The sequence below is a fragment of the Alkalihalobacillus deserti genome (genome assembly GCF_020734105.1).
Classification (GTDB): Bacteria; Bacillota; Bacilli; order Bacillales; family Bacillaceae_D; genus Halalkalibacter; species Halalkalibacter deserti.
The window spans coordinates 173,015-230,685 of the sequence record NZ_JAJAFR010000005.1 but is presented as its reverse complement, the minus strand read 5'-3'; the positions used below and the strand labels follow the sequence as shown (position 1 = coordinate 230,685).

The 57,671-nt window shown below is 38.6% G+C and carries 60 protein-coding genes, 6 pseudogenes and 2 riboswitches (2 of these 68 running past the window's edge); of the genes and pseudogenes, 13 read left to right on the top strand and 53 right to left on the bottom strand.

The features are described from left to right. Together LDX58_RS12070 and LDX58_RS12065 are read left to right on the top strand one after the other, a co-directional pair. On the top strand, positions 1–799 hold the 3' portion of the coding sequence (locus tag LDX58_RS12070) for an ABC transporter ATP-binding protein (protein WP_227937081.1). 101 nt of this gene lie to the left of the window's left edge; only the last 799 of its 900 coding nucleotides appear in the window; its start codon lies beyond the left edge, outside the window; it ends in the stop codon at positions 797–799. Beyond that, the gene (locus LDX58_RS12065) at positions 774–2,771 is read left to right on the top strand and encodes a DUF6449 domain-containing protein (protein WP_227937080.1); all 1,998 of its coding nucleotides are present in this window, start codon (positions 774–776) and stop codon (positions 2,769–2,771) included. Before LDX58_RS12070 ends, LDX58_RS12065 begins: the two co-directional genes overlap by 26 nt. Before the next feature lie 243 nt (positions 2,772–3,014). Here LDX58_RS12065 and LDX58_RS12060 read toward each other — a convergent pair whose 3' ends face one another. From LDX58_RS12060 to LDX58_RS12030, 8 genes and pseudogenes are all read right to left on the bottom strand, one after another. After that, positions 3,015–3,410, bottom strand: a complete 396-nt coding sequence (locus LDX58_RS12060; protein ID WP_227937079.1) for a DUF3895 domain-containing protein — start codon at positions 3,408–3,410, stop codon at positions 3,015–3,017. Between the two features lie 179 nt (positions 3,411–3,589). Then, positions 3,590–4,300 (bottom strand): hypothetical protein, encoded by a 711-nt coding sequence (locus LDX58_RS12055; RefSeq protein ID WP_227937078.1) that lies wholly within the window; start codon positions 4,298–4,300, stop codon positions 3,590–3,592. 131 nt (positions 4,301–4,431) lie between these two features. Continuing rightward, positions 4,432–4,515, bottom strand: a riboswitch (cyclic di-GMP riboswitch). A gap of 8 nt (positions 4,516–4,523) precedes the next feature. Then, positions 4,524–5,246: a flagellar motor protein MotB gene (gene motB / locus LDX58_RS12050; RefSeq protein WP_227937077.1), complete on the bottom strand. Its 723-nt coding sequence runs from the start codon at positions 5,244–5,246 to the stop codon at positions 4,524–4,526. Continuing rightward, positions 5,239–6,039: a flagellar motor stator protein MotA gene (gene motA, locus LDX58_RS12045; protein ID WP_227937076.1), complete on the bottom strand. Its 801-nt coding sequence runs from the start codon at positions 6,037–6,039 to the stop codon at positions 5,239–5,241. The genes motB and motA overlap by 8 nt, the downstream gene beginning before the upstream one ends. A gap of 90 nt (positions 6,040–6,129) precedes the next feature. Then, positions 6,130–6,996, bottom strand: coding sequence for a sensor domain-containing diguanylate cyclase (locus tag LDX58_RS26440; RefSeq protein ID WP_227937204.1), 867 nt, complete (start codon positions 6,994–6,996; stop codon positions 6,130–6,132). A gap of 74 nt (positions 6,997–7,070) precedes the next feature. After that, positions 7,071–7,337 (bottom strand): annotated as a pseudogene (locus tag LDX58_RS25955) (hypothetical protein); the annotation flags it as partial. A gap of 89 nt (positions 7,338–7,426) precedes the next feature. Further along, a pseudogene (locus tag LDX58_RS26705) lies at positions 7,427–7,561 on the bottom strand (PAS domain-containing protein); the annotation flags it as partial. Between the two features lie 210 nt (positions 7,562–7,771). Then, a riboswitch (cyclic di-GMP riboswitch) is annotated at positions 7,772–7,866 on the bottom strand. 522 nt (positions 7,867–8,388) lie between these two features. Beyond that, positions 8,389–8,871 carry a DUF2798 domain-containing protein gene (locus tag LDX58_RS12030; protein WP_227937075.1) on the bottom strand — a complete coding sequence of 161 codons (483 nt, stop codon included), beginning with the start codon at positions 8,869–8,871 and terminating at the stop codon, positions 8,389–8,391. Positions 8,872–9,135: 264 nt separating this feature from the next. Here LDX58_RS12030 and LDX58_RS26700 point away from each other — a divergent pair. The 4 genes and pseudogenes from LDX58_RS26700 to LDX58_RS25945 form a co-directional block, all read left to right on the top strand. Next, a pseudogene (locus LDX58_RS26700) lies at positions 9,136–9,264 on the top strand (aldo/keto reductase); the annotation flags it as partial. Positions 9,265–9,511: 247 nt separating this feature from the next. Further along, a complete protein-coding gene (locus LDX58_RS12025; protein ID WP_227937074.1) occupies positions 9,512–11,014 on the top strand; it encodes a malate:quinone oxidoreductase in 1,503 nt (500 codons plus the stop codon). A gap of 192 nt (positions 11,015–11,206) precedes the next feature. Then, a complete protein-coding gene (locus tag LDX58_RS25950) occupies positions 11,207–11,599 on the top strand; it encodes an aldo/keto reductase (protein WP_308017512.1) in 393 nt (130 codons plus the stop codon). A 26-nt stretch (positions 11,600–11,625) separates the two neighbouring features. After that, positions 11,626–11,823, top strand: a complete 198-nt coding sequence (locus tag LDX58_RS25945) for a hypothetical protein (protein WP_308017506.1) — start codon at positions 11,626–11,628, stop codon at positions 11,821–11,823. A gap of 185 nt (positions 11,824–12,008) precedes the next feature. Here LDX58_RS25945 and LDX58_RS26275 read toward each other — a convergent pair whose 3' ends face one another. From LDX58_RS26275 to LDX58_RS12010, 3 genes are all read right to left on the bottom strand, one after another. Then, positions 12,009–12,563, bottom strand: coding sequence for a CBO0543 family protein (locus tag LDX58_RS26275; RefSeq protein ID WP_289623494.1), 555 nt, complete (start codon positions 12,561–12,563; stop codon positions 12,009–12,011). Between the two features lie 180 nt (positions 12,564–12,743). Next, positions 12,744–13,178, bottom strand: a complete 435-nt coding sequence (locus tag LDX58_RS12015; protein ID WP_227937073.1) for a VOC family protein — start codon at positions 13,176–13,178, stop codon at positions 12,744–12,746. Positions 13,179–13,383: 205 nt separating this feature from the next. After that, the gene (locus tag LDX58_RS12010; RefSeq protein WP_227937072.1) at positions 13,384–13,776 is read right to left on the bottom strand and encodes a hypothetical protein; all 393 of its coding nucleotides are present in this window, start codon (positions 13,774–13,776) and stop codon (positions 13,384–13,386) included. Positions 13,777–13,927: 151 nt separating this feature from the next. Between LDX58_RS12010 and LDX58_RS12005 the strand changes: the two are divergent. Next, positions 13,928–14,194, top strand: a pseudogene (locus LDX58_RS12005) (GlcG/HbpS family heme-binding protein); the annotation flags it as partial. 85 nt (positions 14,195–14,279) lie between these two features. Here LDX58_RS12005 and LDX58_RS12000 read toward each other — a convergent pair. Next, positions 14,280–14,690, bottom strand: coding sequence for a hypothetical protein (locus LDX58_RS12000; protein WP_372459169.1), 411 nt, complete (start codon positions 14,688–14,690; stop codon positions 14,280–14,282). Positions 14,691–15,078: 388 nt separating this feature from the next. Beyond that, positions 15,079–15,528, bottom strand: a complete 450-nt coding sequence (gene lrpB, locus LDX58_RS11995) for a transcriptional regulator LrpB (protein ID WP_227937070.1) — start codon at positions 15,526–15,528, stop codon at positions 15,079–15,081. Between the two features lie 114 nt (positions 15,529–15,642). Here lrpB and LDX58_RS11990 point away from each other — a divergent pair, with 114 nt between their 5' ends. Together LDX58_RS11990 and LDX58_RS11985 are read left to right on the top strand one after the other, a co-directional pair. After that, a complete protein-coding gene (locus LDX58_RS11990; RefSeq protein WP_227937069.1) occupies positions 15,643–16,185 on the top strand; it encodes a cysteine hydrolase family protein in 543 nt (180 codons plus the stop codon). Between the two features lie 937 nt (positions 16,186–17,122). Continuing rightward, a complete protein-coding gene (locus LDX58_RS11985) occupies positions 17,123–17,293 on the top strand; it encodes a hypothetical protein (protein ID WP_227937068.1) in 171 nt (56 codons plus the stop codon). A gap of 452 nt (positions 17,294–17,745) precedes the next feature. Here the strand turns inward: LDX58_RS11985 and LDX58_RS11980 are convergent, their stop codons facing one another. Next, positions 17,746–19,839, bottom strand: a complete 2,094-nt coding sequence (locus tag LDX58_RS11980) for a transglycosylase domain-containing protein (protein WP_227937067.1) — start codon at positions 19,837–19,839, stop codon at positions 17,746–17,748. A 465-nt stretch (positions 19,840–20,304) separates the two neighbouring features. Between LDX58_RS11980 and LDX58_RS25940 the strand changes: the two genes are divergently transcribed. Then, a complete protein-coding gene (locus tag LDX58_RS25940) occupies positions 20,305–20,427 on the top strand; it encodes a hypothetical protein (RefSeq protein ID WP_265416676.1) in 123 nt (40 codons plus the stop codon). A 473-nt stretch (positions 20,428–20,900) separates the two neighbouring features. On the opposite strand, the gene LDX58_RS25935 is transcribed toward LDX58_RS25940, so the two are convergent. Further along, on the bottom strand, positions 20,901–21,026 hold the full coding sequence (locus LDX58_RS25935; protein WP_265416651.1) for a hypothetical protein: 126 nt from the start codon (positions 21,024–21,026) through the stop codon (positions 20,901–20,903). Positions 21,027–21,337: 311 nt separating this feature from the next. On the opposite strand from LDX58_RS25935, the gene LDX58_RS11975 reads away from it, so the two are divergent. After that, positions 21,338–21,523: a hypothetical protein gene (locus tag LDX58_RS11975; RefSeq protein ID WP_227937066.1), complete on the top strand. Its 186-nt coding sequence runs from the start codon at positions 21,338–21,340 to the stop codon at positions 21,521–21,523. Between the two features lie 547 nt (positions 21,524–22,070). On the opposite strand, the gene LDX58_RS11970 is transcribed toward LDX58_RS11975, so the two are convergent. Further along, positions 22,071–22,379, bottom strand: a complete 309-nt coding sequence (locus LDX58_RS11970) for an isoprenoid biosynthesis enzyme family protein (RefSeq protein WP_308017511.1) — start codon at positions 22,377–22,379, stop codon at positions 22,071–22,073. 466 nt (positions 22,380–22,845) lie between these two features. Between LDX58_RS11970 and LDX58_RS11965 the strand changes: the two genes are divergently transcribed. Together LDX58_RS11965 and LDX58_RS11960 are read left to right on the top strand one after the other, a co-directional pair. Then, on the top strand, positions 22,846–23,850 hold the full coding sequence (locus tag LDX58_RS11965) for a DUF3231 family protein (protein WP_227937065.1): 1,005 nt from the start codon (positions 22,846–22,848) through the stop codon (positions 23,848–23,850). Between the two features lie 255 nt (positions 23,851–24,105). Further along, on the top strand, positions 24,106–26,100 hold the full coding sequence (locus LDX58_RS11960; protein WP_227937064.1) for a LysM peptidoglycan-binding domain-containing protein: 1,995 nt from the start codon (positions 24,106–24,108) through the stop codon (positions 26,098–26,100). A gap of 334 nt (positions 26,101–26,434) precedes the next feature. Here LDX58_RS11960 and LDX58_RS11955 read toward each other — a convergent pair whose 3' ends face one another. From LDX58_RS11955 to LDX58_RS11780, 37 genes and pseudogenes are all read right to left on the bottom strand, one after another. Further along, complete coding sequence (locus tag LDX58_RS11955) at positions 26,435–26,746, bottom strand: hypothetical protein (protein ID WP_227937063.1); 312 nt, start codon at positions 26,744–26,746, stop codon at positions 26,435–26,437. A gap of 399 nt (positions 26,747–27,145) precedes the next feature. Further along, the gene (gene fabZ / locus LDX58_RS11950; RefSeq protein WP_227937062.1) at positions 27,146–27,568 is read right to left on the bottom strand and encodes a 3-hydroxyacyl-ACP dehydratase FabZ; all 423 of its coding nucleotides are present in this window, start codon (positions 27,566–27,568) and stop codon (positions 27,146–27,148) included. 103 nt (positions 27,569–27,671) lie between these two features. After that, positions 27,672–28,352 (bottom strand): DNA-directed RNA polymerase subunit beta, encoded by a 681-nt coding sequence (locus LDX58_RS11945; RefSeq protein WP_227937061.1) that lies wholly within the window; start codon positions 28,350–28,352, stop codon positions 27,672–27,674. Positions 28,353–28,617: 265 nt separating this feature from the next. Continuing rightward, positions 28,618–29,457: a flagellar hook-basal body protein gene (locus tag LDX58_RS11940; RefSeq protein WP_227937060.1), complete on the bottom strand. Its 840-nt coding sequence runs from the start codon at positions 29,455–29,457 to the stop codon at positions 28,618–28,620. A gap of 284 nt (positions 29,458–29,741) precedes the next feature. Further along, on the bottom strand, positions 29,742–30,563 hold the full coding sequence (locus LDX58_RS11935; protein ID WP_227937059.1) for a flagellar hook-basal body protein: 822 nt from the start codon (positions 30,561–30,563) through the stop codon (positions 29,742–29,744). A 416-nt stretch (positions 30,564–30,979) separates the two neighbouring features. After that, a complete protein-coding gene (locus tag LDX58_RS11930) occupies positions 30,980–31,984 on the bottom strand; it encodes a rod shape-determining protein (RefSeq protein WP_227937058.1) in 1,005 nt (334 codons plus the stop codon). A gap of 129 nt (positions 31,985–32,113) precedes the next feature. Beyond that, complete coding sequence (spoIIID, locus tag LDX58_RS11925; protein WP_227937057.1) at positions 32,114–32,398, bottom strand: sporulation transcriptional regulator SpoIIID; 285 nt, start codon at positions 32,396–32,398, stop codon at positions 32,114–32,116. A 530-nt stretch (positions 32,399–32,928) separates the two neighbouring features. Next, positions 32,929–33,165, bottom strand: coding sequence for a DUF294 nucleotidyltransferase-like domain-containing protein (locus LDX58_RS11920; RefSeq protein WP_227937056.1), 237 nt, complete (start codon positions 33,163–33,165; stop codon positions 32,929–32,931). Between the two features lie 106 nt (positions 33,166–33,271). Then, positions 33,272–33,409 (bottom strand): hypothetical protein, encoded by a 138-nt coding sequence (locus LDX58_RS11915; RefSeq protein ID WP_227937055.1) that lies wholly within the window; start codon positions 33,407–33,409, stop codon positions 33,272–33,274. A gap of 25 nt (positions 33,410–33,434) precedes the next feature. Next, positions 33,435–33,602: a CBS domain-containing protein gene (locus tag LDX58_RS11910; RefSeq protein ID WP_227937054.1), complete on the bottom strand. Its 168-nt coding sequence runs from the start codon at positions 33,600–33,602 to the stop codon at positions 33,435–33,437. 42 nt (positions 33,603–33,644) lie between these two features. Further along, positions 33,645–33,863, bottom strand: coding sequence for a hypothetical protein (locus tag LDX58_RS11905; RefSeq protein ID WP_227937053.1), 219 nt, complete (start codon positions 33,861–33,863; stop codon positions 33,645–33,647). 256 nt (positions 33,864–34,119) lie between these two features. Next, a pseudogene (locus LDX58_RS11900) lies at positions 34,120–35,242 on the bottom strand (VC_2705 family sodium/solute symporter); the annotation flags it as partial. Next, on the bottom strand, positions 35,233–35,367 hold the full coding sequence (locus LDX58_RS26695) for a hypothetical protein (RefSeq protein ID WP_372459180.1): 135 nt from the start codon (positions 35,365–35,367) through the stop codon (positions 35,233–35,235). The gene LDX58_RS26695 and the pseudogene LDX58_RS11900, both read right to left, overlap by 10 nt. Positions 35,368–35,396: 29 nt before the next feature. After that, positions 35,397–35,567, bottom strand: a pseudogene (locus tag LDX58_RS11895) (sodium/substrate symporter small subunit); the annotation flags it as partial. A 542-nt stretch (positions 35,568–36,109) separates the two neighbouring features. Continuing rightward, positions 36,110–37,042, bottom strand: coding sequence for a stage II sporulation protein SpoIIQ (gene spoIIQ / locus LDX58_RS11890; protein WP_227937052.1), 933 nt, complete (start codon positions 37,040–37,042; stop codon positions 36,110–36,112). Positions 37,043–37,500: 458 nt separating this feature from the next. Then, positions 37,501–38,526 (bottom strand): stage II sporulation protein D, encoded by a 1,026-nt coding sequence (gene spoIID / locus LDX58_RS11885; RefSeq protein ID WP_227937051.1) that lies wholly within the window; start codon positions 38,524–38,526, stop codon positions 37,501–37,503. Positions 38,527–38,903: 377 nt separating this feature from the next. Beyond that, on the bottom strand, positions 38,904–40,229 hold the full coding sequence (gene murA, locus LDX58_RS11880; RefSeq protein ID WP_227937050.1) for a UDP-N-acetylglucosamine 1-carboxyvinyltransferase: 1,326 nt from the start codon (positions 40,227–40,229) through the stop codon (positions 38,904–38,906). 42 nt (positions 40,230–40,271) lie between these two features. Then, positions 40,272–41,030 carry a YwmB family TATA-box binding protein gene (locus tag LDX58_RS11875; protein ID WP_227937049.1) on the bottom strand — a complete coding sequence of 253 codons (759 nt, stop codon included), beginning with the start codon at positions 41,028–41,030 and terminating at the stop codon, positions 40,272–40,274. A gap of 93 nt (positions 41,031–41,123) precedes the next feature. After that, entirely contained in the window at positions 41,124–41,360 is a 237-nt protein-coding gene (locus LDX58_RS11870) for a DUF1146 family protein (protein ID WP_227937048.1), read from the bottom strand. 245 nt (positions 41,361–41,605) lie between these two features. Beyond that, the gene (locus tag LDX58_RS11865; RefSeq protein WP_227937047.1) at positions 41,606–42,007 is read right to left on the bottom strand and encodes a F0F1 ATP synthase subunit epsilon; all 402 of its coding nucleotides are present in this window, start codon (positions 42,005–42,007) and stop codon (positions 41,606–41,608) included. Positions 42,008–42,185: 178 nt separating this feature from the next. Further along, positions 42,186–43,598, bottom strand: coding sequence for a F0F1 ATP synthase subunit beta (gene atpD / locus LDX58_RS11860; protein WP_227937046.1), 1,413 nt, complete (start codon positions 43,596–43,598; stop codon positions 42,186–42,188). Positions 43,599–43,740: 142 nt separating this feature from the next. Next, the gene (gene atpG / locus LDX58_RS11855) at positions 43,741–44,598 is read right to left on the bottom strand and encodes an ATP synthase F1 subunit gamma (protein ID WP_227937045.1); all 858 of its coding nucleotides are present in this window, start codon (positions 44,596–44,598) and stop codon (positions 43,741–43,743) included. A 116-nt stretch (positions 44,599–44,714) separates the two neighbouring features. Next, entirely contained in the window at positions 44,715–46,223 is a 1,509-nt protein-coding gene (atpA, locus tag LDX58_RS11850) for a F0F1 ATP synthase subunit alpha (RefSeq protein WP_227937044.1), read from the bottom strand. A 21-nt stretch (positions 46,224–46,244) separates the two neighbouring features. After that, on the bottom strand, positions 46,245–46,793 hold the full coding sequence (locus tag LDX58_RS11845; RefSeq protein WP_227937043.1) for a F0F1 ATP synthase subunit delta: 549 nt from the start codon (positions 46,791–46,793) through the stop codon (positions 46,245–46,247). Then, the gene (atpF, locus tag LDX58_RS11840) at positions 46,790–47,284 is read right to left on the bottom strand and encodes a F0F1 ATP synthase subunit B (RefSeq protein ID WP_227937042.1); all 495 of its coding nucleotides are present in this window, start codon (positions 47,282–47,284) and stop codon (positions 46,790–46,792) included. The genes LDX58_RS11845 and atpF overlap by 4 nt, the downstream gene beginning before the upstream one ends. Positions 47,285–47,459: 175 nt before the next feature. Further along, positions 47,460–47,672: a F0F1 ATP synthase subunit C gene (atpE, locus tag LDX58_RS11835; RefSeq protein WP_227937041.1), complete on the bottom strand. Its 213-nt coding sequence runs from the start codon at positions 47,670–47,672 to the stop codon at positions 47,460–47,462. Positions 47,673–47,750: 78 nt separating this feature from the next. Next, positions 47,751–48,464 carry a F0F1 ATP synthase subunit A gene (gene atpB, locus LDX58_RS11830; RefSeq protein WP_227937040.1) on the bottom strand — a complete coding sequence of 238 codons (714 nt, stop codon included), beginning with the start codon at positions 48,462–48,464 and terminating at the stop codon, positions 47,751–47,753. Between the two features lie 5 nt (positions 48,465–48,469). Then, positions 48,470–48,865, bottom strand: coding sequence for an ATP synthase subunit I (locus tag LDX58_RS11825; RefSeq protein ID WP_227937039.1), 396 nt, complete (start codon positions 48,863–48,865; stop codon positions 48,470–48,472). Further along, positions 48,862–49,092, bottom strand: a complete 231-nt coding sequence (locus LDX58_RS11820; RefSeq protein ID WP_227937038.1) for an AtpZ/AtpI family protein — start codon at positions 49,090–49,092, stop codon at positions 48,862–48,864. The genes LDX58_RS11825 and LDX58_RS11820 overlap by 4 nt, the downstream gene beginning before the upstream one ends. A 212-nt stretch (positions 49,093–49,304) precedes the next feature. Continuing rightward, a complete protein-coding gene (locus tag LDX58_RS11815) occupies positions 49,305–51,572 on the bottom strand; it encodes a S8 family serine peptidase (RefSeq protein WP_227937037.1) in 2,268 nt (755 codons plus the stop codon). A gap of 487 nt (positions 51,573–52,059) precedes the next feature. Then, positions 52,060–52,689, bottom strand: a complete 630-nt coding sequence (gene upp / locus LDX58_RS11810; RefSeq protein ID WP_227937036.1) for a uracil phosphoribosyltransferase — start codon at positions 52,687–52,689, stop codon at positions 52,060–52,062. Positions 52,690–52,990: 301 nt separating this feature from the next. Beyond that, on the bottom strand, positions 52,991–54,238 hold the full coding sequence (glyA, locus tag LDX58_RS11805; RefSeq protein ID WP_227937035.1) for a serine hydroxymethyltransferase: 1,248 nt from the start codon (positions 54,236–54,238) through the stop codon (positions 52,991–52,993). Between the two features lie 117 nt (positions 54,239–54,355). After that, positions 54,356–54,916 (bottom strand): TIGR01440 family protein, encoded by a 561-nt coding sequence (locus tag LDX58_RS11800; protein WP_227937034.1) that lies wholly within the window; start codon positions 54,914–54,916, stop codon positions 54,356–54,358. Between the two features lie 90 nt (positions 54,917–55,006). Next, positions 55,007–55,444, bottom strand: a complete 438-nt coding sequence (gene rpiB / locus LDX58_RS11795; RefSeq protein ID WP_227937033.1) for a ribose 5-phosphate isomerase B — start codon at positions 55,442–55,444, stop codon at positions 55,007–55,009. A 91-nt stretch (positions 55,445–55,535) separates the two neighbouring features. Beyond that, positions 55,536–56,699: a methyl-accepting chemotaxis protein gene (locus LDX58_RS11790; RefSeq protein ID WP_308017504.1), complete on the bottom strand. Its 1,164-nt coding sequence runs from the start codon at positions 56,697–56,699 to the stop codon at positions 55,536–55,538. Between the two features lie 147 nt (positions 56,700–56,846). After that, a complete protein-coding gene (locus tag LDX58_RS11785; protein WP_227937032.1) occupies positions 56,847–57,293 on the bottom strand; it encodes a low molecular weight protein arginine phosphatase in 447 nt (148 codons plus the stop codon). Positions 57,294–57,566: 273 nt separating this feature from the next. Further along, positions 57,567–57,671 carry the 3' portion of a manganese efflux pump MntP gene (locus LDX58_RS11780; RefSeq protein WP_227937031.1) on the bottom strand. Its footprint extends 432 nt past the window's final position, so only the last 105 of its 537 coding nucleotides appear in the window; its start codon lies off the right edge, out of view; its stop codon occupies positions 57,567–57,569.

Here is a 57,671-nt window from a genome sequence, read left to right as displayed (position 1 = left end):
TTCAAATGGCGCTGGGAAAACAACTTTTTTAAAGATGCTCGCTGGGATTTACAAGCCACGTTCAGGGGAAATTCTCATCAATGACGAATCTGTATTTGAAAATGTAAAAATCAAACAAAGAATGATTTTTCTTGCTGATTCATTGTATTTTTACCCTAACACGACAATTCAACAAGCGGCTCACTTTTATCAGTCGGTGTATCCTTTTTGGAACGAAACCCGTTTTAACAAGTTACAGCAAGTGTTTAAAATTGATGTAACGAAAAAGATCCATCGCCTTTCTAAAGGAATGCAACGTCAAGTCGCTTTTTGGCTAACGCTATCAACGATGCCAGAGATTCTTATTTTAGATGAACCACTAGACGGCTTAGATGCGGTGATGAGGCAAAAAATAAAAAATCTTCTCATACAGGATGTTGCAGAACGGGAAATGACGATTTTGATTTCGTCTCATAATCTACGAGAAGTCGAAGATCTTTGTGACAATGTTGGCATTATGCATGGTGGGAAAATCATCATTGAAAAGGATTTGGATGACTTGAAATCAGATGTCCATAAAATCCAAGTCGCTTTTAAACAAGATATACCAGCTGACTTTTTGAACGATTTTTCTGTTCTTTACAAAGAGGAGCGTGGCAGTGTTCTTCTCTATATCGTTCGTGGGAAAGAAAGTAAGATTTCTACTCATGTGCAAGCGCGTCATCCGGCAGTCTTTGATTTACTTCCGTTAACCTTAGAAGAAATATTTATCTATGAAATGAGGGATGTTGGCTATGAGATTGAAAACATCATTGTTTAACCGAGGGATCTTTATACAAGACATCCGTAATGTCGGGTGGGTTGGTTTAGGCTATTTTCTATGTCTACTTTTTGCTTTACCGTTGCAACTTCTCATTTCTTATACAAACGAGGATCATTATCGTCACTACCAAATCCCTAAACATTTAATCGAGCTTACTAGTGATTTTCAGGTTTTCTTAACGTTTATCTTTCCTGTTTTATTAGCTATTTTCTTATTTCGCTATATACAAGTTAAACTTTCTAGTGATTTCACACACAGCTTACCAATTAAAAGAGAGCAATTATTTAACCAACATATTTTATTTGGTTTGCTGGTATTAATTTTGCCCGTTTTGGTTGTCGCTGCTATTTTACTAGGATTAGGTCAGTTCTTACCATATGATGAATTATTATCAGTTCCGTCTATCTTAAAGTGGATTGGCGTTACTACCCTCTTCAATGTCTTTGTGTTTTTAACAGGGGTGTTTGTCGGGATGTTCACAGGGATGTCGGTTTTACAAGGAGCGCTTACCTATATTCTCTTTGTTTTTCCTGTTGGAGTGACCGTTCTTTTCGTTTCTAATTTAGAATTTTATTTATTTGGTTTTACTTCTAATTATTATTTAACCCAACAGTTGGAAACGATTATTCCATTTATACGGCTTAGCCAATTAGAACGGATCCCATTGACAGCAAGTGAAGTGTTTATTTATTTGTTATTGAGTATTGGCTTTTATGTTTGCTCATTGATTGCTTACAAAAAAAGACAGGCCGAAACAGCAACACAAGCCATCGCATTTGAAGCATTCCGCCCTATTTTTAAATACGGTGTGACGTTCTGTACCATGTTAATTGGGGGCCTCTACTTCGGAAGCTTAGAAGGTGGCAGTGGTTGGATTTTATTTGGTTATGTGGCAGCCTCGATTCTAGGCTATGTTCTCTCTATGATGATCTTAGAGAAAACATGGAGAGTTTTTTCTAAATGGAAAGGCTATCTTGTTTATGTGGTCGTTGTTGTCATCTTGGGTCTAACCTTTCAAATTGATATGTTTGGATATGAAAGAAAACTGCCAAATGTTGAGGAAGTACAAGGGATCTACTTTGGTGACTCTCTCTATCAATTCAGCGACCAGGAAGCCGCTTATCATAATCGGCCCAAAGAGTACATCGAGCGAAGCTATTATTATGAGCAAAAGGAATTAATTGAAAAAATCACCAGTTTACACGCACAAATCATTATAGAGAAAGATCAACTTGAAAAAAGGTCAGATCACGAGCATTCTGTTGCTTTTCGTTATCAGTTAAAAAATGGAAATCAATTAATTAGACAGTATTATATTCCGATTAAAACCTATCAGAAGCTCTATAGAGACATAATCGAATCAGAAGAATACAAGCTAAATCAAAATCCGATCTTGAAGATTGAAAATGAAGATCTAACTAGCCTTTACCGAATTACAATCAATGCCTCTCATACTGGTAATCAAGTGACCTTAACCGATCCGAAAGACATCAAAGAATTTCACCAATTGCTACAAGTCGATGTAACGGATGAGACAATCGAGGAGCACTTTGATCAAAGGTACTGGTGGTCGGAGATTGCATATGAGTGGCCCGATAATAAAGTGCTTCATGTCTCTTGGAAGAAATCCTATACTTATATTGAAGATTGGTTAGCCGAAAAGGATCTTCTAACCCAAGCACGAATCACGGCCGCCGATATTACCCATGCATATGTGATTAAGAACACAGAAAATAAAGAATTGTATACGTTCATCCATGAAAATCAATTAGAATCAAATTTTGCAGATAGGCCAGATGCTATTAAGCTAGATGACCAAGAGGAGCTAGAGAAAGTTCTTAAGCAAGCCTCCTCTCATAATCAAGGTGAATATGTAATTGGTTTTTACTATAAACACGATCCATACCCTGACTTTCAAATCCTCCGTGCTGAACACGTACCTGAATTCCTTAGAAAAAAACTCCCATGACCTTGAGCCATGGGAGTTTTCCCTTTTAATACGTAAGGGAGGTTGGAATCCGGTAACTTCCGGTGGCTTTCCGGCAACTTCAGGTCGCTTTCCGGCAACTTCGGCTCCCTTTCCGGCAACTTCAGGTCGCTTTCCGGCAACTTCAGCTCACTTTCCGGCAACTCGCTCGCTTTCCGGCAACTTCGACTCGCTTTTCGGCAACTTCAGCTCTCTTTCCAGCAACTTCAGCTCTCTTTCCGGCAACTATTCTTCAACCAACATAAATATCGCATCACACTTTCGCCCGACGTATTGTTCATTATAGTCAACGAAATCACCGTGGCCAACGGGATCGACTTTAGTTAGTTTGACTAATTGATCCTTTTGAAGATGGGTTAAGTAGATCATCAGCTTAGGGTAGATCTTGGGGGTTCCTTGGCTGTAGGTTTCACTTGAAAGGCCTTTATGTTTAATGAGATGCTCACACATTTGTTTGACCGTGTATCCATCCTTAATCCAATTGAGTATCGATTCGTAATGCGAAGCGAGTGATGACGCGATCTTCGGAATGTTGCTTTCCGTTACAGGTGCTTTGTTCGGTTCTTCGATTTCTTTTTTGTCTGGCTCTAGATCTCCAAACAAACTAAGTTGCTCCATCATTTTGTCATCTCCTGTTTCTTGTAATCTCTTTTGTATCTATCATTTTAGCATCTTTTCGGCTTTTGGTTGTGTTTTATTCAAGATTGGAAGCGATAAAAAAAACAAAACGCAGGGTCCACTTATACTTCGACCCTGCGTTCATTCTTTAAAAATAGCAATGTGAAAATAGTTATCCCTCTCTATTTGTGATTTCGCACATGTCTATACACCGTTGAAGTTGATATGTTGTATTTCTCCCCAATCTCTTGCAGTGTGTATCCTTTTTGATAGTAAAGATTTCTCCATACTGGGATTAGTTCTTTTATTGCTTTACTCTTAGTTTTCTTACAGCGGATGTCCACTTTATCTCTTGTATTTCTGTAAACCGTATCAGCGCTAACGTGATACTTTTTAGCAATCACTTCGAATGAGAGTCCATCGGTATAAAGTTTGGCCCACTCGTCAATTAAGTGTTGGTAAACATTTCGGTTATTGGCATTAGGAATATTAATTTCATCTTTGATGGTATTATGTATAATTTTTTGGTGAAAATGGTAGGTGTCTCCTATGCTTTTTAATGATACTCCTTTTCTATATAAAGCAATCCACGTCCATTTTAAGTCTTCTATTATTGGATTCATTTCCTTATAAATGTTTGTTTTCACAGCTGTTTCGCTAACATTACATTCCCTTGCTATTTCGGCGAAACTTTTCCCCTTTTGATAAAAGGAAACCCACTTTTCAACCTCGCTCTTAAAAGGAGATTTTGTTCTTTTCCTGACACGATCTTTGATGTATCTTGACACCGTCTCCACTTGAACATTATATTTCTTTGCTATTTCAGTAAAATTTAAGTGCTTTATATTGTAAAGTTGAATCCACTCTTCTTCTAAATGTGTGTACTTTTTCACTTGTCCTCTTGCCATTGTTTATATTTGAGTCAGGAATCCGCTTAGAGGTTTTCCTGAAACAGTACCTCCTTTTTTAAAAGTAGATTACAAAAAGGGATTGCCGAAAAAAGGCATCCCTCATGTACCTGTTTTTTGGCAACCCGGCTACCATTGCTACTTGCTTTAGGCCCGTGGCTTTGCGTCCAAATCTTTCGATAAGTTTGCTATTATCAATAACGATTATTTAATTAAAGTAGTTTGGTAGGATTAGTACTTCAACGCGACGGTTCCGTTCCCTACCTTCTTCCGTTTCATTTGTTGCAATGGGTTGATACTCCCCGTGTCCTGTCGCACTTAAGTTCCTAGGGTCAAGCTCTTCATTCTCAAGGAGGATTTTCATGAAATTAAGAGCTCTTTGTGCGCTCAAATCCCAATTTGATTCAAAATTCATATTACTGATCTGTCTATTGTCCGTGTGACCCGCAACGACAATTTTCCGTGCTGGATCTGTTATGAGCATGTTTGATATTGTCTCAGCTAAGCGGACCGCATCCGACTTCACTTCGGCACTTCCTGAGTGAAAGAGAGCATTATCTAATATCGTAAGCAGCAAACCATCTTCTGTTAGTTTCGTCTCTAGATCTGAACTGAGATTGTTTTTTGCAATATATTGATCGATTTCTTCCTGGAGCTCTTTTAAATCGTTATGTTCTTTTGATTTTAAATCACGCTCTTCTGTTTCTTCAGGAGTTGGCGTCATATCTGGCATGGGATGCTCCATCACCCCGCTACCACCTTGAAAACTGTCATTAAAGGTGACCATCAGTTGTTGGTATTTTTCTGCATCGACGGAACTCACAGCGAATAAAACGATAAAGAGGGCAAGTAATAAGGTTAGCATATCTGCGTAGGGAATTAACCATGTTTCATCTATATGCTCTTCATGATACTTTTTTCTCCTACCCATTTACACTCTCCCCTTGGGTGACCAACTCTTTCACTTTCTTTCTTTCAAAATGAGGCACATACACGATTAACTTATCTTCAATAGCACGTGGTGGAACCCCCGCCTGCACCGATAAAACACCTTCAATGATTAGACTTTTTAATAACAATTCTTGTTTGGATTTTCGCTTTAATTTATTAGCAAAAGGATGCCATAATACATAACCCGTAAATATCCCAAATAAAGTCGCTACAAATGCCGCTGCAATGGCCTGGCCTAAGGCATCCATATCATTTAGATTTCCAAGAGCCGCAATAAGTCCTAGAACAGCGCCTAATACACCTAGTGTCGGCGCATACGTCCCCGCTTGTGAAAAGATAGCTGCTCCAGCTAGATGCCTTTCTTCAATCGCATCAAGCTCTTCTTCCATTGTATCTCTAATAAAATCTGGTTCTTGACCATCAACGACCATTTTCAACCCTTGCTGCAAGAAAGGATCCTCAATGTCTTCCACTTGATTTTCCAACGACAGCAATCCTTCTTTACGAGCCAATGAGCTTAGAGACACAAATAAAATAATTAAATTACTGATGTCCGGCCCTTTTTGTTCTTTCAACAAAACGCCAAATAACTTCGGTATCCTTTTTATTTCGTTTGAAGGAAAACCAATTAAAATAGTTGCTGCTGTTCCGATAAAAATTATAAAAAGTGCCGCTGGATTCAGCAAAACCATTAAACTAGTTCCTTTGAAAACCATACCTATGAGAATAGCTGCAACACCTAACACAATCCCAATAATCGATGTTTTATCCATCGTGTCACCCGTTTTCCTTTTCTGATTATATTTATAAGTTTGATAGTGTGAAATTTCTAAGTAAATGATCTAGATTAGTAGATAACTCTGTTAATTATTTTTACCTAGTTGTTTGGCCCGGTTCACGGCGGCAATTGATTTACTCATTAGGACATCAACAGAGTCTCCCTTCTCAGGAAAGATGCTGATACCGATGCTGGCCGTAATATACAATTCATATCCTTTTATCAGAAATGGTTTTTGGATCAATTGCAGAACTTTCTCTGCTAGTACTTCCGGACGATTCGCATCGCTGACATTTGAGAAAAAAACCGCAAATTCATCCCCGTCCATTCGAAAAAGACATTCCTTTTCCGGAGTTAAATCGAGTAAACGACAGGACACCTCTTGAAGTAATTCATCGCCAATAAGATGACCAAGTGTGTTATTACTATGTTTAAAGCGATCCAAATTAAAATATAAGATCGCAAAACTTTGTTCAGGCTCTGTGCTTAATACCCTTTGAAGAACTTGGTCAAACATCCTCCGGTTAGGTAATCCAGTTAAAGGATCATGATGCGCTAAATAACTCATTTTTTCTTCCGCTTGCTTTTGATCCGTGATATCTGAGATTATTCCATCTAAACGAATCAGCTTTCCATCGTTGTCTTGAACTGGTATCGTTTGATCGAGTACCCATTTGATCGCTCCACTCGAATGATAGATGCGATAATGATGGCGAATCGACTTTCCCTTAAATAAGTCAGTTTGCCTTTCAACAGCTGCTAAGTAATGATCGGGGTGAATGACCTTTTTCCAGAGCTCACGGTCCGCCTGCATGTCCTGCTTCGAATAGCCGTAAATGTTTTCAAACCCCTCTGATAGAAAGATCACTTCATTCGTTCCGATATCTACAGACCAAATAGCGATCTCAAGATTGTCAAAGATGATCCGTTTTTGATCCTCACTGTCTTGAATTAATTTCTCTATTTGTCGTTGCTCGGTTATGTCTTGAATCGTTCCGATGACCCGAACAGCTTTCCCATTTTCATCTAAGATGACGTCTCCTTGTCCTCTACTTCAATCATTCGATACAAATGATTAGACCAGTAGGCTTCATCCTCGATTACATCATAATCCCAACTACCTGTATTCCCAATCATTTGAGCGTAATCCAAGCTTTCTTGCGTTTTTGTTAACTCTTGCTCTTGTTTTTTTACCGTTGATACATCTCTCACAACCCCCAAAAAACCGATGATGCTATTATTGTGACTAATAGGAATGGAGGTTTTTTCAATTTTTATTTCATGCCCTTCTTTATTGGATAAGCGAACAGGTTTCTATTTGCTGCTCTTTTGTTCTCAAGTTAAAGAAAGAAACGTTGGACTTCTTTTGTTGTGCCATCGACTTAAAATGAGAAAACGGTTTGTTTCCATTCGTCCTTCTGATAACCTGTCAGCTGAAAGATAGCTTCATTTGTATCTAAGATGATTCCGTCAAGGTCACAGATAAAGCTGAAGTCCCTATGTGAGTGGAATAATTTTTTATAGGTCTCTAGTTAAGCTAGATCAATGGTTGCATTTTTATTAAGTGAAAGAGTACGAATTTTTTCTTTTAATACTGAACTCATCTGATCTACCTTCCCCTTATTTCTGTCTATGTTTTTTATCAGAAATACAAATCAAAGATCTTCAAGAAAAAATAAAAGCTACTCCCTAAATAGGAATAGCCAAATCGTTACGAACAACGGTTATTTGGTAACCAGGCTAACATAGTTTGGGTTTTCCCCACAACCTTAGTCCCTAGGCTTTGCGTCCTATTTTTTCAAATAGTTTGCCTTTATTTATTTAAAACGTCTATTTATCTTATGAAGCAATTTTATATGAAAAGCATGTAAGTTTCAACAATATTCTACAATAACCAACATTAACTAACAGCGTTCAACTCCCTATAACGAAAGGGTGTAGCAAATAAATGTTTATGGCTTTTAAGGAGATTTTTGATTTTAGCAGCTCTTTAATTGCACTTAGTATAAACAACGATTTCAATAATATGATTAACTTCACTGTTATAAGGTTTACACCCGTTTTTTTCATAGCAAAAGCGCATCGGCTCTTTACGATCCCATACGCAGACTTTTTTATTGCAACTACCTTCTATTATCTATATCTTTGAGTTTTGGGTAAGAAAACATATATGAAAATTAGTATTACCCTTAAATTAACGTGTCAGTTGAAGGACAGGCAGCCATCCTCAGGAACTAATTCACTGACATTTGAATGTTGTTTTAAAAACAGGGCAAGACATTGAAACCTATTTTGGAAGCTCTACCTAATACAAGCAAGCTACCTAAAAGTAGCTTGCTTGTTTTTAAACCATTAATTCTGGATTTTGTGTCGATGGTTTAATGTATTTAACTAATAGCTTACGTGAGATTGGTCCAACAATTAATAACTGCGAGGGGAGCGCCACGATAAAGTTTAGACCAACTATTTTAAGGTAAGCTGTGAATATTGAACCTTCAATTCCTGTCATTAACGCCGTTAAAATAAGTCCATATACTGACATAATAAGAACCATTGCAGGGACCATAAAAAAAGCAAGCGCCACAATAAAGTTGATTTCTTTTGATTTATCATAAGGTAGTAATAATGCAAATTTACGCGCACTCGGTTCAACTAATGACTCTGCGATAAAAGCGATGATAAATGTTACGATAAATTGAATAACAATACTTCCTACTGTAAACGATGAAAATCCGTGTAAAGCTGTGTTGTATACTGACATAACAAGAACCATTCCAAAACACATAAAAAGCCCGAAAATAATACCTTCTTTTTTATTACTAGGCAATTAAAAACACCCTTTCTTTTAGAGAATAAATGTAATTATATATGCCTAAAAATTTTTACATAAGTGACATTTTTATGACTTTTATGGCGATGTTAAATTACACTGTTGTTTTGACGTGAAAACTAAAATTGTATTTGTTTTATTGAAAGATATAGTCGTATTAATTCTAGCAGAGTTTTTAAAAATTATACTTTAACTATGGTGCAATCCTTCAAAAAGTAGGGATTGCCTTGTAAAGGTGCTTTTTGGAACAAATAGTCATTTCAGAATGCTAGTTATGAGAGTGCAAAGAAAGCAGTCGCAAAAGTTTTGAAATGACTACAAAAGGATTAATTAGATACATTTTTGATTCATCAACCATTTGGTGATGTATATGGTTCATGGCGTGCTATGATAAGTAAAAGCGAACATTTTATGTGTGTTCCTATCCTTGTATACGGACTTCTCACTTTTTACCGGCTTTTAAATAGTTAATAATTATCATATAATAGTAGATATTCAAATCTATAAATAATTGTAAGTAATAAACTATGATATGGTTTTATAATTAAGACAGAAAAGTGTGTGACTAGATCGCGCCTTAACTTGGTGTGACTCCTACATCTTTTCTGCAAATTTCAGGGGAAAAGGTTGGGTAAAAATGAGCAACGGAGAAACTAAAACAGACGTCATTTTAATTGGCGCAGGAATCATGAGTGCGACTTTAGGAACAATCTTGAAAGAATTAGTACCGGAATGGAAAATTAAAGTGTTTGAGAAGCTCGGAAACGCGGGAGAGGAAAGCTCTAACGAATGGAATAATGCGGGAACGGGGCATGCGGCACTGTGCGAGCTTAACTACACCGAAGAAAAACCGGATGGATCTGTAGATATTAGTAAAGCTATAAAAATTAATGAACAGTTTCAGGTTTCAATGCAGTTTTGGTCTTATCTTGTAAACAGCAAGCTGGTACAGAATCCACAGGATTTCATCATGACATTGCCTCATATGAGTTTAGTACAAGGGGAACAAGATGTAACGTTTTTAAAGAAACGCTTTAAAGCGCTATCAAACAATCCCCTATTCCAAGGGATGGAATTTTCCGATGATCCGGAAAGATTGAAGGAATGGATTCCGCTTGCTATCCAAGACCGCGCACCTGATGAACCTATAGCGGCAACAAAAATCGACTCTGGAACTGATGTCAATTTTGGTACTTTGACGCGCATGTTATTTGATCACTTAGAAAGTAAAAATGTCGATATAAACCACAAGCATAGTGTTAATGATATTAAACGTACTAGCGACGGCTTGTGGGAATTGAAAGTGCAGAATCTCGAGAGCGGTACTGTCGAACGCCATACTGCAAAATTCGTCTTTATCGGAGGCGGGGGAGGAAGCCTACATTTACTGCAAAAAACCGGTATTCCCGAAGGAAAACATATTGGAGGATTCCCGGTAAGTGGAATATTTATGGTGTGTAATAATCCGGATGTTATCGCGCAGCATCATGCAAAAGTATACGGCAAAGCTAAGGTTGGTGCTCCGCCAATGTCTGTTCCGCATCTTGATACAAGATATATCGACAATAAAAAGTCGTTGCTATTTGGACCATTTGCCGGCTTCTCACCAAAGTTTTTAAAATACGGTTCAATGTTTGATTTGTTAACTTCCATAAAACCGAATAATATCTTAACTATGTTGGCAGCAGGCGCAAAAGAGATGTCATTGACAAAATACTTGATTCAGCAAGTGATGTTATCGAAAGAACAGCGCATGGAAGAGTTACGTGAATTTTTCCCGAACGCCAAAAGCGAGGATTGGGATTTAGTAGTAGCGGGCCAACGTGTGCAAGTTATCAAAGATACTGAAGCTGGCGGCAAAGGAACGCTTCAAATGGGTACGGAAGTCATTACTGCCGCTGATGGATCAATCTCAGCATTACTAGGCGCTTCTCCGGGTGCTTCTACTGCCGTTCACGTTATGCTTGAAGTAATATCAAAATGCTTCCCTGAACATATGAAAGAGTGGGAACCGAAAATTAAAGAAATGATTCCTTCTTATGGCGTGTCACTAATGGAAAACCCAGAGCTTCTGCACGAAATTCATACTTCAACAGCGCAGACACTTGGCCTACGCGAAAAAGAACGAGTCTTTAGTTAATTCTTTGGATGTAGAAATCAAGGTATCGAATGAAAAGGTTTAAGCAACATTTTTCATTAATGGACAATCGTTTCTATGAGGAAGAGATTAATAGGTAATGATTGAAAATAACAGAGATCAAACACTTAAGGCATTAAGTAAATAATAGAGTATCTTTGGAAATAAAACACAGAACCCTTGATCTAAAGATTTATTCGTGTTGATCCAGATGTACCAATTGAGGAAGTAGTCGGAGTAGCACAAGATCTCATTAAGGAAGGTAAGATTAAGCATTGGGGACTTTCTGAAGCAGGGGTGGAAACGATTCGGCGCGCACACGCGATTCAGCCTCTCACTGCAATTCAAAGTGAGTACTCAATGATGTGGAGAAGTCTGGAAGAAGGACTGTTGCCTGCTCTCGAGGAGCTTGGATTCGGCTTCTTTCCTTTCAGCCCACTTGGCAAGTGCTTTCTTACTGGGAAAATTGATAAGAATACAACATTCGCTAAGTCCGACTTCCGCAACATTGTTCCTCGCTTCAAACCGGAGAGTCTCGAAGCAACAGGTTTTAGTCGACCTGATCAATTGCTACAGAGAAAAACGTAACGCCATCTCAAATCGCGCTCGCGTGGGTGCTTGCCCAAAAGCCATGGATTGTTCCAATTCCCGGCACACACAAATTGGAACGCCTGAAAGAAAATCTTGGCGCAGTGGATATTGAGTTGACTACCGAGGAACTAAGTAATTTGAACGATACTCTATCAAAAATTGAGATTTCAGGAGATCGCTATCCGGCAGGTTCAGAATATGCAAATAGAACGGGTAAATAATGGCGAGTTATATTTCACTCTCAAAAAGGGTTTCAATAGATCAACTCTACATTTTATAAATATATTTTTAATAGTAAGTATGAAAGGCTGCCGTAAAATTGGCAGCCTTTTTGTATGAGAGCGACTTAAACTATAGCAAAAAAGCAACTGCACTTATTCTGAAATCGCACCCTTTAGTTTAAGAGTTATTTCATTTTATCAAGAGGAAACTCAAACTGAGTCAAAATGAAAATGAAAACCACTCCTGATATAATCCACGCTAATAGTGGCTTTTTATAATGAATGGGAAATATGATAAACATAAACATGACAAATAAAACGGAACACCACATATTCCACCCATTATGATGAGAAATTAAACCGATGTGAAGATTGATATATTCAACTGAAAGGTATACCACTACCCAAAAAGCAAAATAGAATATTCTTTTTCCCCATTTATTTATCTTAAAGAAATATCCCAAATAAATCAAAATCGTAACAGGATAGCAAACAAACATAATCATTAACGAGATAGTTGTATGATTAAGAAACGGTAAAGGAAATACGGTTTCTTGAAAATGCCAAAATTGATGATTATAAGTTAAAAAGTTCTGTAGTAAGTCACATAAAATAAAAAAGAGTATTGTAGGGTAATACTTCTCCCAGTTTCTCCAATCACCCCAACGCCAAACCGCTAATAAAAATAGAAAATTATAAATGATATGCACGGATATTTCATTCCTTATGTAATTTGTCATGTATATATTTTTTACATTATTTGTAATATATATACTTTAATACATTAAAGAATTGTTTTCTTGAAGTAATCTGCCCGATAGTAAAATAGCGTTTCTGCTTGTTCCAGAAACGCTCCCCATTAGTTAAAGAACCAATTTTTGTATACTATTTTTTAATTCTTATAATACATACACCCATTGTTAATTCTCCCTTTTTTCCTCCCAAAGCTGTATACGTTCTTCATGACTAACCTCTTTATGTACTTGATGCAGCATCCATATATAACCAAAGGGGTCCATGAATATGGCGTTTGATACTCCGTAGTCAGGAATCTCAGTCACCGGTTGCACCTCTGTACAACCTAAATCCATCGCCTTTGCATATGTCTCCTTAATGTCTAGGACAGTAACATTAACCCAACTAGTTTTAGGGTCGTCAGGATTTGGTGCGACCAAATGGAATTCTGGGTTTTCATCTAACATATGAAATTGAACGTCGTATAGGATAAAAACTACCTCATTTTCACCACGAGGAAAGTTTGAAACCTCCACACGCTCGATATCAAATATATTTTCGTATAATTCCAATGCTTTTAAGCTATCTTTCACAACCATATCAATTTCTACTCCAACCATAATGATCACACTCCTTTTACAAGTTAATAAATATTCTTTACCTCGCCATTTTCCCCAGTTTATCAATTAAAGTATACCAAATTCATATTAATAACACGGTAAATATGGTTTTCTTATTGTACATCCTGCCACGTTAGCCATCCATGAATCAAACCTTCACACAGAAAATGAAAGTTTATTACGTTCTTTCATGGTAGCTTAATATCTAATTATTACTTAACAAAATAGTTTCAATATTATCATTCCATTCTACTGTCACTTCTACTTCGGAATTTTCAATTATTTTTGCATTGGTTGGATTTGCCTCACTACTACTTCTGAGAACACCACTTTCAGCCAATGTATAACCACTACCTCCAAAACCTCCTGCATTCGTTTCAATGCCAAAAGTTATATTTCCAACAGAATTAACATCATTTCCTGTATAATGTAGTTCGAAATCTTGTTGTTCATAATCATTACTGTGTTGTATAACCTTTAAAGAAGCTGACCAATTATCTGTCTCACCTGTAAAAGTAAAAGTGTGAATGTTATAACCACATGCCGATAGAACTAATATTAACAGTAGCCCTAATAACATTGATAACTTACGTAGCATATTACCCCCCCTTGTTATTTCATACGAAACTTAACCAACTTGCTCGTTACTTGAAGAAGAATAAGTGTATCCGCTTATTGTAGATACACACCCTTTAGTTTAAGTGAAAACATTAACAATTTTCATGCTTGATGGAGGTTTTCCAAAGTCGCTGGAGGAAGGAGGAAACTTAATTGCTATTCATCGTATGGATGATGCATGGCTAGCAAGCATTGATATTTCTCAAAATAAAGCTTGGACATCTGTGGCTCTAAAAATGCCAACTGCTAATTTAGCTGATGTGACTGTACCGAATACTGAATTATATGGAATAACTACAACAAATAATGGTCGCATTGTTGTTTTTGGCGGAGGAATTCCTCTTGTCAAGGATGGGAAAGTAGTAGGTGCGGTTGGAGCACATACCAATATTTTATAAATTTGATTTAGTACCAATTAAACCATAAATCCCCATTTTTTGGCACAAAGTCATCTCTAATTTTGATATATGGCATTGTATTCTTTTACTTATTCATTAAGCTATCTAGTAGGACATAACCGAAAACCAAACTAATTATCGTTGTTATATTAGAGTCCATTAATTGAAATATTCCCAATGAAAACGGCAAATAATGACCAAAGGAAGTAAAGAAAAGAAGTTGGGCTATAATTATATACAAGCTAGGCAGCCCTATGGCTACTAATTTCATCCAATTTACTTTCCATTGTTTTTCTTCCCTTATTTCCTGTATCAATCGTGGTATGCGAAGTAACATTCCTATGAATATAGGGAATAGTGTCCCAAAAATAACAAGTGAAGTTATTCTAAAAGTTGTTTCCGCTACCTCTACTAAATTAAGCTGAATTCTAAATCCAATGTATAATATTATCCCAATAACTATTGTCCCAATAAAATACTTTATAAAATTTTTCACCATTAACCTCCACTTTCTCATTTTCTACGGTTCAGCATCCTTAAAGCTCGGCATTATTATAGGAGCAATGAAACTTTTCACAAAACTGCATCGGCAGTTGAATAATACCTAAACTTTATTTTTATCTTAACATTATTTCCCTTTTATTTGGGAGGGAAAAGAAAAAAGCGTACCTGCTGTTATTACAGGAACGCACTCGTTACTTTAAGTGTAATACTTCACAAAATTAATAAAGAACACTCTCCTTGCACGCTTTCATCCCCAAATAACATGATGTATGTCTTCTCTAAAAAAGCCCTAGCTCGGACATGAAATTTACCAAGCTAGGGCCTTTTTATATATAATTTAGTAACGGTCTTTACATTCATACATGATGACAAGAAAAGTATTATTCACCAGATACTAATGTGGCATTATAACGTTTTTTTACTTCCTTAATAGACAAATAAAGCTGATAGTTTCCATATTTCAATAACTCATTCAATAGATTATTTAAAGCATCTTGTGAACCAACCGTTATCTTCAGAAGATAACATGCATCTCCCGAAACACGATGCGCTTCGGTAATTTCACTACGAATATCAATAAATTTCAATAAATCATCATGCGTATGAGCATTCATAAAAAAGATGACAAAAGCTGTATAAGGAAGCCCCATCTTCAATTCATCAATCACGATAGAATAAGCTTGAATGATGCCGTTATTCTCCATTTTTTTAATACGATTGCCAACAGCTTGTCCTGTCATATGAATATTTCCACCGATTTCCTTCCATTGTATACGAGCGTTTTTATTTAATAGTTGTAGTATTTGAAAATCAATTGAATCAATTTGCATAGTAATTCCTTTCACAGTGAAATTGTTATCAATAATAGTGTTTCATGAGACCATCGAAAATTCAATTAATTCTGTTTATAATTATACTATATAAAATTTGAAGAGGTGAAGAAAATGACAACAGCTTTATTAGTGATTGATATTCAAAATGATTATTTTCCAAATGGAAAGATGTCTTTAACAAATCCGGAGCAAGCAGCACAAAATGCGGCGAAACTGCTAACACACTTCAGACAAACAGGCGTACCAATCTTTCATGTACAGCATATCACAGAAGGTGAAATCGTTCCTTTTTTCCATCCAAATACAGAAGGTGTAGAAATTCATGAGTCAGTACGCCCATTAGAAGGCGAGACAGTCATTGTAAAACATATGCCGAATAGCTTCTTCAATACAAACTTACATGAAAAGCTACAAGAGCAAGGCATTAAAGAATTAATCGTTTGTGGAATGATGTCACATATGTGTATTGATGCAACAGTACGTGCAGCAGTTGAACACGGTTATGCATGCCAAGTGATTGAAGATGCTTGTGCAACAACAACATTACAAATTGAAGATAAAATCATTCCTGCTGAGCATATTCATTACGGATTTATGGCGGCATTAAATGGCATGTATGCAACAGTTAAAACAACAGAGGCATTTTTACAATAAAAGAACTTCCTTTGGAAACATAACGTCTTCTCTTTCAAAGAAATAGATGTTTCAACAACTTAAAAAAGGCTGTCCAGAAAAAATAACTTCTGGACAGCCTTTTTTCATTATACTTTATTTTGTTGTTCGATATAAGCATTCTCTCATAAAAGTTACTTCTTTAAACACTTGGCTAAAATCTTTTAGAAAAGAGCCAAAATTAATAACTCTTCTTCCACTAAAGGAGCATTATATATAGTATCTGTTCCAAACCATTGATATGGTGCACCCTTTATCATTGTTTCCATGTAACCATAGATAAGCGTTTAAGAACTTGACGTCGAGCCTCTGTGGGCATCATTGTTCTTGAAAGCCTGAAACCGTTGTTTCATCATGCCTATCATACCCACCTCTCCACGTAAAGTCCTATGTTTATTGACGTTAAAAACTATAATTACTTACTATATATAATGCTTTAACAAAGATACAAATTTGGCTTTTTTCGAATCTTTACTTACGTTATATACGGTGGAAAATCATACTATATATAACTGCACCGTTACTTCAATAAGCAAGTGGCGATGCCTTATTCAAGCATCGCTACCCGTTAGCCATCCATGAATCAAACCTTCACCACAGAAAATGAAAGTTTATTACGTTCTTTCATGATAGTTTAAGTGTAACACTTCACAATATTTTAGTTTTAAACTTTTGATATAGTAAAAAGAGGACTCTTTTCATAAAATGTGGGCTTTAATATTCGCTTGGCTAATAGGAGCGGTTCCTTATTCCGCTATTTGCCACAAATTCCTTGTTTGAGGGATGTTTTTGGATCCTCGTTCCGTTATTTGTCTTTTTCATCGCTATTTTCCATTGATTTTACACGATTAGCGGAACCAGAATCCGTTTCGACTATTTTGAAACAGCTTTTCTACCTTTTAACGGAATGAGAATCCACATGGCTATAGCTGTAGGATCTGTAGGATCATTCCCAAAACCTTTTGTTTGGATTATGGCTCAGTACTCTAATGTCACGCTGCCATTATTGAACTCTTCTGCCTCGTTAGCGCAAGAAGAAAAAGGAGCTGCCGTTACTTCAAATCCCACTTTTCGTTCAAGCACCCTTTAGTGTAAGTGTAATCTTTCACAATATTTATTTTTTAACATGTATAAGTTCATATCTTTGATATGCTCTATAAGAACGAAAGATGGAAACAAGAATTGTAAGGAACAAGTATAGTGAAGAAACCAACAATCATCAGAATCCCTGGAAGAAAGATGCAAAATAACATTAGTATTCCACCGACATACAATGGTATAGAAAATGGGCGGATTACAATGTTTCACACTTGGTTAGTTAATTGTGAAGAATTCTCATCTAATTCAATTTGAAATCTTGGAAGAGTGTTGGCGGTAGTAACAAGTACAATTCCCACGCTGAACAAGATTTTTTAGGATATACTAGAGGATAAATAAAAAAACAGTCTATTGAGGTCCCAACAGACTGTCTTTCTACTATAGGATTCTGTTTACTATCTATATTTGAAAAAAGGTCATTAAGATTTGTATTGAGAGGTATAATCATCCTTCTTTCTTCTTCTTCTCTTCTTTCTCTTTTCCTTTCTTCTTCTCTTCTCTCTCTTTCTTTTTTTCTTTCTTCTCTTCTTTTCTCTCTTTCTCTTTTTCTTTCTTCTCTTCTTTTCTCTCTTTCTCTTTTTCTTTCTTCTCCTTGTATTCTTTCTTGTTATCCTGTTCCTTTATCTTCTTTTCAATTAATGACAGATCAAATTCTTTGTTAGGCAATTCATTTATGGATTTAGAAAGGATTTTTTGAAAAATGGTTGCAGCTGTGACACCACTAGAAGATGTCAAGTAATGTTCTGGATCAGTTTGATCATAACCTAACCAAATTGCACCAACGATATCTGTTGTATAGCCAATAAACCAATGATCCTTTGAACCATCAGAATTAGAAAAAGGCAGCTGAGTCGTACCTGTTTTTCCAGCTACCTCCAGTCCGGGAATTTGTGCCCTTGTAGCTGTCCCTTGTTCTACAACACCTCTTAGCATATATGTCATTTTCTGAGCAACTACCGGTTCCGTTATTTGAACAGACTGTTCACTCCATTTTCCAACTAATTCACCTTCTGAATCCTCTATTTCTATTATAGAATGGGCTTCCATCATTAATCCGTTATTAGGAAATGCGGAGAATGCCTGAGCCATTAGCAAAGGGGATGTCCCTTGATGCAAACCACCCAATCCTAACCCAAGACTATGATCTTCTTTTTCTAAAGGGATACCGAATCGTTCAACTGTATTTACACCATTTTCAATTCCGATTTTCTGTAATAGCCATACTGGTGGTATGTTATAGGAATGGATTAATGCGTCATACATTGTGACTTGTCCACGATATTGTCTATCAGCATTTTGAGGTTGATACCCATCTATATTGATCGGTTCATCTGCCAACATATCATCGATGTCGTAACCTTGCTCCAATGCAGGAGTATAAACCGCGAGTGGTTTCATCGTTGATCCCGGTTGTCTTATTAATTTTGTAGCATGGTTAAATCCATACGTATCATCTCCTCTTCCACCTACTATCGCACTAATTCCACCGGTTTTTGGATTAAGAAATATGGATCCACTTTGAATAAGTTGATCTGGTTTACTAGCTGGGAAATTAGTTTCATCCTGATAAATCTCTTCAATCGTATCCTGAATGACAGGGTTTAATTCCGTATAAATATGAAGTCCTCCAGATAGAACCTCATTTTCAGTCAAATGATACTTATTTATTGCTTCATCAATAATATGATCAACATAATAAGGGTATTTACCTTTGTACTTGTCACCTATCTTGTCACCTTCTAATACAATAGGTTGTTCCTTAGCCTTATCTACATCGCTTTGATCAATGTATCCTTCATTTTTCATTAGGGTTAAGACAATATTTCTCCTCTCAATCGCCTTGTCTAAATTCTTTATAGGCGAAAGAGCAGAAGGAGCTTTAATTAATCCAGTGAGCATTGTAGACTCACTTAACGTTAATTGGTTTACATCTTTTCCGAAATAAACTTGAGCAGCACGCTGAATACCCCACGCTCCTTCTCCAAAATAAATTTGATTTAAGTACTGTTCTATAATTTCATCTTTGGAGTAGGTACGTTCAATTTTTTTAGTCAGAATGAATTCTTTTACCTTTCGTGTATATGTACGTTCATGTGTTAGAAAAGCATTTTTCGTTAACTGCTGTGTAATTGTACTTCCACCTGATACAATTTCTCCACTGATCATGTTTTGGAAAAATGCCCGAATGATCGCTAGATAATTAATTCCATTATGTTTATAAAAACGTTGATCTTCTATTGATATAACAGCATGTATTACGTCTTTTGGAATTTGATCTAAACTTACCCCTTCGATACTTGAATTGGAAATCTTACTTGCAATATCTCCGTTTTGATCATATATAATAGTTGGCTGCGGAGCTGGATTTTCCAATTCACTTACATCACTTGTCCAAATCAAGATATTAAGGATGAGCAAGCAGCTCAAGACGGCTACTATACCTGTCAATACTAGCTTCCCCCTCACACGTTTTGAACGAAAACCACTCCATATCCTCTTAGACGGTTTTCGTTGCTGTCTTCTTTCTATTCTTCCCACGTCTATTCCCACTTTCAAACCTTTGAATTATAACATCGTGTTACGTATTGATTTATTGTTAAATAGATAATATTTTAAGTCAATAAGAAATTAGCCTTGCTAAGATTTTAGTTTCTAGCAAGAAATCCGAATTCTAGCAAACTAGAATACCACCTACACCTATCAACATAAACCCTTGATACGTGCTTTATATCTACTTTACTTGCTTTTCGACTCTCCAAGTTAAGTACCTCCGATATGCAAAAACAGTAAAATATAATAAAATTTATTATAACATTCTTTGTTCAACAAACGTGCCACGTTAGTACAATTACTTCAACAAGAAAGAGCATCAATCCTTCTTGGATCAACGCCCCCTTAGAATTCCTGTAGAGCGTTAAATTTCAACTTCGAAAAAAATAGAGCTCCTCAATAAGATGATTATACACACACAACACAAAATCATCAGTAGGAGGAAGCTCTACTTTGAAGTTTAAAATGCAAGACAAACAAAATCAACTAATTGAAAGAATTTCAGACAAACATCTTGTCGTAGGCGTAGACATTGCACAACAGGTTCACGTAAAAAAAAGCCCACTCACTAGTTGAATTAGCTAAGCATTCTGTTGGTAACCAACAAGCACACGATGCTTATAATTTACACCTAGAACAATTACTTGAAGAATTTGATCTCGCTACACCCAACTTGAAAGAATCGAAAAAGAAGTTACTGACGTGCTTAAGCAAACTTCTTTCGAAGAAACATACCACTCGATATAGAAAGGATTTTTGGGGGAATAGCCGTCACCCTGGCTATTGAAGGGGTCGTTTTAACACCGATTGTTTGGACTTAGTATATACCTTTTTATCATAAGAAAAGACCCAGTGCTAAACTAAATAGTTCCGTTTTTGTGGAGAAAAGTAAAGAAACAAATCAAAACACCATAGTTGCAGTGGAATTGTATAGTAATTAGCAAAAAAAGCTTAAGGATATAGACTATCCTTAAGCTTTTTTGGTGTTTCACTAACGCATCTATCTATAGTTGAAATAGGGCAATGTTCTAGCTGAATATAATGGTGTGCTACTCATCATCATCTTCGAGCTTTTCAAGTAATTCCTCTACAAACAAATGGTTAAAATTGTCATTTTGTATCTTTTTCTTCGTTGCCCATTCATAAAGCAATTCCGCTATTTGTTTACCATTCATTCAATTCCTCCTTTACAAGAACCTCTATAATATTCAGAATATTCATTTTCTATTAACACGGTTATACTATTATTAAAATTACATATTTTTACAATGTTATATATCAAAAAACTCCTTCTGTAAAATATTTAATGGATTGTTCTACTAGCCCTTACTTCGATAAGAACAGCCATAGACCCTTTTCAGAGCATTGAACCAGTTAGTATAAGCAACTTACTAATCACAATTTTAACTGTTTATTTTATGTCTGTATTATTTCGGAAATAACTTTCTAATTCTTGAATAGACATTAGTTAAAAGGAGTGATTTAATTGAATGGTTTTCCGCTTTTATACTTATCTTGTATTCTTGCAGGATTTGCACTAGTAAGAGTTCCGTTAAATGGATTTTTGGCACCATTAGAACCTTTAGCAATTATTGTAGGAGTTCTTGCGATTCTGTTATTTTCATGTGTCCTCATTTTCAAGGGTGTAATGGTTCTAATTGGGAAAAGATGAAATATGAGCTCAGACAAATGTCTGAGCTATTCCTGTTGAAGAATCGTTAACAATGAGAAAAAGGACGCATCAAGCAATCCATCTGTTATTTTCATTTATAAATATAAGGTTTAACCTATATTATTGTCGGGTAAGTTAAATAAATTAAACCTTACAATGGAGGTACATATGTCACTTTACGGTAAACTGCCTAATGATGTACTTATAGAATTTTATTATGAAATTCTCAGTAATATGGAACGAGACGTATTAACTGAAAGTATGCATGTTGAATTAGACTTAATAGATGAGGTAGCCAAGCGTAGAGGTACTACAATAATTACGAAAAGAATAGTCAATCATTAATGTTTTCAAAATGCAGTATCATCATACATTACAAGCAACCATTGTTAAACAATCCTGTCACGTTAGTTTAAGTCCAATCTCCCACAAGCTTCTTATTAACGTTGATAAAAAGTAAAACAATCGAGTATAAAATCCTGTGCGATTTCATACTCGCTTTCATATGATATTTATAACGTTTCTCGGTTATCGAAACTACTTAGTGCTACACTGGGTCTCCCTGCTTAGGAAAACTTGTAACATTCATGACTAATGGTTGGAAACCTTTTGGACAAGTTTGTATCCACTCGCCTAAACAAAGTGTAACTTCAGGCATTTTATCTTTTACTGGCTCAAGAATCTGTAAGTATTCTTCTTTATTGAAGGCTTGTTTGAATAATTTACTTACTCGCGTTAAGATTGTGTACTTTACATCATTGCCGATTTCTTCATGATCTTCAATTTCATCAATCGCTCGAAATACTAAATAAGCAGCTGCAACCGTATGTTTTAAATCCTTTTGTAAATATGTTATTGGAATATAAAAAGTCCGGCTGGTCTCTTTTAGTAACGCATTGCATCATTTTTAAAATTAATTCCACTGAATAAATTTTCCCATCAGTTAGATACTAACTCTAGTGTTATTATTTAACACTAAACTCAATGTGGAGGGATATACTTTGAATACTCTTTTTAATTTATTCTCAGGCTTAATTACTGCGGGAGTTAGAGTAACATTCTTCTTTAGCAATATCATATTCAGATTAAATACGATGTTAAAGATGCAATCTCTAAATTAAATTATTGAATATTCATCAAGTATTACCTGTTTACATTGTTCACGAAAAGGCAGGCAAAGTATTTTGCTTGCCTTTTTTAGTTAATACACCATTCATATATATGATAGTTCTCAAGGATTCAAACTTTATTATTTCTCTATATTTTTAAAGAAATTTATATTTCTATCCACATTAGTAAAATATATCTTATGAGGTGATTTTATGGATAAAGAGGATTTAAAGCTCACATCTGCTGAGATAGGGACTTTGTGGGCAGAATATGTTAATGGTACAGCTGTTGATATTGTAAACAAGTATATGTTGTCCATTATTGAAGATGAAAAGATAAGAGCAATTTTCGAAGATGCGTTAAATACATTTGAAAAACAAAAGAAACAGATAACTATGTTTATTGAAAACGAAGGATTTCCTGTCCCAATTGGATTTACTGATTCAGACCTTAATAAAGGGACAAAAAGATTATTTTCGGACATATTTTGTTTACACTATTTACACATTATGACATTACATGGCTTATTAGGACACACAACATCACTTAGCGCCTCTGTAAGAAAGGATTTAAGATATTTTTATGATTCATGCGATAATGATGGAAAAAGAATGTACCATCAAACAATTGAATTACTTTTAGAAAAGGGACACTTTCAAAGAGACCCTTACTTTTATTCTGAAGCAACTCCTGAGTTTATTTCAGGTCAACAATTTTTAGATGGCTACTTTGGGGACAAACGACCTTTAGCTGCAACTGAAATTATCAGTCTTTCGTTTAATTTGAAAAAGAAAGTACTGGAAAAGACTCTTTCAATTGCATTTAGCCAAGTTGCTCAATCTAAAGAAGTGAGAAAATTTTTAGAGTCATCACAAAAAACTTCAAATAACCAAATTCAATCACTAAGTAATATATTAAAAAAAGATAATTTGCCTGTACCAATGTCTTGGGAATCAGAAGTCACAACTTCTAAGGATTCACCTTTTTCAGATAAGTTAATGTTGTATCATATTGGATTCCTACTACAAACTGCACAAGCCTATCATGGATCAGGACTTGCTTCCGCAATGCGAACAGACCTTGCAGTTACTTATGAAAAGGTTATATTGAAAAACTTGATGGTGACAAAAGAATGGTTCAATATTATGACGCAATATAAGTGGTTAGAGCAGCCCCCGCTTGCTCCGAATAGAAAAAATCTTGCAAAAGACACATAATTAACTAATTGGCACCTCTCGTTAATGGGAGGTGTTTTATATTTGACCAAAAGTTCTTATTTAACAAAACTGCTCGTTAGTTCAACAAAAAAACCTACCTCGATGACTACTCCGATCTTTAACTCTTGTGGTATTAATAAGTGATTCAAATGAGTTAGAAAACTAGGTTTTTTTCCAATAACTTTACATTGCACGCATTACTGTATCGAATTATTATAAGCTAGTATTCTTAAATTATAGAAAGCTGGTGAAGCATTGATAAAAAAATTGATTGTTATTTTTTCAGGTTTAATGATTGCCTTGTTTTTTAGTGGAGTTACAAATAGTATGGCTTCTACTGATAATGAGCCACCTGAAGTTGTAAATAAAGTTTTATCAACAAGCACAATTGCCTATCAAGGAAATACAGTTCCTGGCTATGTCACTATTACGCTAGATACAAATGAACCGACTCGTGGATATATTCTTGCTGTAAGAGACGATGGCCGTCAAACGAAAATAAATTTAAATGACTTTAAAACAAAGCATGTCGTAAGTTGGGTTCCATGGGATGACCAAAAAAGAGAACCGCTTCCGCCTGGAACGTATCATCTAAAATCCTATTTAAGTGACGCATCCTATAACTCTGCTCAAGGATTCCCAATTGGACAAATTACCATTGTTAATGAACCCAATCCTAAAGCACTTGTTGACCTTTTAAGTATCTCAAATGCAAGTATTTCACCTAAATATGCAAGTGATGAGACTTTAACGACGTTCACCTATAATTTAAGCCGTCCTGCTGAAGTTCAAATCGCCATCCAAAAAAACGGTGTTGATTATTTTCAAACAACGAAAATGAAGCTTGATTTGGGTAAGTACAACTTTGATTGGAATGGGAAAAACGAAAAGAGTGGCCTTTTAAAAGATGGGGAATACGATATTGTTTTTAAAACAATCGAACTTGCTTATAACTACCCAGCCACTTCGCAAACCATTCAAAAAATTGGGAACATCACAATCTCAAATGGAGAAGGTCAAATCCCTCAATGGAGACTTGAGGAAATTATTAGCGATGCTTCATTCGATTCTAAAACGCTAAATAGCGATGGTACAGTGTCTGGTAACTTTACAATCGCCGAGCCTGCAAAAGCTACTGTATATATTTCAACAGCAGCAGGCAGTCACATGAATCATGTCTATTCTACATCACAGGAACTTCAACCTGGAACCTATTCCTTTACATGGAACGGAAAAGACATGATGAACAGCAAAGCACTTAATGGTACGTATTACATTAAGATCAGCGTCACTGAAGGCTCTGGTTCTCATGGATACATTACATTAGGCGACCCAGTAACGATAAGTAATCATAGATCAATTTTACCTTTAGACCCAGAAAAACAAGTAAAAGTAATAACAGAAAAGACACAAATGAAGGTTTACCCAATGGACCAAGGCTACATCGCTGTAAAAAACGAGCTTCTCTCTTTAATTTCCGAATCAGTTGACGATGGTTACTATAACGTTTTAGTAAAAGGTGTACCTGGCAAAGTAAAAATATCAGACGTTGAACTTGTGGATTCCGCACCAGATACTGCACCAACCACGCCATTAAACCCTAAAGTGACTACAACGTACACAGTGGTAAGTGGTGATACACTTTGGAAAATTGCTCAAAAACACAATACGACCATTAATGACATTATCGAACTGAATCAGTTGGATCTTAACAAATCTTTAATGATTGGACAGGTTTTACAGCTCCCTGTAACTAAAGACCTTCTTGAGTCAGGAAATATTATCCATGTCGTACAATCAGGTGATATGTTATGGAAAATTGCCCATATGTACGGAGTTACCGTTAATGCTATTCTGTTAGCAAATAACCTGTCAGATTTAGATTATCTACGTATTGGACAAAAACTCATTATTCCAGCTGGGCAGCCCAAAGAAGAAACACGACAAGACATTTATGTTGTGAAATCTGGTGATACCCTTTGGAAGATTGCTCAAACAAATGGAGTAACAGTCAACGATCTTGTACATGCAAATCAATTAGATAGTGGCAGTTATTTATCTATTGGTCAAACTTTAGTCATTCCAGTTCAGCAGTCAGCATACAAAACGTATACTGTCCAACCTGGTGATACATTATGGAAAATTGCTCAGGCAAATCAAGTAACCATTCAACAGCTTGTTGATTGGAATCAATTAAATGTAGATACTCCCATTCATGTAGGACAACAGTTAAAAGTTTTAACTTTATAGAAATAGAAAAAGGACATGCGAGTACAAACTAGATCTGCTTTGTTAGTCTCTTTGAACACTCTTGTTAGCAACGGTGATAAAATCATCAAAAAACGAGTTTGAAGAAAAATTAATTTATACCCAATTGTTAGTCTATACGATAACGGATGGATGCGGACATTCATGCTTGCCATCAGAAGCAAGGCTCCTGTGGGATGAATTCTTTTCGAAGTTTACGCGAAAAGAAGATGGTACCATTAAGTATATGAATTAATGCTTGATTCTACTATAAGCTCATAAGCTTAAAAGGACCCTAACGCATTAGCTGCGGTAGGGTCCTTTTTTATGAAATAAATTAGTTTGTTTCTTCTTCAGCGAGCTCGTCGCCTGTTTCTTCACCTTCAACATCTACATCAATTTCTTCTTCCACTTCAAGTTCTTCACCATCTAATGCCGGTTCATCAACGGTCGGCTCTTCCATTGGTGTTTCCTGTGCTGGCGGTTCACCCATTGGTGTTTCCTCTGCTGGCGGTTCATCCATTACTGGATCTTCAATAGCTGGATCTTCTTCTAAAATTGGATCTTCCTCTGCAGGTGCTCCACAAGCTGTAATGACTCCCAGTGATAAGACAGCTGCTGCTGTTGTTAATAAAAATTTCTTTTTCATTTCATTACCTCCAAAAAAATTTTGTGATTAGCAGATGTTGTTCTCTCTGCTGTTAGTCTTTGTGTATCTTAACAAGATTATTCGGTAGCGTCTATACGTTGCGTTCCTTTTTGGTAATGTCTAGCAGGTCTCTCAAATTCTCACACTCTTTCCCATAATCGATATCAAAGAAACGAAGTAAATAGTAAAAACCTACCTCTTATTTGAGATAGGTTCCTATATAGTTTAACCAAGTTTAATGGGGAAATTCATGCATCATTGTGTCACATTTGTCAAAAGGAACCGGTTTACTACATTAGTAACCCTGGGCCTGATGACAGCCTTCATTTCTAATTAAAGTCAGTTGTTCTTCTGTATCGACACCATCACAAAGAACTGATACACCTAAGCTTTTTAAAACTAATTAATAGCAAAAATGATATCTGTTTCACATGCTATTTCACCGTTCACTGTAGCAATCGCATGACCTTTTCCAATCGGACCTTTTACTCGAGTTATCTCAACTTCTAATCGCAGTTGATCTCCGGGCTTGACCTGTTTTTTGAAACGGCAATTATCTATTCCAGCAAAAAAAACAAGTTTCCCTCGATTTTCTTCTGGTTTCAAAATCGCCACAGCACCTACTTGAGCAAGTGCTTCAACAATAAGAACACCTGGCATCACGGGGTAGTCTGGAAAGTGTCCATTAAAAAACTCTTCATTCGCTGTTACATTTTTTATTCCAACAGCTCGTTTTTTATCTTCTACCTCTTCAATTCGATCAATTAGTAAAAATGGATATCGATGTGGAATAATTTCCTTTATTTCTTCAATGGTTAACATGCTATTCATCCTTTCAGGTCACAATATTTTTCCTCATTATATCACAATTTAATTCTTCACTTTTAAGAGCCAAGACAATTTTAAACAAAAAAACCCGAGACAATTAATTGCCTCGAATTATATCGATAATGTGATACCATGTGTCTGGTTTAAGCACATCAACAGACTCACCGCCACCAATAACGCCGTACCCAAACAACATACCTAGAATTAAACTACCACCAATCAATAAAATGGAAATCAAAATCCGCAGCCAAATCGGAATCAAACGTAAGCGTGGTTTTTTCTCACGACGACGTTTTTTCCTTTTTTCTTCCCTTGTTTCTTCCTCAGATTCTTGCGAGGCTTCAACGACGGCAACCGTTTCCTGAGTTCCTTCTTGGTTTACCGGGGGTTCTTCTACTTCCTTAATCTCACCATCCGACAAATTCTGCTCAGCACTTTCTGCTAGCTCCTGCTCAGTTGTTTCCTCAGCACTAACAGTAGTTGTGTCCCGTTCTTCAAACGTCGCCTCACCGGTTTCAATTGATTCAGAAACATCCTTATCCAATTGGTCAAGCTCTTTTGCAGTAGCCATCGCTTTTTCATCAGATTTACTCTCCTCATCAAATGCCAACTCAGCTTCTTCTTGAAGAAGCTCTTTATCTTTCGAAGGCACTTCCTCGTCATTAGACGTGGTTGGCTCAACCATATCCGAGTTAGCTGTGGATGAAGGAAGACTTGTTTCTTCTGTCAGCTTTCTATTTGTATGTTGATTTTCTTGGTTTGATCGTTTTTTGGTCATCTTACTCTCCTCAAATCGATGAAGCTTGATTGATTTTTATCAAAAGGGCATCTTTTAAATGCGTAAAAGACATTTAATCCATTCAGGATATGCAAGATAGTGCGGCTTTTATGAGAAGATCTCTCATAATACGCTCTTAAAATCTTGGCTGCGTTTTTTACTTCCATTTAAAAGCTTAGTCCTTGGCATTGATTTCCTAAAGGCCGTAAGTGGCAATGGCTTCGATATTTCTTAAAAGGTGAAAATCAACCTTTTAAAAAATATCTTATCTACGTAATCCATTTACCAACCCTGACATTTCATCTGACATTGAAACAGCTCTAGAGTTAAATTGATAGTGACGTTGGGTCATAACTAATTCATTCATCTCACGACCTATGTCAACATTGGATCCTTCCAGAAAGCCTTGAGTTACACGAGTACCGACAGCTACATTTTCCAAGACATCACCTACGGCTAATCCGAGTGCCGCAATGTCTGGTAACCGATAAAGATTGTCGCTAATGGCATCAAGCAATTGCGGTTTCAATACTCTTGTTAAAGCAAATTCACCTACATTTTGTACGGTTCCATCATTTAGTGTTACAAGCAATTGTCCCTCTCCAGAGAGGCTAATAGATTGAAAGTGCGATGGCAAATTAATCCGGTTTCCTGCTCTATCTAAAACGAAATCGCCATTGCTTGTTACAATCGTTAATTGCGCCGGGTTGTTTTTGTCTTCCGTTAAATAAAACGTACCGTCACGTGTTAAGCGCTCCACAGGATTGCCGTTCTCCAACGTCTCGATCTGAAAAAAAAGATTGTTTTCAGTAATTGCAAAATCTAATTCACGATCTGTTGTCACTAAAGGACCTTGCTCTAGCCGAAGAGCTGTTTGCGCGATTTTAGCGCCTGTGCCAACACGTAAGCCATTAGGCGTTAAACGGCCTCCTTCGTACTGAACGGCTGACTGGTTATTCACTTGTTGAAAAAGCAAATCTGAAAACGTTGCCTCTCGTCGCTTAAAACCAGTCGTATTCGTATTTGCCATATTATGAGATATAGTATCTAGCTTGCGCTGAAGCTGGCCCATAGTCACTGATGCAGCAATCATCGATGTATTCATTATCATCCCTCGTTTATACTGTTGTTGGGCAATGGTTGGGTGGACGGTTGAATTGATTTATATATATCTGTCATTTTTAAGTCGGTGTTAATACTAGTGTCTGTCCTCATCTTCCTTAAGGCAGACGGTTCAACTTTGCTTACGGCCACGAGTGGCAATGGCTACGCACGCTGCACGCCTTTCCTGAGAAGTTCGCTCAGAAAAGGCTTAAAACATGGCAGCGGCTTCGCTCATTGCTTCGAGATAGTTAAAAAAGCTAAAACCATTCTTTTTTAATTATCTCTCTATCCAATCCGCCCAATCTCATTTACTGCTTTTTCCATACTTTGGTCGTAGGCTTGGAGGATTTTTTGGTTAGCTTCGAAGGAACGGTAGGCATTCATCATTTCTGTCATCGTTTGCGAGGCATCTACATTTGAACGTTCAAGGAAGCCTTGCTGCAGTTGATAGCTAATAGCTCCGTTGCCAATGGCTGTAGGAAGATTTCCTTCTCCTTCAAAACGTAAGAGACCGTTGCCTTCTTTAACGAGTTGCATTGGATCGTCTGCGTATACGACATTAAGTTGTGCCATTTGTACACCTGTATCGTTTGTGATGAAGCCAGCTTCATTTACTTTAAATTGTTCATTACCAACTTGAATTCGGTCGCCGTTAGTTCCTAGCATATAGTGACCTTCAGTCGTTGTTAAAAAGCCTGCTCCATCAATGGTGAAATTACCATTACGAGAAAAGCGCAAGTCGCCATTTTCATTTTCAACGGTGTAGAAAAGTGCTCCCGGACGTCCTGATTCCGTTTGCGGCATCACACCTTGTAAAAGAGCGATGTCTGTATTGTTGCTCGTTTCCATTAGATCACCTTGACGGAAATTCGGCATGCGTTCTTGGAGGTAAACGCCTGTTGTTAACTCACCAATTGTTGGAGCTTGTCCTTTTGGTAAGCTTTGTGTATTCATTGCTTTAATCAACATATTTGGAAAAGCTCTTAAAGATGCTTGATCGGCTTTGAATCCTGGAGTATTTGCGTTGGCTAAATTGTTTGTTAACATTTCTTGGCGTTGCTGCTGTGCAATCATTCCCGCTGCAGCCCCGTACATTCCACGAAGCATGATCGTTCCTCCTCGGTTTCTCTCACTATATATATCGTCTTATTTTTGGTTTTATTTAACTAAATGTTTATCGATTGATTGTTTTCTAAAAATCTGACCAAGTCCATGACTCATCAAAGGAAGAGGGAAGAGTTATTAGTCGTTCTTATGAAAAAAGGCGCTAGCTCGTGCATGGTATGCTTGCAGTGCGCCTTTTCAAGAGAAAAGTATGCTTGTTTATTGTTATTGCATCTTCATTAAGCAGTTTGCTATAAATTATAGAGATAGGAATGGCTTTTGCTTTGCCGTCGGCCACGAGTGGCAATGGCTACGCTCAGCTAGCACGCCTTTCGAGAAGTTCGCTCGAAAAGGCTTAAAAGATTGGCAGAGGCTACGCTCATTGCTTCGTCCGAATATAAAAAGGGAAGTTCGCCTTTTTATATTCGAACTTTCTTACTCGACATACGGTCTAAGTTTTCTAAAATGATACCTGTTCCTTTTGCGACGCAGTGCATCGGTTCTTCTGCGACGAGAACTGGGACTTTTAGTTCTTCAGCTAGTAATAAGTCAATCCCATGCAAAAGAGCGCCGCCACCTGTTAAGATAACACCACGGTCGATAATATCTGCTGAAAGTTCTGGCGGTGTTTGTTCGAGAACTTGTTTTGAAGCTTGTACAATGTAAGAAACAGACTCCATTAGAGCTGATTCTATTTCTTTTGAGTGTACCGTAATTGTACGTGGAAGTCCACTTACCATATCACGTCCACGTATGTCAATTTCCTCCTGACGCGCACCTGGAAATACTGTTGCGACTTGTACTTTGATGTTCTCAGCAGTACGCTCACCAATCAGGAGCTTATACCTTTTCTTGATGTATGAAAGAATGTCTGCATCGAAGCGGTCACCAGCTACTTTGATGGAAGAGGCGGTGACGATATCACCCATTGAAAGAACAGCAACATCGGTTGTTCCACCACCTATATCTACGACCATATTACCGCTTGGTTGAAAAATATCCATTCCAGCTCCGATTGCAGCTACTTTCGGTTCCTCTTCCAAGTACACATCTTTCCCCCCGCTTTTCTCTGCTGCTTCACGAATGGCTTTTTGCTCAACCGATGTGATATTGGTTGGACAACAAATTAGAATTCTTGGCTTAGAGAAAAGACTTTTGACGTTGATCTTGCCTAAGAAATGTTTGAGCATTGCTTCAGTCATTTCGAAGTCTGCAATGACGCCGTCTTTCATCGGGCGTAGGGCAACAATATTTCCTGGTGTACGTCCGACCATGCGGAACGCTTCCTCCCCTACTGCAAGTACTCTTTTCGTTCTTGTGTCTATTGCTACAACAGACGGTTCATTCAAGACGATTCCACTGCCTTTGACATATATAAGGACATTTGCTGTTCCTAAATCAATACCAATATCGCGACCAAACATGATTCTTTTTCCTCCCTGTTTTACCGAACATAATCGTATCTGTTATTACGATTTACTTAATGGTTAATTTTATCACAGAAATGTTCTCACAGGGGTTGTTTTCCTGAAAAAAGTTACATGATTTGACATTTACATTCTTGTTTTGACAATGGGATCTGAATCGTCTGATGTCTTTCTGTATTTCACTTTAGTTGCTTCTCCACCGCGCAAATGACGAATCGATTTGTGATACTCCAATATTTCTTTTACCTCATTTGCAAGCTCTGGATTAATTTCTGGCAACCTTTCCGTGAGGTCTTTGTGTACGGTACTTTTCGAGACTCCAAATTCCTTGGCTATCGTTCTCACCGTCTTCTTGGTCTCGACAACATACCTACCAATCTTGATGGTTCGCTCTTTGATGTAATCGTGCACACGACTCGCCTCCCTAATTCTGTGTTGGGTGATTGGTACAGTTTATTAGGGGGATCACGCAGATATACCATATTCTTATCAGGACGGGCTTGACTTTTCAGAATTGTGTGTGACGTTTACTAATATGACTAATCTCAATTAAGTCAGCTAGCGTCGTTTTGCCACGTTCTTCAAGATGATATAAAAGCTTACAGAAAAGATGAGCGATTGTTAATGCATCGCCTAGCGCCTGATGCCTGCCGTAGATTATAGAGCCAATTGCTCGCGTAAATCTCTAAATCTAGCATATGCTGAGCCGGACTTAAATATTTCATCAAATCAAGTGTATCTAGACAAATAGGAAAATTGACTCGATACGGATGTCGCCCAATTTCCTTTTTCATAAAAGACTAGTATAAATAACGATTGAAATAACAAAACAATTAAACATTTCAGTGATTACAAAACTATCGTGCTAGTACGAGCACGATAGTTTCATTCGTTGCTCTTAGTGCCCAACACATGCGATCATGCCAGGTTCTGAGCGCTCATCACCACTGAGCTTCACTTGTCATCATCAAATCAGGGCATCGTTTATATCCAGCTGCCTCTAAATGTCTAACAATCTCACTCCCTAGTTTTTCAAAATATAATTCAACTTCTACTTGCTCACTCGGTTCTCGATCCGAATAAACAAGAAAACGGTCATAGTCTGTTAACATAAATTGCTCTGTACGACCACACTGCCCATCATATACCAAGTAAACGAGACAGGTGGATCTCTCCAACGGCTAATCCTACAGCATGGCGCACTAGGCGGTCGTATAGTTTGGTCATGACATCCAGCGTATGCACAGTCGTAATACCATCTTGACTCAGATTAGCTAACACCTCTCACATCGCCGGCTTCAATTCATGAATGGTGTCGTACGTTGATTGTTCAATAGTTTGAAGCAATTCCATCGTCCCATGATTTTTCTTTCGTAATAAATCAGAAAACGTCACCATGCCAATGACTCGACCACCACCCATCACGGGTAAATGTTTTATCCATTCATCAAAAACTCGACATCGCTTTGTAGTAATAAGCATCTTGGGAAATAATAAAAGGATGTGGCGTCATAACATCTTGAGCAACTGTTCCTGTACCAAGACCTTTTGCGACCACCTTTTCTACTAGATCTTTCTCTGTAATAATGCCAATTAATTGATCATTATCATTCAAAACGACAACCGAACTCGCCTGATGAACGGGTCGCTCTCCTCCCTAGTTACTTGCTAATTGAACTTGCTCGGCAAACGATAGATAGATGTCTTGCAAGCGGATTGTTACTTGCTCTAACACAAAGTCACGGACCACTCGATCATCCCACATATCTTCTATGACCGGGTAAGGAATGTGAAAACAGGTTGCATCCTCGATTGCTTGAACGTCTACCGCATACCGTTTGCGCTCTTCTGTTTTTCCTCCTAAAAAGTCAGCCAACCTTATCTCCTTTTTGTAAAACCTCCAGGACCTCCATCTGGTGATTTTGATTAGAACGATGGTTAGTCTCCAGCTGCAACAAAAACTTCTGCTATCCCTTTTAGGATAAGCAGAAGTCCTTCTCTTGGTGTCTTTGAATAAAGCAGTTTTTCATTCCTTTTATACTGTTTAAGGACGCAAGCAACAATGATCTCGTCAAAGCTTAGAGTCACTAAGCCCAACAAACATAGGGTGCTTACGAATTTGATCGTGAAACTTATTTTCCTGCTGCGTCATCCATCCAAACCTCTCCATCACGGTAGCTCATTTGCTCTGGATAACGGAGGTCAACCACATCATCTTGAAGCTTCTGCGATGGGGTTGCTGTCATCAATGAAACTAAGAGTGTAACAATCAAGTTAATAGGAACCCCAATTAAACCTGCACCTGTATCTTTAATCCCAAAGATTGTGATACCACTCCGAGCCAATAAGATGTACGTAATGGTCACGGTCAAGCCAACCAACATCCCGGCAATGGCCCCTTGTTTGTTTGCACGCTTCCACCAAACACCTAGCAACAAGACTGGGAAGAAGGTTCCACCGGCTAAAGCAAACGCCCAAGCAACAATTTGCGTGATAACCCCAGGCGGATCTAGTGCTACAGCACCTGCAACCACCGTCGAGAGAACGATCGCCCAACGTCCAGCTGCTAGTCGTTTTTTATCGCTCGACTTCGGGTTCATCAAGCGATAGTAAATATCATGAGCGAAAGAAGATGATATCGTAATTAGAAGTCCACCTGCTGTAGAAAGCGCGGCTGCCATCGCACCAGCTACGACTAATCCAATAACAAATACACCTAAGTTCTGGAGTCGCCATGACGACGATATCGTTTGAGATGATAATTTCAGTCCATTGTAAAATGCCATCTCCATTGCCATCAGCAAGCTGTAACTTGCCTGTGTTAACCCACGTATCTGTCCAAGCCGGCAGTTGATCAAGTGGTTGCCCAGCAACACGAGTCATTAAAATGAAACGAGAGAACGCCGCATAAGCCGGAGCTGATAAATAAAGAAGCGCAATAAAGACTAGTGCCCATGCTCCGCTCCAACGAGCAGCTTTCATCGTTGTTACCGTATAGAAACGAACGATAACATGAGGAAGAGCAGCTGTACCAACCATTAACGTGAACATTAACGCGATGAACTGAGATTTATCACTTTCGGTAAATGGCGCAAAGTACTCGGAAATTCCAAGCGCTCTGTCTAACTCGCCTAGCTCACTAACGATCTTACCGTATGTCAGCCATGGGAGTGGGTTACTCGTAATTTGAAGTGACATGAACACGATCGGTATAATGTAAGCAATAATAAGAATCAGGTATTGCGCTAAAACGGTGGAACACCGCGAATCGCTACGTAAAAGTCCGAGGTTGCTTTTGCTCGATTGAAAATTGAAATACCAATATAAAGTCCAAATGTTGCCAAGATAAGTAGTACCGATACAATTGTTTGCTGATCCATATGTGTAACCCCCTATCAATCATCTATTTTTAGTGATCTAGTACTTTACCTGAACTCACTCTTGTATTGTGGACATCATCAATCCCAAACTTTTTATCAATATTGTCACTAATGATAGCGCTTGCAAAAAGTAAGATAACAAATGTTACTATCGCCCCTTGAGCACCCATATAATAATGAGCAGGCATTCCCATGATCGTAAAAAAATCCACCAACTATGTGCTCACTTGCTGTGGTTGAAGATAATAACAAGATTGGTAACGTCTTTCAAGTTTTCGCTTTTCAGCTTTCATGTTGAGGTCCCAATGAGTGGTATAGAAATAAGATAGAATAATGGTCACCAACCAAGGTAAGCACTTAGAAAAAATACATAGCGTGTATTTAGCATTGCTTCTGTTTTCCCTGTTTGCACTACGTACATACTGAACAGTCGGTCTGTTAAAGAGATAGTTGTTTTCCTGCTGGTCATCCGACTACCTCAGTTAGACGCAAGGTAAAGATAACCGAGACAAGCGTGATTAATAAAAATAGATAAAGCACATAGATTCCTCCTTTCAGATGTACAAAACATGAAAGCGTTATCATTTGTAATGAAGAAAAAAAGAAGTTTTATCAACCTACTTATCGTTTGCAAGTCTCATTATTTCAAATCTTCAAATAGATGTCAATATATTCCAATATCAAAAAAAGACTAACTCGTAAGTAGTTTTCGACACTACGTAGAGTTAGCCTTTTGATCTAATTATCCTAATTCACTTTGTTGCTGACCTTTGTCTTCTTCATTGTTTTCTTCTGGCGCTATTTCTTCTTCATCACTTGCACCATTTTCTTCTTTTCCTTCATCTTCAGCAGGCTTTTCTTTTTCTTGCTCATCTGCTGATTTTTCCTTGTCTTGCTCATCTGCTGGTTTTTCTTTGTCTTGCTCATCCGCTGACTTTTCCTTGTCTTGCTCATCCGCAATATCTCTCACAGAATCTATTGGTTGTTGGAATACATCATTTGGATTCACCGCTATACCGTCTTGACGGATTTCAAAGTGAATATGAATTCCAGCATCTGTATTGTAGCTATTGCGTCCTGCACGGCCAAGTACATCGCCTTGCTGAACCGTTGCTCCCTCTTCCACTTCAACTGTTTCTAAACTGTGGTAGTGCGTAACAACACCATTCTCATGTGAGATTTCAACTACATAACCTAGTAACGAGTCTTTCTCAGCTTTTACGACTGTACCGCTTAAAGCAGCCGCTGCATCAAAGCTTTCTCCATCGGTATGTGCAAAATCCATACCTTTATTCGGGAAATACGTATTATTGTAGTATACAAGAGCTTCTTGCTGTTCCTCAGGTGTTCCATTGACATCATAGAAATAGCCAACGACAGTTGTTTCTTCTTCATTCACAACTGGCATTTTGATAATCTCTGATGACGCCGTTACTTGTACGGCATTCTCACCATACGGAAAAGCATTCCCCGCTTGACTTGGATCTGTGACCTCCACGCTGTCTTGTGGAGCTGCAGATTCGTCTTGACCTTGCATAATGAATACAGCACTTAATACCCCAGCAGCCGCAACTAAATACAAGGCAGGTAGCAACCAACGTTTACGTAACAGACTTTTAACATTTAATGATTTTTCTTCAGATTTAGAAGAGCGTTTGTTTTCTTCTTCTCTCATTTCTCATCACCTCTGCAATCATTGTGATCAGATTACTGGTAATCTATACATATTCGAAAAAAATTTTTTAAATTAGTTTTCGACAAATGGGTTTGTTTTATGCATCGATCAGTAATTTCCCTTTTTGATGACACTTATTTTTTGGGAGAATGAGGGGATCTTGATAGCTTACTGGGGTTGGAGATTTCAGTTCTGGTGTACGAGTTTGGGAAAGGTCTAGTGGAAATTGGAAGCTTAAGCGGGTTAATGGTCTATTCAATAATCAACCACTTTATTCTGCAACTAAATGAAGCTATCTTCGAGTGAAACTGTCGATCTAACAGCGAGATCATTTTTTTAAACAAAAACCTACAGTTAAAGCAAAGTTTAGATGGTCATAGCGAACTCCTTCATTCAAACAAACGCTTCTACAATTAAAGCCCCAAGGTACATCCTGTCCTTGGGGCTTTGCGGATACTTTAATTAGCTTTTGCTGTCATTTTCGCTACGTACGGGTCAAGGCCTTCGATCTTAATTCCTTGATAGTAATGAGTAAGAATATCTTCATACGTTTTTCCTTCTTTCGCCATGCCGTCCGCCCCGTATTGGCTCATGCCAACACCGTGACCCCACCCTCTTGTTTGAATGGTGATTTGCTGCCCTTGGCGTTGCCACTGAAAGTCAGATGAATCGAGACCTAATTTATCACGAACCTGGCGCCCGCTTAATTTTGTTCCGTTAATAACCACCTTTGCTACACGACCACCGTCTGTCCGCTCTGATATCGTTCCAAGAGAACCATCTTCAGGCAGGGATACGCCTAACTTTTGTTGAAACTCTGAAACGGTCATTATCTTCTCGGCACTAAAGCGCGGGGAAGATTGATCCCATGGACTTTCCACACTTCTTAAATAAGGGAATTCATTTTGCCAGTAGTCTTCAGAGTTTTCTGTATAGCCATTGCTCGTTGAGAAGAAAGCGGCATCGATTGGCTCTCCATCAAATGTTAGTACTTGACCTTGTGTTGACAGAACAGCTTCTTGAATGCGAGCCATATACAAGTCGTAGTTTGAGCCCCATTCTTCTTTTAATTCTGCTTCATTTCTATAAACTTGGTGGCTCACTGTGTCCGTCACCATGGCTCCTTCTGGAAGCTGTACGTCTCTTGGTTGGAGGATATGTTTAAGCATGTATGTACGCGCTGTAAGAGCTTGGGCCTTTAATGCTTCCATTTCAAAGTTCGGATGCATTTCAGAGGCCACAACACCCATTACGTATTTTTCAAGTGGAACATTTTCAATTTGCTCCGATTGTGAGCGGAAAACAGCTATTGCCACATCGTCTTCTGGATTATAACTCCAGCCTTGTTTCGGCTGTTCAAGCGCAACCGTTCGAACCGTAGTAGTTGTACTTTCTGTAGGTTCTGAAATAAAAAGGACGAGCATTGTTGGAATAATGAGTACGACCGTGCATAAAATAGTTGCTACAATTAGAAGTCTCTTCATGTCAGTCCTCCATTTGTTGATTTTTCTCTTTAAGAAATTATATGAGGCTCGGCTTGAAATAGAACAGCTTCTAATAAGGGAAAACTGTGTAAAACATACAAATAAAGCTGTTGAGAATAATCTCAACAGCTTGGCGTGTAAACGCAAAAAAGGTCAAAGACCGAGGGCACTGAAAAAGGTACGATTTTCACCTTTTTCAGTGCCCATTAAAGACCGACCTTTTTTTCTCGTAGTAATTCGTTAAGCCATGTATTTGCAGTGGCTCCACTCGTTGCGCGCCTTTTCGAGAAGATCGCTCGAAATGGCTTAAAACATGGCAACGGCTCCGCTCACTGCTTAGTGTAAAGGTAAAAAGGTAAAAAGCGACCTTTTTACCTTTACACTAAATTCGATTTCAAATGTAGTGGTGCTGGTGCGTCGAGGTTTTCGATTTCTTCTTCTACCTCTTCTTCAACACGTTCGATATCGGCTCCTAGGGCTTGCAGTTTTTTTGCTAGATCTACATAGCCGCGGTCGATGTGTATTAATTCTGTTACACGTGTGATTCCTTCAGCAACAAGTCCTGCTAAGATGAGGGCAGCGCCTGCTCTTAAGTCGGTAGCCGCTACTTCTGCTCCTTGAAGCTTATTGGGACCTGAAACAATCGCTGAACGTCCTTCAATTTTAATGTTGGAGTTCATACGGCGGAATTCTTCCACATGCATGTAGCGATTTTCAAATACCGTTTCTGTGATGACACCTGTTCCGTGCGCTTGTAGGAGGAGCGCCATCATTTGAGCTTGCATATCGGTTGGAAATCCTGGGTGCGGCATCGTCTTAATATCTACTGGCTTTAATATTTCCGGACCAACGACGCGTATTCCATTTTCCACTTCTTCGATATAAACGCCCATTTCTCCCATTTTTGCAATTAAGGGACGTAAGTGTTCAGGTGTTGCACCTTCAACAATAATGTCACCTTGAGTCATCGCTGCCGCAACCATAAATGTTCCTGCTTCAATTCGATCTGGAATGACCGTATGCTCAGCACCGACTAATTCTTCGACACCTTCAATACGGATTTCGCCGGTACCAGCACCGCGAACCTTTGCTCCCATTGCATTTAAATAGTTTGCTACGCAGACAATTTCTGGTTCCTCTGCAGCATTCTCAATGATTGTTGTACCTTTAGCCATTGTAGCGGCCATCATAATATTCTCCGTTGCTCCAACACTTGGGAAGTCTAAATAAATTTTCGCACCTTGTAAACGTCCATCAATACGTGCTTCAATAAATCCATTTCCGATCTCAACTGTTGCTCCCATTGCCTCGAACCCTTTTAAATGTTGATCAATTGGACGTGATCCAATCGCACAACCTCCAGGTAATGCGATTCTCGCTTTCCCTACACGAGCAAGAAGTGGTCCCATGACGAGAAATGAAGCTCTCATCTTCCTTACATACTCAAATGGTGCTTCTGTCTTTAACGTGTCACAAGCGTTCACTTGAAAGGCTCCGTCTTTATAATCAACTTTAATGTTCAAGTTTTTAAGAACTTCTTTCATCGTGTATACATCTGCCAATTTTGGCACATCATATATATGGCTTGTGCCGCGGCCTGCTAGGATTGATGCAGCAATTACAGGTAGGACTGCGTTTTTAGCGCCGTCTACCTTAACAGTGCCGCGTAGCTGATTGCCACCCCGGACAATAATTTTTTCCAACGTATTCCCCTCCGCGTCTAAATTATAGTCTCTTCTCTATCATCAATATTCAGTAGTAATAATCGGCGTTCCTATTGTCAACGTTGTTCCTGTGCCCATTCCTTGCTTTTCTCTAATTGCGACTTGGATATTCATTCTCGTACCATTTGTTTCAATATATGGTGTCCAGTCAGGGTTATAAGCGGAATATGAGACAAACGACTCTTCTTTCAGTGCTTCTACCGTTTCTGCACCTAACTGATGAATCCATGCTTGCGCCCTTTTTTCAATATCCTTTGATGTTGACCTGTCATTTGCTTGAATCTGAACGTATGTTGTGGAATCTTCCATGTCTAATTCATGGATTCGTTCCTCGACTAATTCATCTACTATATTAGATTCAATTACAGATCCATTTGTGCCAAACACCTCGTAAGTAACTAGGTGAGTTGATCCATTCTGGCTTGGTGTTGGATAAACAAAAAATTGTAATGATTCCGTAATTCCACTTGGTCTTACATATGTAAAGTGCGCCTTCCATTCTGTTCCCTCTGTTGTAAGAGACATTTTTCCCCAACCATTCTTTTCAAATGAAGAAGCAAAATTGATAAAATCCTTTTTCGTAGAAACTTTTGCGTGAACTCGCTCATCTCTCAAACGAATTCTCCACTCGTTAAGCTTCATGTCTTCACTTTTTTCAACGAGTTGATAAAACTCGTATAATGGTTGTTGATAAGTTGGAACATCATTAGCCCCTTGAACATGTGCATACCCTACTATTGAAAAAACTAAACCGAATACAACTATTCTCCATGCAACCATTTTGTTCTCCTCCCAAGAAAACGTTATTACTATCATTTTTACCAAGAGGAGGTTCTGCATACATGGAAGTTGTAGTCATTCCTCGACAAAACTCTACTCCCACAAATAACGAAGCATTTGTGATGAGTTAAGATAGTCAAGAAAAAATGAACTAAGCAACTGGGCAATGGCAATCGTTACGATTATCATTAAAAGCTTTGCCTTCGGGCTATTTGGTTCTTTGACAAATAGATCAAATCGAAAAGATTGTAATGCCCACCATGTAACAGCCAAGAAAAAGACACTTGCTACGATATGTATAACCGCTTGTTGTCCAAATCCGTCGAACATTGTCATTACTCCCTTACCGCTGATCAGCTTAGACTAGGCTTATTTCATTTTTATTATCAGAAATCAGCCCATTTTCCATCATAACTGATTAAAAATAAAAAATCTATAGGAGAAATGTGTGATTTTCTAGTTGTTCGGACTTATTTTCACTAAAATAGCGCTTACTTTTTTTGTAAAAAAAATAAGACATATTTCAAGAATCTTATCTATTGATAAAATTACAAGAATTATGTCTTACTTTGTCGTTATTTACCAGCCACATCGATGCGATTGATTGCTCTTTTCAACGACAGTTCAGCACGTTTAAAATCAATCTCATCGGATTTCGCTGAATCAATTCGTTTTTGAGCTCTTTCTTTCGCTTCACGAGCTCGGTCTACATCAATACCTGAAGGCAATTCAGCAGCCTCTGCTAAAATCGTCACTTTGTCAGGACGGACTTCTACAAATCCACCACTAACAGCTACTTTTTCTACAGTAGAGCCCTTTTTTATGCGTACTGCTCCTACAGTTAATGGAGCAACCAGCGGGATGTGCTTTGGTAAAATTCCGAGTTCGCCTTCAACCGTGCGAACACTTACCATATCAACATCGCCGTCATACACCTTGCCATCAGGAGTTACAACACTTACTTGAATTGTCGGCATTGGAAAACCCTCCTTAATAGAGGTTGTTCAAAAAAGTTTATATCCACCTTTTTGAACAACCTCGAAGCAATGAGCGGAGTCGCTGCTACAGGCGCAAGAAAAACGCTAACGCCTGCTTAGCGAAGCCATTACACAGCTTTGGATAAGGAGACCTGATCTCCTTATCTAAGCGTAGCAATTACGCCATTTGTTTTGCTTTTTCAACTACTTCTTCAATACGACCAACAAGGCGGAACGCATCTTCAGGAAGGTCATCATACTTACCTGAAAGAATTTCTTTGAAGCCTTTTAATGTTTCTTTTACTGGTACATAAGAACCCTTTTGTCCAGTGAACTGCTCAGCCACGTGGAAGTTTTGAGATAAGAAGAATTGAATACGACGCGCACGTCCAACAATCAATTTATCTTCCTCAGATAATTCGTCCATACCTAAGATAGCAATAATATCTTGTAATTCTCTATACTTCTGAAGGGTAGACTGAACTTGACGAGCAACTTGGTAATGCTCTGCTCCAACGATCTCAGGAGAAAGGGCACGTGAAGTTGATGCAAGTGGATCCACGGCAGGGTAGATACCCATTTCAGAAAGTTTACGCTCAAGATTCGTCGTTGCATCTAAGTGAGCAAACGTCGTTGCAGGAGCTGGATCCGTATAGTCATCGGCAGGTACATAGATCGCTTGGATCGATGTAACAGAACCAACTTTAGTTGATGTGATACGCTCTTGTAATTGACCCATCTCAGAAGCAAGTGTAGGTTGGTAACCAACGGCAGAAGGCATACGACCTAGTAAGGCAGAAACCTCAGAACCTGCTTGCGTGAAACGGAAAATATTATCGATGAACAAAAGAACGTCTTGTCCATCACGGTCACGGAAATGCTCAGCCATAGTAAGACCAGAAAGAGCTACACGCATACGTGCTCCAGGTGGCTCATTCATTTGACCAAATACCATTGCTGTTTTCTTGATAACGCCAGAGTCGGTCATCTCGTGGTAAAGGTCATTCCCTTCACGAGTACGCTCTCCAACACCTGCGAATACCGAAATACCACCATGCTCTTGTGCAATGTTGTTAATAAGTTCTTGGATTAGAACCGTTTTACCTACACCGGCACCTCCGAATAAACCAATCTTACCACCTTTAACATATGGTGCAAGAAGGTCAACAACCTTAATTCCTGTTTCAAGAATTTCAGTTGATGTAGAAAGCTCATCAAACTTAGGTGCTTCACGGTGAATTGGATCACGCTTGCCACCAGCTGGAATTGGGGCATCTAAATCAATTGTTTCACCAAGAACGTTAAATACACGACCTAATGTAACTTCACCAACAGGTACAGTAATTGGCGAGCCAGTATCTACTGCTGCAGTTCCACGAACAAGACCATCCGTTGAATCCATCGCAACAGTACGAACAGTGTTGTCGCCAAGATGCAAAGCAACTTCAAGCGTTACGGTAACATCAACAGCATTAATCTCAGCGCCAATTTGCTCAACTGTTAGTGCATTGTTGATTTCAGGTAGGTTCCCGTTATCGAATTTAACATCGACAACCGGACCCATTACCTGAGTAATGCGACCTTTATTCATTTTGTGTCCCTCCTATTCAGGTACTAATGCGAATTAAAATTTTATTCAGTTCTTGTTTTTAACAGTCTTTCTCACAAAAGAGCGACCATCCTAAACATTTAGGTTCAGGTTAGACTTTCACCAACTAAACCTAGCAAATCATTTACTCAAGCGCCGCTGCTCCACCAACGATTTCGGTAATTTCTTGCGTGATCGCTGCTTGACGAGCGCGGTTGTATACTAACGTCAAATCATCAATAAGAGTCGTTGCATTGTCTGTAGCAGCGCTCATTGCCGTCATACGTGCTCCAAATTCACTTGCTTTTGCATCAAGCACAGCACCGAAAATAAGGCTTTCTGCATATTGTGGCAATAAACGTTCTAAAATGGCTTGCTCTGATGGTTCATATTCGTAAGTAGTTGAACTAGCGCCTTCACTGATATCCGTTAAAGGTAAAACCTTAGATTCAGTTACTTCCTGTGTAAGTGGGCTCACAAAGTGGTTATACCACAGGTAAAGCTCATCAAATACACCATCTGCAAACATTTCAACCGTTGTTTTAGCGATACTTTTTATATCGTTAAACTCTGGTTGGTCATTAAGTCCAGTGATTTCTTGAAAAATTGGAAGATTACGTTTCTTAAATAAATCACGTCCGATACGTCCCATAACAACAATTCCGTACTCATCTGGTGATTTATGACGTTCTTCAATTGTTTTAAGAAGCGAACGCGTAAGACTAGCATTGTACCCTCCAGCTAACCCACGGTCAGACGTAATGACAATATAGCCAGTTTTCTTAACCGGACGCTCTTCAAGCATCGGATGAGTTGCTTCAGTCGAAGAAGAAGCAATACTTGCCACAACCTCACGAATTTTTTCCGTATAAGGTAAAAAAGATTGTGCATTAGCCTGAGCACGATTCAATTTCGCAGCAGAAACCATTTGCATCGCTTTTGTGATTTGTTTTGTCTTCTTCGTTGAGGTAATTCGCGCCTTTATATCTCTCATTGAAGCCATTTATTTTCACCACCTTTTCGCAAAACTAAACCGAGTTAACCTATATGAAAGAATGTTCCTTGAATGATTGATCCTATTCAGGTTAGCAGGCTATTACAGCCTGCTTGAACAATCTATTACTTACTAGGTACAAACCCTTTTTTAAATTCTGAAATCGCAGCTTTGTACTCATCTTCATCAGGAAGATTTCCAGTTGTGCGAATATGGTCAAGAATTTCTTTTTTGTTGTGATCAAAGTATGTGAATAGCTCTGATTCAAAACGAAGAACATCTTCAACCGGGATATCATCTAAGAAGCCTTTTGTTAACGCATAGATAATCGTAACTTGATACTCAACCGGTTGTGGTTTGTGCAAGTCTTGTTTTAACACTTCAACTGTACGTTGTCCACGGTTTAACTTTGCTTGAGTAGCGCGATCTAAGTCAGAACCGAACTGCGCGAATGCTTCAAGCTCACGGTATGCCGCTAAATCTAGACGCAATGTACCAGCAACTTTTTTCATTGCTTTGATTTGCGCAGATCCACCAACACGTGATACAGAAAGACCTGCATTTACAGCTGGACGAACACCAGAGTAGAATAAATCTGATTGCAAGAAGATCTGTCCATCTGTGATCGAAATTACGTTTGTAGGAATATAAGCAGATACGTCACCTGCTTGAGTCTCGATGAAAGGAAGAGCTGTAATTGAACCGCCGCCTTTAGCATCGCTTAATTTCGCTGCACGTTCTAATAAACGGGAGTGTAGGTAGAATACATCCCCTGGGAATGCCTCACGACCTGGAGGACGACGTAACAATAATGAAAGTTCGCGGTATGCAGAAGCTTGCTTTGTTAAATCATCATAAATGATTAAAACATGCTTACCGTCATACATGAATTCTTCACCCATTGTAATCCCTGCATATGGAGCTAAGTACTGCATCGGTGCTGGATCAGACGCACTCGCTGAAACAATGATCGTATAATCAAGAGCACCACGTGCACGTAATGTTTCAACAACGCCTGCAACCGTTGTTTTCTTTTGACCAATTGCTACATAAATACAAATCATATCTTGATCTTTTTGATTCAAGATTGTATCGATAGCAATTGCCGTCTTACCCGTTTGACGGTCACCGATAATTAACTCACGTTGACCACGACCAATCGGAACCATCGTATCAATTGACTTAATACCTGTTTGAAGTGGTTCATGAACCGATTTACGATCCATAACACCTGGTGCTTTGTTTTCAATTGGACGTGTGATTGATGTCGCGATCGGACCTAATCCATCGATTGGTTGTCCAAGAGGATTGACAACACGACCAAGTAATTCTTTACCTACAGGAACTTCCATAACACGTCCAGTACGCTTAACTTCGTCTCCTTCACGGATTTCCGTGAAAGGTCCCAAGATAATGATACCGATGTTATTCTCCTCAAGATTCTGAGCCATCCCCATTACCCCGTTTGAGAATTCAAGAAGCTCACCAGCCATAACATTTTCAAGGCCATGAGCAAGGGCAATACCGTCACCAACACGGATAACTGTACCTACGTCTTGTACTTGAACATCAGACTGAAAATTTTCAATCTGCTGTTTTATAAGAGAGCTAATTTCCTCTGGTTTGATGCTCATTTCTTTCACCCCTATCTTCTACTAGCGTGTTCCGGCAACAAGCTGACGCTTGATTTGGTCAAGCTGCGCTCTTACCGTGCCGTCATATATGCGATCGCCAATACGGATCTTAATGCCTCCGATTAGCTCTGATTCGACAATATTTGTTACCTCAAGGCGAGACTTCTTTGCTTTTTTCGCAAAGATTTTCGCAATATGTTCTTGCTCTTTTTCAGATAATGGCTTCGGTGAGTAAACTTGCGCTTCAGCCACATCCTGAGCTTCATAAGCTAATTCTTTAAATTTATTAATCATTGGAACGAGACTATCGATTCTTTTACGTTCAACTAAAAGCAAAATTGTATTTAACGTCATTTCGCTCAATACTTCACCTAAATTTTCTTGAATGAACTGTTGCTTTTGTTGATTCGTTACCTTCGGATGACTGATAAGAGAAACGAACTCAGGAGTTGACTCAACAACTGATTTCACAGCTTGTAGCTCTTCGTTCACTTTTTTCAGATCATTCTTTTCTTGTGCAAGTTGAAACAAGGCATAGGCATAACGATTTGCTACTGCTAAGTTGCTCATAGCTTATCGCCTACTTCTTTAAGATAGTCTTGGACAAGTGCTTCTTGTGCTTTTTCATCTAGTTCTTTTTCAATCACCTTAGATGCAATAAGAACAGATAGACTTGCTACTTGCTCACGTAAAGCTGTAACAGCTTGTTCTTTTTCACGTTGAATTTCCGCAAGAGCAGAATCTTTCACACGCTCAGCATTTACTCTCGCTTGATCTAAAATATCTTGACCTTGTTGTTCGCTAAGTTTCTTAGCTTGTTGAATGATTTCTTGTGCTTCATGTCTAGCTTTTTCTAGCTCTTTGCGTTGATCAATTACAAATTGTTCTGCTTCTTTTCTTGCTTTTTCAGCAGAATCAATTTGTTCGCTAACGATCTGTTCACGCTTTTCCATAATGCCCATTAGTGGTTTAAGTGCAAATTTATTTAACACAGCTAACAAAAAACAAAATGCTACTAACTGGTAAAGCGCTGTGCCCCAATTTATTGTATCAAAACTCATTTTAGATTCACTCCTTTCTTCATTATGAAGATTAAAAAGGATAATTATTTAAATGTTTGCAGAATAAAGCTCATTTTCCTTACCATTGGTGGTGATACATAAGGAATGGCGAAGGTTCGAACTCGAACACTATCGCCATTCTACTATGAAAACCATATGTGACGAGAGCTCCTATTTATTGAAATAATAATAGGAATGAGATAACAATTGCAATGATCGGAAGTGCCTCAGCAAGAGGTACCCCTATGAACATAAGTGTTTGTAACGTACCTTTTAATTCTGGTTGACGAGTTACACCTTGAAGTGTTGCTGATACGATTAACGCTACTGCAATACCTCCACCAATTGCTGCTAAACCTGCTGCAATTCCAGCTGCTAATAATGACATAATCTAATTTCCTCCCTAAATGTAAGTTAAGTTTTATAAATTATATATAATGTCCTAATAGGACGGTGGTAACCATGTTTAATGATGTTCAACTTTGTGTGCCATATATACCATTGCGAGCATCGCAAAGATATAAGCTTGGATTGAACCAATAAAGACACCAAATGCTTGCCAAGCGATTAAAGGTAAAAACGCTCCAAAAAATCCATATAGACCGGATGTTCCTAGTCCAACTAAAAGTACCATTAAGATTTCTTTTGCATAGATGTTACCAAAAAGTCGCATTCCAAGTGTTAAGGTGTTTGCAAACTCTTCAATAATTTTAAAAGGCAATAGAAATGGTACAGGACGAATATAATCTTTCATGTACTCGCCAACACCTCTAATTTTAATCCCATAATAGTGTGTTAACACAACGACAAGCACTGCCATAGTTAATGTTAAGACAGGGTCGGCTGTTGGTGATTTCCACCAAGCCTCATGGGTTTCAGTATTATAGATTTCAAACGGTATCCCTAACATGTTTGCTACAAAAACATAAAATAATAAGGTAAATGCGAGTGCGATAAACTGCCCGCCTACCTTCCATCCCATGTTTGCTTTAATAATTCCTCGGACAAAATCAAGAACCCATTCCAAGAAATTTTGCAACCCAGTAGGTCTCATAGACAACGTACGTGTTCCAATGAAACAGATGATAAAAACAATAAGGCAGGTGACTGTTGTCATCAAAACGGTCGACATGTTAAAAGTTAGGCCCATAAATTCTGCTATACGTGGATGATGATCCATTTATTTCACCTCTTTCTAACGGTTTGTATAAGCATATCTGCCATTATAATTATATAAATCAGGGCATACCCTGTAATGACTGAAATCAAATGAAACGATTCTGGATAAATCAATGCAATCCACACACAAAAAATAGCTAACGCAATTCGAATTGCAATACCGAATATCGATAAGAAATAGGACAACAACATATGGTTTTTCAACCCAGCAACTGCTACTTCTCCGACAAATCTCGCTTTTCTAAAGGTTGTCCAAAGACTGATATAACTAAATATCAATCCTAAAATAAGCCCAAGAAATTGTCGTTCTAATGGTGTACTAATAAAACCAATTGTAAAGAGGATAATTAAAACGATGACAATCAGTGAGTAGCTTTTCATTTTTCCTTCAAGTGAAATCATTTGTCTTTATCGTCTCCTAAAAAAGGCTTAATCACTTTAACTACACCGTAAAACCCCATAGAAAGTCCCAATAAAAGAAAAACAATAAGGAAAAAGGGTTTCGCTCCAAATTGATTTCCTAGCCATAGACCGGTTAATACTCCGCCTACAACTCCACCTACGACATAAGAGGAAATAATGGATACAAGACCCATTGCACGCCAAGGACTGCGTTTGCCGTCACTCACGATAGTGCCCTCCTTTAAAGCGTTTGTTGGTAGAATGCCGACCAGAATTCGACATCTATGTAAACCCTGTCATCATAACCTTACTTATCGTACAATAGTGAAAACCTTGTGTCAATGCGTTTTGACACTAATTCGCAGTATTACCAACGGTGTTCACAATTATGTCAAACTAACTGAAATTAACCTCTCTTTCTTAAAGAGAGGTCTGACCTTTATTCATCTTTTCGCTTGTCTTGAAGCAGTTGACTCCCAATTAGGATGGTCGATTCTAATGTGTCCTCTTTTCCGTCTTTGCGCGCGTAAACAAGTGCTTTATATACTCCTTCTGGCAAATCGATGTCTGTCCACTCAGCTCCAACCATCCCCCGACCAATATCTTTCTTTGTATCAAGGAATTGAATAAATTGAAACGTATCGGGATCGTATAGGGCGATTCCCATCTCTTCGGCTCCTCCCGGCAAGTAAAGCTCATATCGGTATTCACCCGGATGATCTCCATGACCGAAGTTAAAAGCCATCGCTCTAGGATAGTTCGGCTCTTCTATAAAAAAGACATATGGAATAATAATTGGCTCCGGTCCACCTTCAATCGCTATTTCGCCATGATGAATTCCTTCTGCTAACACCGCTGGAAAAAGATCGAGTTCTACATCCACCTTCGCTTTTTCTCCTGGCTTTATTGTCGTTGAAAAAGGCACTTCCCATTGCAAACCGTCCGGTGCTTCAAATGGTGGTTTCACATGATAGGTTCGTGTATGTTCATCATGATTTTCGATGGTAAAGGTGACCGTTCGTTTCTCACGCGGGTCCTCTTTTGTATATTTTCCAAATGTGAGCGATCCCGGATAGGCAAGCGTTTTCGCTTGCACCGCTTTATCTACTTGCAGTCTTCCCGCGCCTTGTTCATACGGATAATAGGGCTCCCCATCTTCTTTTACTAGTTGTTTTGCTGTATTCATAAGCGCTGCCTTGATCTGTTCAGGAGTCCAATCCGGATGCGCCTGCTTCACAAGTGCTGCAGCTCCAGCAACATGCGGTGCTGACATACTCGTCCCATTTAATCCGAGGTATCCTTTTGGTACAGTACTATCAATCGCGACCCCTGGTGCCACTAAATCTGGTTTCACTTCCCACGTTTGCGTGACAGGTCCTCTTGAGCTAAAGGGCGCGATAAAATCTTCTTCATTTCTGTAGATCGTTCTTGCATATTGCTTTTCTTTCTTATTCTCGATTTGTTCCAGTATCCAATCGCCATCTTCCTTTGAAATGCTCACGACTGGAAACTTGATTCCTTGTTCGACAGCTCCAACAAAAGAACCCGGGAGATTATTGTAAATTAACATGGCCTTCGCTCCTGCTTTTTGTGCAGCCTTTGCTTTTTCTGAAAATGGAATCATCCCTCTTTTGATGAGGACGATTTTATTTTGGGCGTCGACGTCTTCCCACTCTTCCTCTAATCCATATCCAGCTTCAACAATTTCAAAATCTCTTTTCAGTGTCCAAGGAAGTGTCCCTCCAATTGGATAGAGGGTAACTTCTTTTTCTAAGCCGGCCATTGTGATATATGGTGTCTTCAAAGGGGGAGCTGATGCCCCGACCGAGATTGCTTTCGTTGATGTACCTGGCGAACCGACTGTCCACATATTAGGTCCACTGTTTCCGTTGGACGTAACTGCGACAATGCCTTCTTCTACCGCTTTATCTAGCGCAATACTCGTTGGCCAATCAGGCCCATTCACTGTATTCCCAAGCGACAAGTTTAAGACATCTACTTCATCTTCAATCGCTTTTTCAATTGCTTCAATAACTTGTTCCGTCGTTCCTTGTCCCCCTGGACCAAGAGCGCGATAGGCATATAAATCCACTTCCGGCGCGACCCCTCTCACTTTACCATTTGCACCAATAATGCCTGCAACATGCGTACCGTGAAAGGTAGGCGGTCCTTGTGAAGCAATCGTCTCCATCGGGTCACGATCATAATCAATAACGTCGTAGCCCCCTTTGTAATTTGCTTTTAAATCAGGGTGGCTATAATCGATTCCCGTATCAATCACAGCGACTTTAATTCCTTTTCCTGTAAGACGCTCACCGCTTGGATCGAGCATCCCACGCATGCTTTCTCCTCCGATAAAAGGCACACTACCATCTAAATTAGTACTGTATTGAACCACTTTATCAACACGTTCTATTTCATTAAATGAATGTAACATCTCAACTTCGCTTTCCATTAACTCAATCGAAAATCCGTTCAAAGCTCGTTTAAATGTTTTACGAATTTTACTTTTAGGAAAAGCAGTCGAAACAGCCGCTATCGCTTCATTCACTTGCCCCGAAGCCGTCACAATGACCACAACTTTTTCATTTGACTGCTCTAGTTCCCCTACGACCGGGATTTCAGGAAAAGTAGTAGCGAAACCTGTATTGATATTTATCGTACAAACTAAAACAACGGCTAACAAACACGTTATAACGTTTTTCATATCCCTAACCAACTCCCCCGCCATTTTGCATATATTATTAGTATGAACAGGAGAAGCAAAATCATGTATAGATTGACAGGAGTACGATTTGAGTGCCAATTTGCAAGGTTTCTCTTTGGTAAGGAGGTTTTGAGATCGATTACTTTTTACAGTAGCTTCCTTTTTTATTCAGCAACTTTTGATGAGTTTCCAGCAAGTTCTCTTTGCAATTCAGCAACTTTTGATAGGTTTCCGGCAACTTCTCTTTAGAATTCAGCAACTCGATACTTTTCCGGCAACTTCTCCTTGCAATTCAGCAACTTTTGATAGGTTTCCGGCAACTTCTCTTTAGAATTCAGCAACTCAATACTTTTCCGGCAACTTCTCCTTGCAATTCAGCAACTCCTGATAGGTTTCCGGCAACTTCTCTTTAGAATTCAGCAACTCGCATGGTTTTAGCACAAATAACTAATAAAAGAGGCTGATTTCTCAGCCTCTTCACGCATCTTTATTTTGTTCCAAACAATCGGTCGCCAGCGTCACCTAAGCCAGGAACGATATATCCATGGTCATTTAATTTCTCGTCCATTGCCGCTAAATAGATATCTACATCAGGGTGAGCTTCTTTTACGATTTCAACACCTTCTGGCGCTGCCACTAAACACATTAATTTAATCGTTTTGGCACCACGCTTTTTCAAGCTGTTAATCGCCTCAACAGCCGAACCACCTGTTGCTAGCATCGGGTCGATGACGATGAATTCTCTTTCTTCCACATCCGTTGGTAGCTTCACGTAATATTCAACAGGGTGAAGCGTCTCAGGGTCACGATAAAGACCCACATGTCCAACTTTAGCAGCAGGGATCATACGAAGAATTCCGTCTACCATACCTAGACCTGCACGTAAAATGGGAACAAGACCTAACTTCTTCCCTGCAATTCTTTTTGATTTTGCCATGCCTACTGGTGTTTCAACCGTTACATCTTGTGTTGGCAAATCTCGAGTAATTTCAAACGCCATTAAACCGGCAACCTCATCGACTAGCTCCCGGAATTCCTTCGTACCAGTTTTTTTATCACGGATATACGTTAATTTATGCTGAATTAAAGGGTGATCAAATACGAAAACTTTACTCATTAGCTTTTTAGCTCCTTTTACGATCTTTTATCTCCTTCAAAATTCTACATAAAAAGCTAGTTGCCTTCAAGTTTTATAGTGATAATTCATTTAGTTCATTAATTTGTAATGTTTAGACTAATTGATTTAGCCATCGTTTAATTAGAATATGTCGATTATGTACGTTCGCAATGTCATTTTATAAACATCGCTGATAAAAGATCAGTTTCGCACTAAAAACTTTTTTGCCGTTAAAATATAAGTTTTACTTAGCTCGTAACCACAGAAAAAAAGCCAGACATTAAAGTCTGGCTTTCTCCTCTTAAAGATGCGTATACATCGGGTATTTTGCTGTTAATTCCGCAACACGAGTACGTGCTTCTTCTAGCTTTTCTTCATTCTCAACATTTTTAAGTGTTAATGCGATTAGAGAACCAATTTCATCCATTGCTTCACCGTCAAAGCCGCGTGAAGTAACAGCTGCAGTACCAATACGGATTCCGCTTGTTACAAATGGGCTTTCAGGGTCGAATGGAATCGTATTTTTGTTTGTTGTGATTCCGACTTCATCAAGTGCTTTTTCAGCTACTTTTCCTGTAAGACCTAATGAACGTAAGTCTAAGAGCAGTAAGTGATTATCTGTTCCTCCCGATACGAGGTTAATGCCTTCACTTAATAGCTTTTCACCTAAGCGTTTTGCGTTGTCAATGATCGCTTGACCGTAAGTTTTGAACTCAGGAGTCAACGTTTCACCAAAAGATACAGCCTTAGCTGCAATTACGTGCATTAAAGGTCCACCTTGAATACCAGGGAAGATCGATTTATCAATTTTCTTTCCGAATTCTTCTTCACATAAAATCATACCACCGCGAGGGCCACGAAGCGTTTTATGCGTTGTCGTTGTCACAAAGTGTGCATGAGGAACAGGATTTGGGTGCAAACCTGTTGCAACAAGTCCAGCGATATGTGCCATATCCACCATTAGGAACGCGCCGACTTCATCAGCAATTTCACGGAATTTAGCAAAATCAATCTGACGTGGATACGCACTTGCTCCAGCCACAATTAACTTCGGCTTATGCTCTAGCGCTAATTCACGAACAACGTCGTAATCAATGTATTGTGTTTCTTTATCGACGCCATACTCAACGAAGTTATAAAGAACTCCACTGAAGTTCACAGGACTACCATGTGTTAAGTGACCACCATGAGAAAGATTCATACCAAGAACTGTATCACCTGGCTCTAAAATCGTGAAGTACACAGCCATATTCGCTTGTGCACCTGAGTGCGGCTGAACGTTGACGTACTCAGCACCAAAGATTTCTTTCGCGCGATCGCGAGCTAAATCCTCAACGATATCCACATACTCACATCCACCATAATAACGACGGCCCGGATATCCTTCAGCGTATTTATTTGTTAACACCGAACCTTGAGCTTCCATAACGGCTGCACTAACAAAGTTCTCAGATGCAATTAATTCAATTTTATCGCGTTGGCGACCTAGCTCCTGTTGCATAGCTTCAAATACTTTTGGATCTTGACTTTGTAACTTATCTTGTTTCATCTCTATTCCCCTTCCAAATCTATATCTTTCGGATTTCAAAGAATGCATCTACAATTCGCTTCTATTTTAACACAAATAACTCGTTATTTCCGTACGAATTTGATAAAAACTTATATTTTATTCATGTTCCTCTGTTCTTTCATAGATAGCGCGAACACCACCAATGAGTTTCGGTCTCGTAATTGCCAATGTTACATGCGCTTCTCCAATCATTCTAACCTTGCTTCGAAGAGGGACGGCTACCTTTTTTAAGTGCATACCAATTAACGTATTGCCGATATCAATCCCGACATCTGCCTCGATTGACTCTACTAACACAGGGTCCTTCATTGTTCGAAATGCATAAGTAGCCATCGCTCCACCTGCTTTACGAACTGGAACGGCGTGAACGATTTCATAGCCTCTTGATAGAGCCGTTTTTCGTTCGACAACTAGAGCTCGGTTTAAATGTTCGCAGCATTGAAAGGCGAGTTGAACGCCTGTTGTTTCTTGAGCTTCGGCAAAGGCACCGAATATTGCCTCGGCAATTTCATGGGAACCATTCGAACCAATGTGTGATCCTGCGACTTCACTTGTGCTTGTCCCAATGACGAGGAGCGTCTCACCTGTCAGTTTATAAGCATGATTCAAGTCATCAATTAATCGTTTAACTTGAGTGGTTTCAATTGACAAGTTCATCACCAGCCTTCTTTTAAAACTCTTTGCAGAGAGTCCGCCGATTTTTTGCGCTTTTTAGAAAACACGTACCGGCCTCTCCGTTTTTAAAAATTACGCTTCGTAATCCGTTATTTTGCTAACACGATTCGCGTGACGACCACCTTCAAATTCTGTTTCTAGCCAAACACGTGCTATTTCCCTAGCAAGACCAGGACCGATGACACGCTCTCCCATTGTAAGTATATTCGTATCATTATGTTGACGAGTCGCTTTAGCACTGAAAACATCATGAACAAGCGCACAACGAATTCCTTTTACCTTATTAGCGGCAATCGACATCCCAATGCCAGTCCCACAAACAAGAATGCCGCGGTCAAATTCACCGCTTGCTACTTTTTCAGCAACCAGCAAGGCATAATCCGGATAATCGACTGACGTTGCACATTCGCAACCAAAGTCTTCATAGGCAATATTCATTTCATCCATTAATTGTTTGAGCTCTTCACGGATGTTGATGCCGCCATGATCTGATGCAATCGCTATTTTCATGTTCTGCCCCTCCTTCATTCAACTGACTCACTAGCATCGAACACTTAGAGCAAGCTGTTAAAAACAATCCGTGTTCTTATTTTAAAATTTCCTACGTAGTGAATCGCTCAATGGTTTCTTTTAGTTTTTTTGCTTGGTTCGATAAATCATGAGCCATTTGTTCCATTTCACTAATCGACGTTCCTTGCTGTTCGGTCATTGCTGAGATCTCAATGGAACCAGCCGACGTTTCTTCTGCAATCGCCGTTACTTCTTGTGATTGATTCGTAGTGGTTTTGATCGATTCCATTTGACGGTTAATCATTTTGGAAATGTCTGTGATAAAAGAATCTACTTCATTTACCGACTTTTCAACTTCCCCAATAGCTTTATTTGTCGCTGTCCCCTGCTCCGATTGTTTCCATGCAACTTGTACTTGTTCGCCAATTTGTTCAGCGACATTTTCCACTTCTGTTTGAATATTGTGGATGAGATCGGTAATACCTTGAACAGCCTTAGCACTTTCATCGGCTAAATTTCGTACTTCATCTGCCACAACCGCAAAACCTTTTCCGTGTTCTCCAGCACGGGCCGCTTCAATCGATGCATTAAGAGCTAATAAATTCGTTTGGCCAGCAATGCCTCCAACAAGAGAGATAATTTCTCCGACTTCTTTCGCTTGTTTTTCTAAACGATCAACAGCCAACAGTGACCTTTCATGATCCGAAGCGAGCTGACGGATCCCTTCAACAAGCAAATTCACAATCTTTCTACTCTCGGCTAACGTACTGACCATGCCTTCAGATGATACCTTTGATTCATTTGCTCTTGCTTGTACTTGCGTTGCTATCTGAGTGACTTCTTCCATTGATTCAGCCGTGCTCGAAATAGCATATGCTGTATTTTCTGCACCTTTAGCAATTTCATCCATCGTTAAGCCAATTTGTGTCGCTTTTGTTGCAGCAAGTTCCGATGCTGCTGAAATCTCTGCGACCGTTTTATCTGTGTTATTAAAGTTTTGATCAATATCTTTCACCATACTCCGTAAACTTGCTAGCATTTCATTATAAGCTAGTCCTAATGCTCGAATTTCATCATCGGATTTTGAGACGGTAACATCATATTGAATATCCCCAGCCGCTGCTCTTCTCGCGGCTTCTTCTACTTCATGAAGTGGTTTTGTAATAAGCGGTGCAGCTATATACCTAAGAAAGCCACTCCAAAAAACTCCTTTAACAAGCGGAAAAAGAATAATCGCATCACTACTTAAGCCCAAGGTGTCTTGTAAAAAGTCAGCTAAAAAGAAATAAATATTGCACTAAATCCAAATGTCACAATAGCTAGTCCACTTATACCTATCACTAACTTTTTGCGAATACTCGCCTTATACAATAGTTGTCCCCTCTGCCACAGTTCCACCTTTTTAAAATTCTTCTCGTATTTTTCTAGTTAAAATGTGTAGACTTTCTTCAATCTCTTTTGCCGTTTGTCTATACGCTTCAATTGGTCCACCAATTGGGTCAGCAATATCTGGATTCTGCGTACTTGGATCGACATACTCTTTTAAGGTAAATAGGTACTCGCTTACTTGCGGAAAAAAGGTTTGGATCATCTGTTTATGTGAGCCAGTCATCGTTAAAACAAGATTAGCCCACTCAAGTAATTCTTCCGTTACATGTTGAGAAAGGTGATTTTCTGCGATTCCAAGTTCCGAAAGCACCGCTTTAGTTCCTTCCGATGCTGGACTATTCGGAAAGGCCTGTACACCAGCTGACTTCACTTGAATGTCTTCCCCAACGCGTGAACGCAAGAGCGCCTCGGCCATTGGACTTCGACACGTATTTCCTGTACAGACAAAAAGCACTTTCATACCGTAAAACACGTCCTTCCTTAATTCAAATACGTTTACTCCCTCTTAAACAATAACGATATTAACTAAGCCGACAGAGGTGTCCTGACAGCAAGATATTGATCTTACGCTTCTATAGAAGCAGATTCTCATAGAACGCGCGAGATAAGTCAGCCATTGCTTTTTTATCTAAGTTTTTTCTTTCACATTGAATAAATTTATCTTATCATAACACCCTTCAAAACGATATATAACGAAGCAGAGAAAAGTCAATTTTTCCCTGGTCATGTCGATCTACAATATTAACTTTAGCCCAAACCCGATCAAGATAAAACCACCAAGTAGCTCACCATAGGATCCTATGTACTTTTGAAACCTTGAGCCTATCACTAACCCAAT

Bases quoted from the DNA above. Each gene is read 5' to 3' on its own strand.
- LDX58_RS12065 (WP_227937080.1), top strand. From the start codon at position 774: ATGAGATTGAAAACATCATTGTTTAACCGAGGGATCTTTATACAAGAC.
- LDX58_RS12060 (WP_227937079.1), bottom strand. From the start codon at position 3,410: ATGATGGAGCAACTTAGTTTGTTTGGAGATCTAGAGCCAGACAAAAAA.
- motB (WP_227937077.1), bottom strand. From the start codon at position 5,246: ATGGGTAGGAGAAAAAAGTATCATGAAGAGCATATAGATGAAACATGG.
- motA (WP_227937076.1), bottom strand. From the start codon at position 6,039: ATGGATAAAACATCGATTATTGGGATTGTGTTAGGTGTTGCAGCTATT.
- LDX58_RS12025 (WP_227937074.1), top strand. From the start codon at position 9,512: ATGAGCAACGGAGAAACTAAAACAGACGTCATTTTAATTGGCGCAGGA.
- LDX58_RS26275 (WP_289623494.1), bottom strand. From the start codon at position 12,563: ATGACAAATTACATAAGGAATGAAATATCCGTGCATATCATTTATAAT.
- LDX58_RS12015 (WP_227937073.1), bottom strand. From the start codon at position 13,178: ATGGTTGGAGTAGAAATTGATATGGTTGTGAAAGATAGCTTAAAAGCA.
- LDX58_RS12010 (WP_227937072.1), bottom strand. From the start codon at position 13,776: ATGCTACGTAAGTTATCAATGTTATTAGGGCTACTGTTAATATTAGTT.
- lrpB (WP_227937070.1), bottom strand. From the start codon at position 15,528: ATGCAAATTGATTCAATTGATTTTCAAATACTACAACTATTAAATAAA.
- LDX58_RS11990 (WP_227937069.1), top strand. From the start codon at position 15,643: ATGACAACAGCTTTATTAGTGATTGATATTCAAAATGATTATTTTCCA.
- LDX58_RS11985 (WP_227937068.1), top strand. From the start codon at position 17,123: ATGGCTATAGCTGTAGGATCTGTAGGATCATTCCCAAAACCTTTTGTT.
- LDX58_RS25935 (WP_265416651.1), bottom strand. From the start codon at position 21,026: ATGAATGGTAAACAAATAGCGGAATTGCTTTATGAATGGGCAACGAAG.
- LDX58_RS11965 (WP_227937065.1), top strand. From the start codon at position 22,846: ATGGATAAAGAGGATTTAAAGCTCACATCTGCTGAGATAGGGACTTTG.
- LDX58_RS11955 (WP_227937063.1), bottom strand. From the start codon at position 26,746: ATGAAAAAGAAATTTTTATTAACAACAGCAGCAGCTGTCTTATCACTG.
- fabZ (WP_227937062.1), bottom strand. From the start codon at position 27,568: ATGTTAACCATTGAAGAAATAAAGGAAATTATTCCACATCGATATCCA.
- LDX58_RS11945 (WP_227937061.1), bottom strand. From the start codon at position 28,352: ATGACCAAAAAACGATCAAACCAAGAAAATCAACATACAAATAGAAAG.
- LDX58_RS11940 (WP_227937060.1), bottom strand. From the start codon at position 29,457: ATGAATACATCGATGATTGCTGCATCAGTGACTATGGGCCAGCTTCAG.
- LDX58_RS11935 (WP_227937059.1), bottom strand. From the start codon at position 30,563: ATGCTTCGTGGAATGTACGGGGCTGCAGCGGGAATGATTGCACAGCAG.
- LDX58_RS11930 (WP_227937058.1), bottom strand. From the start codon at position 31,984: ATGTTTGGTCGCGATATTGGTATTGATTTAGGAACAGCAAATGTCCTT.
- LDX58_RS11915 (WP_227937055.1), bottom strand. From the start codon at position 33,409: ATGGGTGGTGGTCGAGTCATTGGCATGGTGACGTTTTCTGATTTATTA.
- LDX58_RS26695 (WP_372459180.1), bottom strand. From the start codon at position 35,367: ATGGATCAGCAAACAATTGTATCGGTACTACTTATCTTGGCAACATTT.
- spoIIQ (WP_227937052.1), bottom strand. From the start codon at position 37,042: ATGAGAGAAGAAGAAAACAAACGCTCTTCTAAATCTGAAGAAAAATCA.
- spoIID (WP_227937051.1), bottom strand. From the start codon at position 38,526: ATGAAGAGACTTCTAATTGTAGCAACTATTTTATGCACGGTCGTACTC.
- LDX58_RS11875 (WP_227937049.1), bottom strand. From the start codon at position 41,030: ATGGTTGCATGGAGAATAGTTGTATTCGGTTTAGTTTTTTCAATAGTA.
- LDX58_RS11870 (WP_227937048.1), bottom strand. From the start codon at position 41,360: ATGTTCGACGGATTTGGACAACAAGCGGTTATACATATCGTAGCAAGT.
- LDX58_RS11865 (WP_227937047.1), bottom strand. From the start codon at position 42,007: ATGCCGACAATTCAAGTAAGTGTTGTAACTCCTGATGGCAAGGTGTAT.
- atpD (WP_227937046.1), bottom strand. From the start codon at position 43,598: ATGAATAAAGGTCGCATTACTCAGGTAATGGGTCCGGTTGTCGATGTT.
- atpG (WP_227937045.1), bottom strand. From the start codon at position 44,598: ATGGCTTCAATGAGAGATATAAAGGCGCGAATTACCTCAACGAAGAAG.
- atpA (WP_227937044.1), bottom strand. From the start codon at position 46,223: ATGAGCATCAAACCAGAGGAAATTAGCTCTCTTATAAAACAGCAGATT.
- LDX58_RS11845 (WP_227937043.1), bottom strand. From the start codon at position 46,793: ATGAGCAACTTAGCAGTAGCAAATCGTTATGCCTATGCCTTGTTTCAA.
- atpF (WP_227937042.1), bottom strand. From the start codon at position 47,284: ATGAGTTTTGATACAATAAATTGGGGCACAGCGCTTTACCAGTTAGTA.
- atpE (WP_227937041.1), bottom strand. From the start codon at position 47,672: ATGTCATTATTAGCAGCTGGAATTGCAGCAGGTTTAGCAGCAATTGGT.
- atpB (WP_227937040.1), bottom strand. From the start codon at position 48,464: ATGGATCATCATCCACGTATAGCAGAATTTATGGGCCTAACTTTTAAC.
- LDX58_RS11825 (WP_227937039.1), bottom strand. From the start codon at position 48,865: ATGATTTCACTTGAAGGAAAAATGAAAAGCTACTCACTGATTGTCATC.
- LDX58_RS11815 (WP_227937037.1), bottom strand. From the start codon at position 51,572: ATGAAAAACGTTATAACGTGTTTGTTAGCCGTTGTTTTAGTTTGTACG.
- upp (WP_227937036.1), bottom strand. From the start codon at position 52,689: ATGAGTAAAGTTTTCGTATTTGATCACCCTTTAATTCAGCATAAATTA.
- glyA (WP_227937035.1), bottom strand. From the start codon at position 54,238: ATGAAACAAGATAAGTTACAAAGTCAAGATCCAAAAGTATTTGAAGCT.
- LDX58_RS11800 (WP_227937034.1), bottom strand. From the start codon at position 54,916: ATGAACTTGTCAATTGAAACCACTCAAGTTAAACGATTAATTGATGAC.
- rpiB (WP_227937033.1), bottom strand. From the start codon at position 55,444: ATGAAAATAGCGATTGCATCAGATCATGGCGGCATCAACATCCGTGAA.
- LDX58_RS11785 (WP_227937032.1), bottom strand. From the start codon at position 57,293: ATGAAAGTGCTTTTTGTCTGTACAGGAAATACGTGTCGAAGTCCAATG.